Source organism: uncultured Roseovarius sp. (genome assembly GCF_913054395.1).
In the GTDB taxonomy this organism is placed as follows: Bacteria; Pseudomonadota; Alphaproteobacteria; order Rhodobacterales; family Rhodobacteraceae; genus Roseovarius.
On sequence record NZ_CAJXIP010000006.1, the window covers coordinates 1 to 51,285 of the forward strand.

The window sequence follows — 51,285 nt, forward strand, 5'->3', positions numbered from 1 at the left end:
CAGACGTGTGCTCTTCCGATCTATGGCCGTTTGATCTGTCGTCACAACGGCTTCCTGGCGTGGCGATATAACTTATTGGAGCGTTTTCATGGCAAGACAGAACTATCTCTTCACCTCCGAGTCCGTCTCGGAAGGGCATCCCGACAAGGTGTGTGATCGCATCTCGGACGCCATCCTTGATGCCTTTCTCGCCGAAGAAGCCAATGCGCGGGTGGCCTGTGAAACCTTCGCCACCACCAACTGTGTCGTGGTCGGCGGTGAGGTTGGTCTGTCGGATCCTCAGCGTCTCAAGACCTTCATGGGCGGGGTCGAGGATATCGTGCGCGATTGCGTGCGCGATATTGGTTATGAGCAGGATAAATTCCACTGGGAGAACCTGGCGTTCCAGAATCTCTTGCATCCGCAATCGGCACATATCGCGCAGGGCGTGGACCGCGACGGCGCCGGTGATCAGGGAATCATGTTCGGCTATGCCGTCGATGAAACGACCGAGCTGATGCCGGCCCCCATTCTCTATTCACACGCGATCCTCAAGCGTCTGGCGGAGGTGCGCAAATCCGGGGTCGAGCCGACATTGGGGCCGGATGCGAAATCGCAGCTGACCCTGCGCTATGAAGACGGCCGCCCGGTCGAGGTGACACAGCTTGTGCTTTCGACCCAGCACACCGACGAAACCCAGACCAGCGATGACATCCGCGCCATTGTCGAGCCCTATATTCAAGAGGTTCTGCCGGCGGGCTGGCTGACCGGGAAAACCGAATGGTGGGTGAATCCAACCGGCACCTTCGTGATCGGCGGACCGGATGGCGATGCGGGCCTGACCGGGCGCAAGATCATCGTGGACACCTACGGTGGCGCGGCCCCGCATGGCGGCGGCGCGTTCTCGGGCAAGGACCCGACCAAGGTGGACCGCTCGGCGGCCTATGCGGCGCGCTATCTGGCGAAAAACGTCGTGGCCTCCGGCCTTGCGAAACGCTGTACCCTTCAGCTTAGCTATGCGATCGGCGTGGCCAAACCGCTGTCGATCTATGTCGATACCCATGGCACCGGCGAGGTGCACGACATGCAGATCGAAAAAGCGGTCGAGGCCTGCATGGATCTGACCCCGCGTGGTATCCGCGAGCATCTCGATCTGTGCCGCCCAATCTATTCACGCACGGCGGCCTATGGCCATTTCGGCCGCGCGCCCGAGGCCGACGGCGGCTTTAGCTGGGAACGAACCGATCTGATCGAGGCCTTGAAAAAGGCTGTTTAATCAAGGGGTCGGCGCGCGTTCTTCGCGCGCCGGTTTAAGTGTATATGACGCGCGACAGACATCCTTCAGGGGCGCCATGGCGCAACTTCTACGGTCGCTTCAAGGGCAAGACACTGCGCCCGAGCCAAGAGGCCTATCTTGACGAAGATCTGGCGAAACTGTCGCCGGGGGCGGTCGGATGGGACGAGAACCCCGACCGTAACCTCATTGACCTGAAATCGCTTTTCGGTGACAGGGACGTCTGGCTTGAAATCGGTTTTGGTGGCGGCGAGCACATGGTGCATCAGGCCGTTCAAAACCCCGACGTCGGGATAATCGGCTGTGAGCCCTTCATCAACGGCGTCGCCATGCTGTTGGGAAAAATCCGCGAGGCCGGGGCGGAAAACATCGCCGTTTATCCCGGCGATGTGCGTCACATGTTTGATGTCCTGCCGGAAAATTCGATATCCCGCGCCTTTCTGCTTTATCCCGATCCATGGCCGAAAAAGCGCCATCACAGACGCCGGTTTGTCACCGAAGAGCATTTAACGCCGCTCTGCAAGGTCATGAAAAAGGGTGCCATTTTTCGCGTGGCAACTGATATTCCGGATTATGTCCGCCAGACCCTGGAAGAGGTGCCGCGCCATGGGTTTGAATGGCTCGCTGAACGCCCCGCCGATTGGCGCGATCCCTGGGATGACTGGATGTCCACGCGCTACGAGCAAAAAGCCCTGCGCGAGGGGCGCGTGCCGCATTACCTGACCTTCCGCAAGCGCTGAGCGGCGACGCGCCCGGCTCTTGCGTGTCGGCCTTGTCCTCTGGGCGGGGTTAGTCCGGTTCGCCGCCGAAATGTGCCCAGAACTCATCGCGCGGATTGCTGCGCGGGAACGGGATATCGGGAACCGGCACCTCCAGGAAGTCGCAGAGCGGCTGCCAGCCGTCTGCGACATGAAACACCAGAAGGCGGTCGGAGGGAACCTGATCGCGCACCGCCTGATTGTTCGCGCGATAGGCGGCAATCGCACAGTCGCGGTCGGTGTGATCCTCGAAGGTATCCTTCAGGAACCAGCCCGACATCGTGCGAAAGATATCATGGATATGTGGCGGCAGGTCCATGTCGGGGGCATTTGTGAAAAACTTGCTGATCGTGGTGCTGAAGCTGTTCCACCAGGCGTCTTCCGGGCGTTCGGTGTGGATCACCTTGGCCTCGGGAAAGGCGGTGATGGTCTGTGGCCAGACCGCTGCGCCGGGCCAGTCGACCTGGGCGTTGTAGCCGTCAAAAACCGCATTCCAATCCACCGGCCGGCCGGCGGATATCGCGGCCCAATGCGCCGGTTGGGCCGGGTTTTCCATGACCTCGACCATATGGTGACAGGGCCCGAAGCCAAGATGTTCGAGGGCCAGTTTGGTTGACATTGTTCCGGTGCGTCCGAAACCCGATCCGATAATTTTGAGTGCCATTGTGATACCGCGGCCCGCTTATGCACAAACTGGAGGACAATAGCGGATGCCGTCCCTTTCCGGAGACCTGAAAACCCATATCGTTACGCCTGTCACCCTGACAGGCTAGGGCGAGGGCGGATTTTTTCCAAGTAAAATTTCGCAAGGCCTGGCCGGGACGGGGGCTCAGGCGGCCAGTTTGGTGCCAAGTCGCCCGAGCATGTCCAGGCATTGCTGAAGCTGGTCGAGTGAGACATATTCATCGGGCTTATGCGCCTGATCAATGGATCCCGGTCCGCAGACCACCGCCGACATGCCGTATTGCTGAAAGATGCCGGCCTCGGTGCCAAACGGTACAAGGGCTGCGCCATCGGCCCCGGTCAGCTCCATCAGGATCGCCTTGGCCTCGTTCATTTCTGCGGGTTCCAGCCCGTCAACCTCGCCGATGACTTCGGTCACGATATTGGCGTCTGGGCAGATGCTTCGCATGGCGGGCAACAGCACCTCCTGGCAATACTGGCGCAGGTCATCCTTGACGAAATTCGCATCCGTAGCCTGTACCGGGCGCATTTCCCACTCGATGCTGGCGTTTGAGGCAATCACGTTATGGGCGACGCCGCCCTTCATGCTTCCGGTGTTGATCGTGGTCCAGGGCGGGTCAAAGCGGCTGTTGGCAGGGGCGCGGTCGCGAAGCGCATCCTTGAGCACCAGCAGGCGATTGATATAGCGCGCGGCATATTCCACGGCATTCACCCCCCGGTCCGGGGCAGAGCCATGCCCGGCAAGTCCGCTGAAATGGGTGGTATATTCATAGCACCCCTTGTGCCCCTCGATGATGCGCATGCTGGTCGGTTCGCCAATGATTGCCACGCCGGGGCGGATGCCCTTGGCCTTGAGGCTGTCGACAAGGGCCTGCGCCCCAAAGCATCCGACTTCCTCGTCATAGGTAAAGGCGAAATGCAGCGGACGGTCCTTGACGTGTCCGGCAAAGACCGGGGCCATGGCGGTGGCGGCGGCGATGAACCCCTTCATGTCACAGGTGCCGCGCCCATAAAGATGGCCGTCATGTTCAATAAGCTCGAACGGGTCGCTGGCCCAATCCTGTTCCGCGACCGGCACCACGTCGGAGTGCCCCGACAGGACGATGCCGCCATCGACCTCGGGGCCGATGGTTGCGAAAAGGTTGGCCTTGTGGCCGATCTCGTCATGAAAGATGTCGACCTGCGCGCCGTGGGATTCCAGCACATGAGCAAGGTAGGCGATCATGTCCAGATTGCTCACTTCTGACACGGTCGGAAAGGCAATCAGGTCACGCAAAAGCGCAACGGTATCGGAAAGTTGGGTGCTCACGTCGGAATCCTTGGCGGTTCGGAGATTATGAAAACTGTGTGACAGTGTTGGCCCAAAGCCCGCCCGTCAAGCCCCGTGACGGCATTTTTACGCACCGTTTCAAGGCAAGAGACGGGGCACGCGATGGGTTTTGTCACCGCTGGATGGCCTGCGGCTTTCCGAAATCCATCGCAACCCGCTTGGTTACCCGGAAATTATGCCGGTTTTGTCAGTTCCCGGTGAAAGACATCTCTTGAAAGGGCCTGAATCGCGCGCGCCATGAGACGCCTGACCCGGCGGAGCGCCTGCGGCGCGCTCTTTTCGGTTTGAGAATGAGGGGCGCTGCCCCTCAAACTCCCCGGGATATTTTCGGCAAGAAGAAGGAGTTCAGCTTTCCATCCAGAGGGTGACGGGGCCGTCGTTGACGAGGCGGACCTTCATGTCGGCGCCGAACCGGCCGGTTTGGGTGGCGATGCCCTGAGCGGCGATTTGGGCTGCGAAATACTCGTAGAGGCGGCGGCCCTCGACGGGCGGGGCGGCGCGTGAAAAGCCGGGACGGTTGCCGCGGCTTGTATCGGCGGCAAGGGTGAACTGGCTGATCACCAGGGCCGAGCCTGCTGTGTCCAGGATGGAGCGGTTCATCTTGCCCGCCTCATCGGTGAAGATGCGCAGTTTGGCGATCTTGCTGGCAAGCTGATCTGCCTCGACCTCGGTATCGCCCTGCATGGCGCAGATCAGGATCAGCAGGCCGGGGCCGCATTGGCCGATGACCTTTCCGTCAACGGCGACGCTGGCCTCGGAGACACGTTGCAGAAGGGCGCGCATGGGGAGCCTTTATCTTGGGTCGTAGATTTCTGAGAGATCGGCGCGGCTGGTGCGAAAGCTGTTGGCGGCGTGATCGGGGTCGGGCCAACCAAAGGAGATCGCGCAGAGGATCAGGCGGCTGTCGGGCAGGTCGAAATGCGCGCGGATCATCGGCGCATAGGCCGCAACCGAGGCCTGGGCGATACTGCCAAGGCCAAGTGCCGTCGCCGCCAGCGTGAAGGCGGTGATGAAACCGCCGGTATCCATCGCGCCGTAAGGGCCAAGCGCGGCCTCGGACTGGATGATGGCGACATGCGGGGCGCCGAAGAAGTGATAGTTTAGCAGGGATTGTTCGGCCCGTGCGGCGCGGTCATGGCGCGCGATTCCCACGGCTTCGTAGAGTTGCAGCCCGCATTCAAGGCGGCGCGTGCCATGGGCGCCGGGATAGCTTGTGGGCCAGGTCAGGTCGGGTGCGGGCGTGTCGTCTTGCACCGCCGCGAGCATCGCGTCGCGAAAGCGCGCGGTTTCGGGGCCGTGGGTGACGGTGACCTTCCAGGGCTGAGCGTTGCACCATGACGGAGCACGACCCGCAGCCATGACGATCTGTTGGATGGTCGCGTCCGGCACCGGATCGGGGCGAAAAGCGCGGCAGGAATAGCGCGCATCGAGCGTGTGGCGCAGGTGGTTGAATTCATCTGTCATTCGAGGCCTCTTGCGCGCCGTTCCATGTGTCCGACAGGCGGTAGCCAAGCGGCCAGGGATCATCGGGGTCAAGCATCAGGTTGTGGGTTCCGGTGATCCAGGCCTGACCGGAGATTTCGGGCAGGATCGCGGCGGTGCCGCCCAGATCCAGCGCGTCAGCAATGATACCGTCAAAGCGCGAGCCGATCAGCGAGGTCGCGCTATAGCGGTCGCCAAGGCCCATCTCGCCGCGTGCGTGCAAAAGCGCCATGCGTGCCGAGAGTGCGGTGCCGGTGGGCGAGCGGTCGATCTTGCCGGGGCGGATCGCCACGGCGTGGCGTGCCTCAAGGCCGGTCGAGGTGCGTTTGGGCGCGGTGGCGAAGAGGCAAAAAGAGAAATGGCGCCAGTCGGGATTTGTCGGGTGATGAAAGCCGAGTTGTTCGGTCGCGGCGGCGCTGATGCGGGTGCCAAGCTCTGCCAGGTGACGCGCAGCGCCCGGCACAAGGTCAAGCCCAAGCGCCGGTGCATCGACCACCACGAAGCTGTCGCCGCCAAAGGCCGTGTCGACGGTGATATTGCCCAGTCCCGGCAGGTCGAGCCTTGCGTCAAGGCGTGCGGCGAAGGAGGGCAGGTTTTGCAGGTGGATGCGTGTGACCTTGCCCTCTGAACATTCGGCGCGCACCGCCACAAGGCCGCCGGGCGCCTCGAGCGTCAGGCGGGTTTCAGGCTCTGACATCTCAAGGATGCCGGTTTCCAAAAGCACGGTCGCCACGCAGATCGTGTTCGAGCCCGACATCGGCGGGGTGTCGGCGGGTTCCATGATGACAAAGCCCATGTCGGCGCGTGCATCGGTTGGCGGCACCAGAAGGTTCACGTGGCGAAATACGCCGCCGCGTGGTTCATTCAGAACGAATTGGCGCAGTTTGTCGTCGCGGGCGATGAAGCGGGATTTTTCCCACATCGTCGCGCCGGGGGGCGGGGCCACGCCGCCGGTGATGACATCGCCCACTTCGCCGCCTGCATGGGCAGATACGATCTGGATGTTGCGGCTTGATCGCATGGCTCAGAACTCCCCTTGGTTGAGTGCTAGCACATAGCCCACAGCCGCCGCAATAACCGCCCCGAAAAGCACGGCAAGGGCGATCTTCCAGGCCGAGTAGGGGCGTTCGCCCTGGACCTGCCCGCTGCGGCCGTTGACGACGAACCGATAGGTCTTGCCGCGGTATTTATAGGCCGCAAGCCAGACCGGCAGCAGGACATGCTTGAAGGTCACATCGCCGATCCGGGTCTGGATGTCGTGAATCCTCTGGCGGTCGCCGCCGATGTCAAAGCGCACGTCGCGCGCGATCACCCGGTCCATATGCGCGCGCGCCTCGTCAAACCCGGTTTCAAGGTCGACGGTATACCCCTCGGCGCGAAACCCGGCGAGGTATTCGGGGCGGTAGGGTTCAAGCGCGGCCAGATCCCAAGGCTCAAGCGCATCGGTGAACCGCTTGGGCAAAGAGGTCGAGGCCAGGACAAGCACGTCGTCAAAGAACCGCGCCACCCGCCCCGACACCGGGCGCCAGCGGACCTTGGCAACCCGCACCTGATGGGTCTTGCCGTCGCGCCGCACGCTTTGGTTGACGTAATAAACCGTGCCATGTTCGCCGCGATAGGTCGATTTGGTGTCGGCGTCATAGGTCCAGTAGGGCACATAGATGCCCTCCATCGCGCGGCCCTTGCGGGCATAGTCGCGCAACCCGTTGGGGGCAAACCACAACCTCCCAAGCCAGTCGGTCATCGCCCTGCGCGCGGTGCCTTCGTCAAGCGCAAACGGCAGAAGGGCGCGCGGTTTGATGTGGCGGTGGGTGCCGGTGCCGGTGACCACGGGCGAGGCGCAGAACGGGCATTCCCTGGCATGGGTGGCCTCGTCAAGCTCGACCTGTGCGCCACAGCTTGTGCAGGTGGTGACGCGGGTTTCCTCGATCTCCTGCTCGGGCAGTCGGGCATTGACCGCCTCCTTGAAATCAAGTTCCCGGATGCCGCCCTGCCACGGGCCGCCGGTGTCTATGGCACAGGTATCGCCGCAGTGGTCACAGACCAGTTGCCCATGATCGGGATCGAACCGGTAATCGGCGCCACAGCTTTGACAGGGAAAGCGATGCTCCGAAGTCATTCCGGTGGTCACCCGTTCCAGTTTGCGATGATCGCGTCAGCTTCCAGCTCGATCAGCCATTCGGGGTTCACGAAACGGTCGATTGCCATGATCGTGTCGACCGGTCGGACATCCGCGAAATACTCCTTGCGGACATCAATGGCTGCTTTCCAGTTGTCGATGTCGGTCAGGATGACCCGTGTGCGCACCACGTCATGCAGGCCCGATCCGGCTTGCTCCAACGCGGCTTTGATGATCTCGATGCATTGGCGGGTCTGCATCGCGACGTCCCCGATCCCGACGGTCTTTCCGTCAGCGCCCACCGGCGCCGTGCCGCCGACCGAGATGAAAGGGCCGACGCGCACGGCGCGGCTGAACCCGACGATGCGTTCCATCGGGTTGTCGTTGGAAATCAGGTCTCGGTCAAAGGTCATGGCAGGTCTCCGGGTGCAGGCGCGGTGTGGGATGTGTCCTCAGTCATGGATCGCGCCGGCCGCATCCCGGCGCATCGGCTTCAGGCCGCTGGCGGGGGTGGGGGCAGAACCGTAAACAGCTGCGCCAGCTCGTCGACATCCTCGGCCAGCATCCAGCCATCCTGACCGGGGGTCCAGACATGGGTTTGCCGGGTCAGCTTGCCTTCGCGCGCCATCCGCCCCATCGAGGCCTTGGAAAACGGGCCGCTGGTCTCGCCGCCCTCGGCGATATGCCAGACATGCTCGACCGGCGGCGGCGGTGGCGGGGTTTGCGTGGCTGGCTGAGAGGCCGGACGAGGGCCCCACGGGCCTTGCTCGCTCATCTGCTGGGCCATCGCCATGCCCATCCCCATGCCAAGACCCGCGCCCATACCGCCGCCCCCGGCGGGATTATGCGCGGCGGCGGTCATCGCCTCGGCGGTGGAATACTTGGTAAAGCGGTTAAGGTCGCCCGCCACCCCCATCGAGGTGCGCTTGTCCAGCGCCTCTTCCACGGCGGGCGGAAGCGATATGTTCTCTATATAGAACTCGGGGATCGTCAGGCCGTAGTCGGCCACCACGGCGGAAATCTCGGTCGCCACCAGCTTGCCAAGCTCGCGCGTGTTGGCCGCCATATCAAGCACCGGGATGCCCGCGCCCGCGATGATGCGTGAAAACGCCTGCACGATAATGTTGCGGATCTGATAGCTGATCTCGTCCATGGTGAATTCACCATCGGTGCCGACGATCTCGGTCAGGAATTTCGCCGCGTCGCTGACCCGCACGGTATAGGTGCCAAAGGCGCGGATGCGGGTCGGCCCGAACTCCGGATCGCGCAGCATGATCGGGTTTTTGGTGCCCCATTTTAGATCGTTGAACCGGGTGGTGTTGACGTAATAGATTTCGGATTTGAACGGCGAGCGAAAGCCGTGATCCCAATGATTGAGCGAGGTCAGGATCGGCATGTTGTTGGTTTCGAGCATATAGAGACCGGGCGTGAACACATCGGCCAGCTGCCCCTCGTGCACAAACACCGCCGCCTGTCCCTCGCGCACGGTCAGCTTGGCGCCGTACTTGATCTCATGCCCCTCGCGCTCGAACCGCCAGACCATCGTGTCACGGGTATCATCGGTCCAGTGGATGACGTCGATGAACTGTCCTGAGAGGAAATCGAAAATGGACATCGGGAAACTCCTGTATCGCGAATTAAACCGGACCGCCGCTGCGTTGGTCAAGCAGGCGGCGGATAATGGGGCGGGCCTGGTCGGCGGTCATGCCCGGAACAAGGTCGGGGGAATAGAGCAGGCGCAACAGCTCTTCGTCATGGCTGGTCAAAAGCGCAAACTCGTCGTCGTCGTTAAAGATCGAGGGGCGCGCCTGCGGGCTGTCGTCGGCAAGGCCAAGGCCCTGCGCAAGCTCTTCATGCACGCAGGACTCGCGCATCAAAGGTGGATGCTCGGCGCGGATAAAGGCGATGGCGCGGCGATAGGTGAAATCCTCGCCCTCGCCGGAAAACGCCACCACGAGACAGTGGATGGTGCGCGGCATGTCGCGGAAAATCTCAATCGTCGAGGGGCCCGCATTGGGCACAAGCTGACGGATGCGCGCAAGGGCGGCGTCGCGGTCATCCTCGCCCATGATAAGCACGTGGAAATTCGGCCTGCTGCTGCCTGCGCTTATCGGGTGGCGGGTGATACGCGCGAGGCGCGCGGCATAACCGGCGACCATCGCCCTGTCGTCAACGCGCTGCTCTTCGGGAACCGAGGCGCCGAACTCTACGCTCATGCGCACCGGGCCATCCCATTTGCGCAGCCCCCCGGCACGCCCCGATGATGGCCGAAAGCCCGCGCCCTGCGCGTATTCGTCGTAAAATGCGATCCGCTCGAAATTACGCGCCAGATCGGTGTCGCTATAGGGCGTGTCCGGCCCGCCACCGTCGCGGCGCAACAAGCCGCGATTAAGCAGGTCCGCCTCGAGGCGCGCGTAATAGCGCGCGAGCGCCGCACTATTGGCCGAGGGCGTGGCCGCCCCCGAGGACGGCCCTACGCCCGCAGGCCGCTCGACCGGGCGCGCCGTCGGCGCCAGCGGTGCCATCTCGCAGCCCGCCAGCGCCATCAGTCCCAAAGCCCAAAGCCCCGACCATGCAATGCCGCGCATCCGCACCGTGCCTCTCAGCCCTTGGGCACGGAGGTGCCGGCGTTGTCGCCTACACCATCCCTGCGCGCCTTGGCAGAGGCCAGCGTGTCGCGCAATTCGGCCTCCATCTTCTTGAGGTCTTCCTCGGCGGCGGCGCGTTTGGCCTTGCCCGCGTCGGCGATTTGAAGACTTTCCTGAATGGTGCCGATCAGGTCGGCATTGGCCTGTTTGACCGCTTCGATGTCAAATACCCCGCGCTCCATTTCCTCGCGGATCATCTTGTTGCTCGAGCGCAGGTTCTTGGCATTCGCGGTCAGCAATTCATTGGTCAGGTCATTGGCGCCGCGCACCGCAGCGGCGGCCTCGGCCGAGCGCTGGATCGTCACCGCCTGGGCAAGCTGGGTTTCCCAGAGCGGGACGGTATTGACCAATGTCGAGTTGATCTTGGTGACCAGCGATTTGTCGTTTTCCTGCACCAGCCTGATTGACGGCAACGATTGCATCGTCACCTGACGGGTCAGCTTGAGGTCATGCACCCGGCGCTCAAGGTCATCGCGAGCGGCACGCAGATCGCGCAGTTCCTGCGCTTTCATCACCTGATCGGCCTCGGGGGCGGCTTTGACAGCAGCCTCGGCGGCGGGAATCTGCTTTGTGTCGAGCTCTTTCAGCTTGGCCTCGCCCGCAGCGATATAAAGCGCAAGCTCGTCATAAAAGGCCAGAGTCTTTTCATAAAGCATATCGAGCGATTTGATATCCTTGAGCAGGATATGCTCATGCCCCAGAAGATCGTCGGTGATCTTGTCGATCTGGCCCTGCACCTGTTCATACCGGGCGGTGAACTTGGCAAATGGGGCGGCGCGCCCCAACAGTTTTTCCCACCAGCTGCGCTCGCGGCGCACGTCGAGTTCGCTGATCGCAAAGCCGCGGATCGTGGTAACTATTCCGCGCAGGCTGTCGCCCGCCGGACCGATATCCTTGTTGCGCACGCCCTGAAGCATGGCCTGGCTGATTTCCTGCAATTCGGCCTGCGCGGCAGACCCGAACGAAACGATCGAGTTGGTATCGCCCATGTCGATCTCGTCCATGCGGCGGGTGATCTCGGCGCCGACCGGGGCATCGGCCTGTTCCAGCGGTACGATTGCACCGGCCTCGGTGGGTTCGGGCAAAATGGCGCGGCTCACGGCCTCGACATCGGCAAGGGCGGCCTCGGCTTTCTGGCGGATGGTATCTGACATGATTGGTCCCTTTTAAACTAGATCTTTGGTTTCAAGCTGAACGCCTTCGCGCGCAAGGCGATCGCGCAACACGCTGATCTCGATATCAAGATCGGTGGTGTTGTCGATCATCAGGGCACGGGTCTTGGCAGTGAAGTTTTCTTCAAGATCTCCGAGCAGGCTGAGATAGCTGTCGCGTGCGGCGGGGTTTGGCGCGCGCGCGTGCAGCTCGGCGAATTTCACCGAGGCATCGCGGGCCCCCATCAGATACACGCTCAGATACTTGCGCGCCGCCGTCAGGTCGCGCGGGTCATCCTCGACCGTGCGCAACATGTCGCGCACGCTGGCCTGAAACCGCTCAAGCCGGGCCTCGGCCTGGCGGTCGCCGACACGGGCAATCGCCGCGCTCATCGCGCCAAGATAGGTCTCGGCCTGATCGACAATGCGCGCCACTCGATCGCTCTGAAAGGTGTCGATGCCCTCGACACCCTTGTCTTTCAACGGATCAAGCCCAAAGGCCATGCTGTGGAGCACCGCACCGAGACCGGCATAGATCAGCGGCCCGACCAGGCCGCCGTCGCCGGCAAATCCCGCAAGGCCAAGCCCCAGCCCGGTGAAAAGCGAAGCCGCGATCTTGCGCGGAAATGCAGGGCGCCGCGCAATCTTGCGCGCCTCATAGGCCTCTTGCGCCAATATCCCGTGCCGCGTCAGCCAGGCGGCCAGCAAAAGCGCGCCAAGGGCTGTCAGGTTGAACGCAAGATCAATCGGCCCCGAGCCAAAGGCCCGCGCCGCAAGTGGTAATGGTGCAAAGAACAACAGGTTGACCCGCCCGCCCGCGCGCGTGCGCCGCGCGCCCCGGAAACTGCCCCGCGGGCCGGCGCCCTGAGCTGCCTGCGCGGGGTCTTCGCCCGAGGGGCTGTACTTGCCGCCAAAACGCCGGGACATCACACGCCCCCCGTGGCCGAGACGAACATAATCAGCGCAACCAGCAGGAAAAAAGCCAGCTTTTGCAGTCCCGTATCGCTCATGCTACCCTCGCGGCCCAGTCTACTTGACGTTGAACTTAGGCTATGGCGGGCGGGCTTTCTAGGGGGAACATCATCCGCGCTGGCGCATTCCCCCATCCTCGCCGAGCGCCGCGTCTGCGGAGTATGAGTATTTGGAGAAAGATGAAAACCTCCGGCCCTGACTTTCATCTTTCCCCAAATACTCAATTCCGGCCTCTCAGCCGTTGGCACGGTCCTTGTCTCGTGTGGCCATCACGTCGCGCCCCAGGTGAAGCGTGTAGGCCTCAAGCTCGTGCAGCGCTTCTTGCGCCGCATCGGGCGCGCGGGCCTCAAGGGCGTCGGCGATGCGCGTATGCAGCGCGACGATCGCCTCGCGCGAGCGGGCGGTGAAGGTAATCATGTTCATCAGCGGCTGCATCGCTTCGACTGCGCCTGCAAGCTGATAGGACAGCACCGGGTTGCCCGCGCCATCGACCAGGGCCCGGTGAAAGGCCACGTCAGAGGCGCAAAAGGTTTCGTCGCTTAGCCCCGGTTGCGCCTGTCGGTGGATTTCGGCGCGCATCGTGGCCAGGATATCGGCGGTGCGCCGGGCGGCCGAAAGCGGCGTGCAGGCGCGTTCCAGCGCATAGCGCGCCTCGCAGGCGACATCAAAGCTGATGCCGTTCATCGACAGCAGGAGCGTGGCGGTGGTGATCTGTTGGCCATAGGCCTCTTCATAGCTGAGCCGGTTCACGAAGGCCCCGCCAAAAGCGCCCCGCTGGGTGCGGATCAGCGATTGCGCCGCCAGCCGTTTGAGCGCCTCGCGCACGGTCGGGCGCGACACGTTGAACTGATCGGCAAGCTCGGCCTCCGAGGGCAGGCGTTCATCGACGATCATATCGCCGCTGACAATTGCGTCGCGGATCGCCTTGGCGATCTGTGCCGAAAGGTCGGCCTTGTTATCGGGATCAATTTTCATTTGTCATACATTTAATTGTCTGACATTTTAAATGCAAGACATGATTCGCAGGGGGAGGCGATGTTTTCAACGCAGGTAAGGCGGATGACGGGGGGGCACTGGCTGGCGCTGTTCGGCCTGATCGCCCTCGCCTGGGTGTTGCTGTACGCGATGGCCCTGCCGCAGGCCCTGCGGGCCGGGGCGGTAACCTATGGCGGGGATTTCCTGGCCAGCCTGTGCATCGTCACCCCTGATGCCGCCGGGTTCTGGCGCATAACGCTGATGTGGGCGCTGATGTCGGCGGCGATGATGGCGCCCACGGCGCTGCCGGCTTTCGCCACCTATGACGACCTCTCGCATACCGGCCAGACCCGGTTTGCCGTGCTGGTTGCGGGCTATATAACGGTCTGGCTGGGGTTCTCGGTGCTGGCGGCGGGCGCGCAGATGGTGCTGTTCCTGGCCGGGCTGGTCAGCGCCTTTGGCGACAGCAGGTCGGGCATCCTCTCGGCGGGGCTTTTGGCCGTCGCGGGGCTTTATCAGTTCAGCCCGGCAAAAGAGGCCTGCCTTTCGAAATGCCGCCGCCCGCTGGCGTTCTTCATGCAGTATTGGGACGAGGGCGCCTGGCGCAATGGCGTGCGCCTCGGCCTTGTGTGCCTGGGCTGTTGCTGGGCGCTGATGATGCTGGCCTTTGTGGGCGGCGTGATGAACATCGCCTTCATGGGCGTGGCGACGCTGATCATGGTGCTGGAAAAGCTGCCGGATCTCGGACGCTGGCTGACACGGCCACTTGGCATCGCGCTTTTGGCGGGGGCGGCATGGGTATTATTGACGTCACTATAATCTGGAGGAGGCCGTAAAATGGCGTTGGACGAATTGGGCACGGTGCCCTGGACCATCAAGGGGGAGTTGATCCTCAACTGTAACTGCACGGTCTTTTGCCCCTGCGTCGTGAGCCTTGGCAAACACCCGCCCACCGAGGGCTATTGCCAGGCCTGGGCCGGTGTGCGGATCGACGAGGGCCAGTATGGCGATCTCGACCTGAGCGGGCTCAATGTCGGGTTGATGCTGGAAATCCCCGGCCTGATGGGGCGCGGCAACTGGAAGGTCGCCGCCTATATCGACGAGCGCGCCGATGATGCGACCTATGAGGCGCTGATCAATATCTTCAGCGGCAAGGCGCGTGGCACCACGGGGCTGTTCAGCGCGCTGGTCAGCGAATTCCTTGGCGCCGAGCGTGCGCCGGTGGTCTTTGAGACCGAGGGCAAGGCCCGCCGCCTGATGGTCGGCAAGAAGATCCAGGGCGAGGTGGTCCCGGTCGAGGGCCACAAGGGCGATGATATCGTCGTGACCAACACAGAGTACTGGATGGGGCCGGATATCACCGTTGCCACCGCCACCAAGGGCCGCGTGCGCGCCTTTGGCCGGGTCTGGGATTTTGATGGCCGCAGCGCCGAAATCTGTCAGATTGATTGGAAAGGCCCCCGCTGATGGCGCTGATCTCTCCCTCGCGCCGGTTGCGCCGCACGCCGTTTTCCGACGGCGTGGAGGCGGCGGGCGTCAAGGCCTATACGGTCTATAATCACATGCTGCTTCCGACGGTGTTTCGCAGCGTGGAAGAGGATTACCGTCACCTCAAGGAGGCGGTGCAGATCTGGGATGTGGCCTGCGAGCGTCAGATCGAACTGCGCGGCCCGGATGCGGCGAGGCTGATGCAGATGCTGACCCCGCGCGATCTTCGGGGTATGACGCCGGGGCAGTGCTATTACGTGCCCATCGTCGATGAAACCGGCGGCATGCTCAACGATCCGGTGGCGGTCAAGCTGGCCGAGGATCGCTGGTGGATCTCGATTGCCGACAGTGACCTGCTTTACTGGGTCAAGGCGACGGCGCATGGCTGGCGGCTTGATGTTCTGGTGGATGAGCCGGATGTAAGCCCGCTGGCCATTCAGGGGCCCAGGGCGGATGACCTCATGGCGCGGGTGTTTGGCGATGGCGTGCGCGATATCCGGTTTTTCCGTTATGGCATCTTTGAGTTTCAGGGCCGCGACATGGTCATTGCGCGCTCGGGCTATTCCAAGCAGGGCGGGTTCGAGATTTATGTCGAGGGCAGCGATATCGGCATGCCGCTCTGGCATGCGCTGATGGAGGCGGGCAGGGATCTTGACGTGCATGCAGGGTGCCCAAACCTGATCGAGCGGATCGAGGGCGGGTTGCTGAGCTATGGCAATGACATGACCGATGACAACACGCCGCATGAATGCGGGCTGGGCAAGTTCTGCAACACCCATACCGCGATCGGATGCGTCGGGCGGGATGCCTTGCTTCGGGTGGCCAAGGAAGGCCCGGTGCAGCAAATCCGCGCGCTGGAAATCGACGGCCCCAAGGTGCCCGGATGCGATCGGTGGTGGGGGGTGACGGCGAATGGCAAACGGGTCGGGCGTGTCAGCTCTGCGGCCTGGTCGCCGGATTTCGCCACCAACGCGGCGATTGGCATGATCCGCATGACCCATTGGGATCCGGGGACCGAAGTGACGGTCGAGGCGCCCGACGGGCCGCGCAGGGCGCGGGTGCGCGACACATTCTGGGCCTGAGCGCCCTGAGACTCCTGCAGGACTGAGGGGCGCTGCCCCTCAGACACCCCGGGATACTTGTAGCAAGAAGAAGCAGGGCGCGGGCTCTGCCGGAAAGGGAAAAGCGACATGTTCAACGCATTGGTTGTCAACAAGGACGAAGAAAGCGGCAAGACGAGCGCCGCAGTCACGCAGATCGGGCTTGATGATCTGCCACACGCCGAGGTGACCGTGGCGGTCGATTATTCCACGGTGAATTACAAGGACGGGCTTTGCATCGGGCCGGGCGGCGGCCTGGTGCGCAAGTATCCGCATGTTCCGGGCATCGATTTTGCCGGCACCGTCGAGGAGAGTGCCGACGACCGCTACAAGCCCGGCGACAAGGTTGTTCTGACCGGCTGGCGTGTGGGCGAGGCCCATTGGGGCGGCTATTCGCAAAAGGCGCGGGTCAGGGCCGATTGGCTGGTGCCGCTGCCCGAGGGGCTTAGCACCCGTCAGGCAATGGCGGTCGGCACGGCGGGGTTTACCGCGATGCTGGCGGTAATGGCGCTTGAGGATCACGGGCTGACGCCCGGGCATGGGCCGGTTCTTGTGACCGGCGCCGCAGGGGGTGTCGGCTCTGTGGCGACGGCGATCCTGGCGCATCTTGGGCATGAGGTGGCGGCCGTCACCGGGCGCCCTGAGACCGAAGAGTATCTGCGCGGGCTGGGCGCAACGCAGATCGTCGCGCGTGAAGAGATCAACGAGACCGTCAAGCGCCCGCTTGAGGCAGAGACCTGGACCGGCTGTGTCGATGCCGTGGGCGGTGCCATGCTGGCGCGGGTTCTGGGGCAGATGAAATACGGCGCCTCGGTTGCCGCGGTCGGCCTGGCGGGCGGTGCGGGCCTGCCTGCTTCGGTGGTGCCGTTCCTGCTGCGTGGTGTGAACCTTTTGGGCATCGATTCCGTGATGCAGCCCTATGCCAACCGTCTGCGTGCCTGGGAGCGGATTGCAAAGGATCTGCCGATGGACAAGCTTGAGGCAATGGTTCAGCCGGCGACCCTTGGCGACCTGCCGACCCTTGGCGATGCGATCCTCAAGGGGCAGGTCAAGGGACGGGTTGTCGTTGACGTAAACGCCTGAGGCTTGTCAAGCTGCTTGCCCGCCGTTAGCCATGGCGGGCAAGGAGGCCTTTTGATGCTGGATCAGACAGAAATCACCATCAGGTTGGCGCGCGACGAAGATTTCGACGCGCTCTGGCCGATTCTGCGCGGCGTGATCCGGGCGGGCGATACCTATACCATCGACCCCGGCCTGACGCGCGAGGCGGTGCTCGATCTGTGGATGCGTGCGCCGCGTGCCACCTATGTGGCCGAGAGCGACGGCGAGATTCTTGGCACCTATTACATCAAGACCAATCAGCCGGGCGGCGGCGCGCATGTGTGCAACTGTGGCTATATGGTGGCGCCTGCCGCACGGGGGCGCGGGATCGCACGCGCGATGTGCCTTGCCTCGCAGGAGCAGGCCCGTGCCATGGGCTATCTGGCGATGCAGTTCAATTTCGTGGTGGCGACCAACCTTGGCGCGATCGGCCTTTGGCAAAGCCTTGGATTTGAAACCGTGGGCCGCCTGCCGCGTGCCTTTGCACATCCCGATCAGGGGCTGGTCGATGCGCTGGTAATGTACAAGTGGCTGGGCGACGGGGCAGGGTGATCCTCCGAGATCCGCGCGACCGCCGCTGAGCCCCAATTCCCCTATGACAAAAGAGCAACGCGCCGGATCGCGGTGCCGCCGGCCCGATGTCGGGCGGGAAGGGCGCGTGATATGGGAAATGATGGTACCGGGTACGCGGTTTGGCCGGGGTAAAACGAATCACCTTGGCGTGACCGCCTTTGTTTCTTGATTTTTTGGCAGTAAATCCGAGGGTCAGGCGGCATTGCGGGTCGAGGTTTGACCCATTTTGATGTTCCTGTTCGGATTTTGTGGGAAATTAAGGGAAAGAATTTCGAGTGGGTGGTATGACGCTTATATTGTGCTCATGAGGTATTTTGGCACTATATAGGGTGCCTTCAATCCAGAATGTCACCACATCATCTTGTTTTTAAAGGGCTTCGACAACAAGGTCTGGTGTCTCTTTGGTTAGAAAAACGTTGCGTCCCATGAATTCCCAATGTACCAATGATTACACGATGAGGACGGGATCAAATAGGGGCGCTCAAGACCCCGAAACACACTCCCAAGTCAGGTTTCATACAGGCACCCCGCTTTCATCGACACAGAGATCCGGCGCGCGAGCGAGCAGACATCCCCCCAGGTGGCGCGCGCAGCTGGACACCCCGCTCAGCGGGACGAGGGCGGCGGGTTGATCAGTGGCAGCAGATCAACCCGCCGTTTCGTGTCTGAGGGGCCGAATATTTCAACGGGGCTAACATAGGGGCCAACGGTACAGTGGGTCGCAGATTCAGAGGTGAAGGCCACCACAAGGTTGATGCAAAGGGCAGGGTGTCTATCCCGGCCCCGTTTCGCCGCGTGATCGAGGCCTCTGATCCGAACTGGACCGAAGGTTTGAACCCCGAGCTTGTCATCGTCTACGGCGATCACCGCCGCAGCTTTCTTGAGTGCTACACCATCGAGGCCATCGAAGAGGTCGATGACCAGATTGATGCGATGCCGCGCGGCTCGATCGAGCGCAAGATGTTGCAGCGCCTGTTTCACGGGCAAAGCTTTCCCACCAGTGTGGACGAGACCGGACGCCTTGTGCTGCCGGCCAAGCTTCGCAAGAAGATCGGGCTTGAGAACGAGGCGTTCTTTATTGCCGCGGGCGACACTTTTCAGATCTGGAAGCCTGAAACCTATGAGCAGGAAGAGCTGTTGAAAACCGAGAGCTGGCTGGATGAGTTGCCCGAGGATTTCGACCCGCTTATCCTGTTGGATCGTGCGAAAGGGGCGTAAAGTCATGGCACCTGCGGCCCCCCCGAATGATCCTGCCCCGCATATTCCGGTTCTGTTGCGTCCTCTTCTGGCGGCGGTGGCGCCGGTTTCCGGGGTCTGGCTTGACGGTACGCTTGGCGCCGGGGGCTATGCCCGTGGCTTGCTTGAGGCGGGTGCGGATCAGGTGATTGGCGTTGACCGTGACCCGCTCGCCCTTGAAATGGCAGAGGTCTGGGGCGCAGGGTATGGCGAGCGTCTGCGTCTGGTGCAGGGCAATTTTTCCAGACTCGACGAATATGGTGAAAACCTGAGCGGCGTCGTGCTTGATCTTGGCGTCTCCTCGATGCAGCTTGATCAATCCGAGCGCGGCTTTTCCTTCATGCGCGACGGGCCGCTTGACATGCGGATGAGTCAGGACGGTCCCACCGCCGCCGATCTGGTCAATACCGCCGATGAGGGCGACCTGGCCGATATCCTGTATCTCTACGGTGAAGAGCGCGCCAGCCGCCGCATTGCCCGCAACATCCTGCGCGCCCGCGAGCAGGCGCCGATTGAAACGACGCTGCAACTTGCGGGGATCATTGAAAAGTCATTGCCCCGCTCAAAGCCAAATCAGGCCCATCCTGCGACCCGCAGCTTTCAGGCGATCCGGATTGCGGTGAATGATGAATACGGCGAATTGCTTGCCGGTCTCGAGGCCGCTGAACGCGCGCTTGCCCCCGGCGGGCAACTGGCGGTGGTGACCTTTCACTCGATCGAGGACCGCATGGTCAAGCGCTTCATGCAGGACCGCTCTGGCGGCGGCGGTGGCGGAAGCCGTCACGCCCCCGAAGTTGCGCGTTCCGAGCCGCAGTTCATCCTCAAGACCCGCAAGGCGATTGGCCCCGATCCGCAGGAACTTGCGGAAAACCCGCGCTCGCGCAGTGCCAAGCTGCGGGTGGCGATCCGCACCGAGGCCCCGGCGGGACAGACCGACCGCAAGGCCATTGGCATGCCGACCCTGAAAGGGGGACACTGATGCGTAGCTTTTTCTGTGCCCTGACCGCTCTTGTCGTGATCGGGCTGGCCTTTTGGGCCTACCGCGAGAATTACCGCACGCAAGAGGCGCAAAGCCGAACCCAGACCCTGCAATACGAGATTGGCGAGGCGCGCCAGCGTCTGCGTGTGCTCAACGCGGAATGGGCCTATCTGAACCGGCCCGTGCGCCTGATGGACCTGGTCGAGATCAATTACGACAAGCTTGGCCTTTTGCCGCTTCAACCCTATCAGTTCGGCAAGATTGATCAGGTCGCCTATCCCGCGCCGCCGCTTTTGCCGATCACCGATCCCGTGGATGTCTCGAACTCGGAGCAACAGCCATGATCCGCACCCCCCTGCGCCCACTGGCCCGCATTCTTGAGGCCCGCAATCGCGGCGAAAACCCTGATGCCATCGAACGCGAGAACATCCGCCTGCGCCACGAGGAAATGCGCGACCGCGCGCGGCGCCGTGCCGAGGGGCGGCTTTTGGTGCTGGCGGTGATGTTTTTCTGTGCTTTCGGTGTCGTTGGCGGACGGATGGCGGTGTTGGCGGGCTCTGAACCGGCCGAACCGCGCACAAGCGTGGCCGGTGCGCAAATTCAGGCACAGCGCGCCGATATCGTCGATCGCGAGGGGCGCATTCTTGCGACCAATTTCGACACCCACAGCCTTTATGCCCAGCCCCAGCAGATGATCGACCCTGAACATGCCGCCGAAAAGCTGGCAGAGATTTTCCCCGATCTCAAGCAAGACGACCTGCTCAGGGATTTCACCGGCAAGCGCAAGTTCCTCTGGATCAAGCGCAAGCTGAGCCCCGAGCAAAAGCAGGCGGTGCATGACATCGGCGAGCCCGGCCTGTTGTTCGGGCCGCGCGAAATGCGGCTTTACCCCAACGGTCGTCTGGCGGCGCATGTGCTTGGCGGCGCCGGGTTCGGCCGCGAAGGCGTTCATGCCGCCGAGGTGATCGGCGTTGCCGGGATCGAGCGGTTTTACGACGAACGCCTGCGCGACCCGGCACGCGCGCACGAGCCGCTGACACTTTCGCTTGATCTGTCGGTCCAGGCCGCGATGGAGCGGGTGCTTTATGGCGGCATGAAAATCATGAACGCCAAGGGCGCCGCCGGCATCCTGATGGATGTGCACACTGGCGAGGTGGTCGCCGTCGCCTCGCTTCCCGATTTTGACCCCAATGACCGCCCCGCGCCCCCGGTTTCGGGACGCCCGAGCGACAGCCCGCTGTTCAACCGCGCCGTGCAGGGCGTGTACGAGCTTGGCAGCACCTTCAAGACTTTCGCCGTGGCTCAGGCGATGGAGCTTGGACTGGTCTCGCCGGACACGATGATCGACACCAAGAGCCCGATGACCTGGGGCCGCTTCAAGATCCGTGATTTCCACAATTACGGCCCGGAATTGAGTGTAAGCAAGGTGATCGTCAAATCCTCGAACGTGGGCACGGCGCGTATAGCGATGGAAATCGGCGCGACCCGTCAGCGGGCGTTTCTTGAGCAGCTTGGCTTTATGGAGCCGTCGCCGCTTGAGATTTCCGAGGCCGCGCGCAGTCAGCCGCTGCTGCCGAAAAACTGGTCGGAACTCTCGACCATGACGATCTCCTATGGTCATGGCCTTTCGACGACGCCGATGCATCTGGCCGCGGCCTATGCCACGATTGCCAATGGCGGACGCCGGGTGACGCCGACCTTGCTGCGCACCAAGGACGCTGCACCGGGGCCGCGCGTGGTTTCGACCCAAACCGCCGCCGCGATCCGCAAGATGCTGCGCGAGGTGGTGACCGATGGTACCGCCTCCCTTGGCGAGGTTGCCGGCTATGCGGTCGGCGGCAAGACCGGCACCGCCGACAAGCCCAAGGAAAACGGCGGCGGCTATCACAAGGACAAGGTGATCGCGACCTTCGCCAGCATTTTCCCGGCGCATGATCCGAAATATGTGCTGGTCGTAAGCCTTGATGAACCGGTCGAGACCTCGGGCGACGAACCGCGCCGCACCGCCGGTTGGACTGCGGTGCCGATTGCCGCCGAGATCATCCGTCGCGTGGCGCCGCTCATGGGGCTGCGTCCCGAGATTGAACCCAGTGAATTGGCTGCTATAAGGCAGACATCCAATTAGGCCAGAACAGGGCAGCGCGCGGTGGGGCATATACGATCATTGGCAGAGCTTGGCCTGACCGCGCAGGGCGGGCGGCAGGCACAGATTACCGGGTTGAGTGTCGATAGCCGCACGGTGCGGACCGGCACGCTTTTCGCGGCCCTGCCGGGCACGCGGGTGCATGGTGCGGAGTTTATCAAATATGCCCTGCGGATGGGGGCCGGGGCGATCCTGACGGATTCGCAGGGCGCGCGCATCGCGCAGGATGAGCTTGCCGTAAGCGACGCGGCCCTGATCGTTGCCCAGGACCCGCGCCAGACATTGGCCTATGCCGCCGCCCTCTGGTTCGGTGCGCAGCCCGAAACCATGATCGCGGTGACCGGCACCAACGGCAAGACATCCGTCGCCACCTTTACCCGCCAGATCTGGCAGGGGCTTGGCTTTGAGGCGGTCAACCTTGGCACCACCGGCGTCGAGGGCGCCTATAGCGCGCCGATGACCCACACGACGCCGGAACCGATCACCCTGCACCGGCTTTTGGCGGACTGCGAGGCGGCGGGCGTGACCCATGCCGCGATGGAGGCCTCAAGCCACGGTCTTGCGCAGCGCCGCCTTGACGGGGTGCGCCTTGCGGCGGCGGGGTTCACCAACTTCACTCAGGATCACCTGGATTATCACGCCAGCTTTGACGAGTATTTCGCCGCCAAGGCCGGTCTCTTCGCCCGCGTTCTGCCTGAAGAGGGCGTGGCGGTGATCAATGTCGACGATCTGCGCGGCATTGACATGGCCGAGATCGCCGCCGACCGTGGTCAGGATATCATCACCGTGGGGCGCCGCGATGGCGCCGATCTTCGGCTTCTGGCACAGCGCTTTGATGCCACCGGTCAGGTGCTTCGCTTTGACTGGGAAGGGCATGTGCACCAACTCCGGCTTGACCTGATCGGCGGGTTTCAGGCGGAAAACGTTCTTTTGGCGGCGGGGCTTGCGATTGGTGCGGGCGCCGATGCCGAGCGGGTGTTCGAGACCCTGCCGGGCATGAAAACCGTGCGGGGCCGGATGCAGCTTGCGGCGACGCGCGAAAATGGTGCGGCGGTGTTTGTCGATTTCGCCCATACCCCCGATGCGGTGGCGACCGCGATCAAGGCGCTGCGCCCGCATGTGATGGGGCGGCTGATTGCCATAGTCGGGGCCGGCGGCGACCGCGACAGCGCCAAGCGCCCGCTGATGGGCAAGGCGGCGGCTGACACTGCCGACGACGTGATCGTGACCGATGACAACCCGCGCTCGGAAGACCCTGCCGCAATCCGCGCGGCGGTTATGCAGGGCTGTCCCGGCGCGCTGGAGGTGGGCGATCGCGCGCTGGCGATCCTGCGCGGGGTAGATGCCCTTGGGCCCGGCGATGCGTTGTTGATTTGCGGCAAGGGACACGAGACCGGCCAGACCGTGGGCGATGATGTGCTGCCCTTCGATGATGTCGAGCAGGCCAGCGTTGTCGTCACGGCACTTGACGGGGGCCTCGCGTGACGCTCTGGACCAGCGCCGGGGCCGCCGCCGCCACCGGCGGGCGCGCCATCGGTGACTGGCAGGCAAACGGCGTCTCGATTGATACACGCACCTTGCAGGCGGGCGATCTGTTCGTCGCTCTCAAGGCCGCGCGCGATGGTCATGACTTTGTCGCGCAGGCGCTTGCCAGCGGTGCCGTCGCCGCCTTGGTCAGCCATGTGCCCGAGGGGGTTGCGGCGGATGCGCCGCTTTTGATTGTCGATGACGTTCTGGCGGGGCTTGAGGCGCTTGGCCGCGCGGCACGCGCCCGCACGGGCGCGCGGGTCGTGGCGGTTACCGGTTCTGTCGGTAAGACCTCGACCAAGGAAATGCTGCGCGATGTCCTTTCGGCACAGGGCCGAACCCATGCCGCCGAGGCCAGCTACAACAACCACTGGGGCGTGCCACTTACTTTGGCGCGCATGCCGGTCGAGACCGAATTCGCGGTCATCGAGATCGGCATGAACCACCCCGGCGAAATTGCGCCGCTGGCGCGCTTGGCGCGCCCGCATGTGGCGATGATCACCACCGTCGCCGCCGCCCATCTTGAGGCGTTTGAGAGTATCGAGGGGATCGCCCACGAAAAGGCCGCGATCTTCGAGGGTCTGGAACCGGGCGGGGTTGCGGTGATCAATGCCGACCTTGCGACCACGCCGATCCTGATATCGGCGGCGCAGGCGCGTGGCGCAGAGATCGTGACCTTTGGCAAGGCGGGAGATGCAGCCCGTTTGGGGCAGGCGACCCTCACGGATGACCGCACCGTGGTTCAGGCCGAGGTCAACGGCGTTACGACCCTGTTCAAGATCAACAGCGCGGGGCGGCATTTCGCGATGAACGGGCTTGGCGTCCTGCTTGCGGTGGCGGCGCTTGGTGGCGATGGCGACATGGCCCCGCTTGACCTTGGCCGCTGGAGCCCGCCCGCCGGGCGCGGCACCCGCGAGACGCTGGCGCTTGATCCGGCAGATGAGGATCTGACGCTTGACATGATCGACGATGCGTTCAACGCCAATCCAACCTCGATGGCCGCAGCTCTTGAGGTGCTGGCGGCCGCCACCCCGCGCGACGGGGTGGGGCGGGTGTCCAAGGGGCGCCGGATCGCCATTCTGGGGGATATGCTTGAACTTGGCCCCGACGAGATCGCGCTTCATGCGGGTCTTGCGGAGTTGCCCGAGATCGCCCTGATCGACGAAATACATTGCGTCGGGCCGCGCATGCGCGCCCTCTGGGAGGCCCTGCCCGAGACCCGGCGCGGGAAATGGCGCGAGACGGCACAAGAACTGGCAGATCAGGCCCATCGCGTGATAGACGCGGGCGATGTCGTGTTGATCAAGGGCTCCAAGGGGAGCCGGGTCAGCCTTGTGGTCGATGCGTTGCGACGCGCGGGCCGTGGTGCGGAAAAAGGAAACAGGTAATGCTATATTGGTTGACCATCTGGTCGGATGGCGGAGATTTCTTCAACCTTTTCCGGTATATTACCTTCCGCGCGGGCGGGGCCTTCATGACGGCCCTGATCTTTGGGTTCATCTTTGGTCCGCCGTTGATCAACGTGTTGCGCCGCCGTCAGGGCAAGGGGCAGCCCATTCGCAGCGACGGACCGGAAAGCCATTTCGCCAAGTCGGGCACGCCGACCATGGGCGGCCTGCTGATCGTGGGCGCGCTTGTGACTTCGACACTGTTCTGGGCGCGACTTGATAATCCCTATGTCTGGCTGGTGCTCTTCGTGACGCTTGCCTTTGGCCTGATCGGTTTTGCGGATGATTATGCCAAGGTCAGCAAGCAGAACGTGTCGGGCGTGTCGGGCAAGGTCCGCCTTGGGCTTGGCTTTCTGATCGCCGGTGTGGCCGCCTATTGGGCAAGCTATCATCATCCCGGAGAGCTTCAGTTTCAGCTCGCCCTGCCGGTATTCAAGGATGTGCTGCTTAACATGGGCATCTTCTTTATTCCCTTCGCGATGTTCGTGATCGTGGGGGCGGCCAATGCGGTCAACCTGACCGACGGGCTTGACGGGCTGGCGATCATGCCGGTGATGATCGCCTCAAGCGCGCTTGGCATCATCGCCTATGCCGTGGGCCGGGTCGATTTCACCGATTACCTTGGCCTGCATTACGTTCCGGGCACCGGGGAAATCCTTGTTTTCGTGGCCGGGCTTGTCGGTGGGGGCCTCGGGTTCCTGTGGTACAATGCGCCACCTGCGGCGGTGTTCATGGGGGATACCGGATCGCTCGCGCTTGGCGGCGCATTAGGGGCGATCGCGGTCGCCACCAAGCACGAGCTTGTGCTTGGCATCGTCGGGGGCCTTTTCGTGGTCGAAGCACTGAGCGTGATCATCCAGGTGCTTTATTTCAAGCGCACCGGCAAGCGGGTGTTCCTGATGGCGCCGATTCACCATCATTACGAAAAGAAGGGCTGGGCCGAACCGCAGATCGTGATCCGCTTCTGGATCATCGCGCTTATCCTGGCAATGGTCGGCCTGGCGACCCTGAAGCTGCGCTGAGGCGCCTGCGAGGGCTCTGGTCAAGCGCGGGTATCTGCGCTAGCGATTGGACCGGTCTGAATGAGGGGCGGGCGGCATGATACCAGTCAGAGGATTCGAGGGCGCGCGGGTTGGCGTGCTTGGGCTTGGGCGATCGGGCCTGTCGGCGGCGCGGGCGCTGCGTGCGGGCGGCGCGGTGCCGGTCTGTTGGGATGACAACCCCGAGGCGCGCGACAAAGCCGGGACCGAAGGCTTCGAGATCACCGAGCTTTCGCATCCGCGTGCCTTTGAGGATATCGCCTGCCTGATCGTCAGCCCCGGAATTCCGCACCTTTACCCTGCCCCCAACAAGGTGGTTGCCATCGCCCAGGAGGCGGGCGTGCCCGTCGACAACGATATCGGGCTGTTTTTCCGCTCGCTGGCCCTGCCGGAATGGAGCAGTTTCGACGTTGCGCCGCGGGTGATTGCGGTGACCGGGAGCAATGGCAAGTCCACGACCTCGGCGCTGATCCATCATCTGTTGCTTGAGGCGGGCAAACCGGCGCAGCTTGCCGGGAATATTGGGCGCGGGGTGCTTGATCTTGATCCGCCGGGGGACGGCGGAATCGTGGTTCTTGAACTGTCGAGCTATCAGACCGACCTCGCGCGGGCGCTGACACCGGATGTGGCGGTGTTCACCAATTTCTCGGCCGATCATCTTGAGCGCCACGGCGGGCTTGGTGGGTATTTCGCCGCCAAGCGACGGCTCTTTGCCGAGGGCGGGCCGGACAGGGCCATCATCGGGGTGGACGAGGCCGAGGGCCGGTATCTTGCCGGGCAGCTCAGCGAGGGGCCAGCCGACGACCGGGTGATCCGGGTATCGGTCGAGCGCAGGCTTTCCGGTCCCGGCTGGACCGTGGGCGCGCGCAAGGGGTTTCTGAGCGAATATCGCAAGGGCAGGCAGGTGGGGTCGATTGATTTGCGCAATGTGCCCGGCCTGCCGGGGGCGCATAACCATCAGAACGCCTGTGCCGCCTATGCCGCCTGTCGCACGCTCGGGCTTGCGCCGCGGGTCATTGAGCAGGGCTTTGCCACATTCGCGGGCCTGCCGCACCGCAGTCAGAGAATTGCCGAAAAGGATGGCGTGATCTTCGTCAATGACAGCAAGGCAACCAATGTTGACAGCGCGCTCAAGGCCTTGCAGGCCTTCGCGAGTATTCGCTGGATCTGTGGCGGGCTCGAGAAAGAGGGCGGCCTTGCCGCGCTTGCCCCCGGCCTCGCGCATGTGCGCAAGGCCTATGTGATCGGGCGCGAGGCGGCGCATTTCGCACTTCAGCTTGAGGGGGTCGAGGCCGAGATCTGCACCGACATGGCGCAGGCGGTTCAAAGCGCGATGGCAGAGGCCGAACCCGGCGATGTGGTGCTTTTGGCCCCGGCTGCCGCGAGTTTTGATCAATATGACAATTTCGAGCAGCGCGGCGAGGATTTCATGGCCGAGGTCCGGCGACGGCTTTGAGTGGTCAGCATACCCTGATCCGGGCGAAATGAGTATTTTTGCCAAGAAGAAGGTCAGGCGCGCGATTGGGTGATGGCGGTGCCAGCGGCCCAGCCCGAGGACCAGGCCCATTGGAAGTTGTAACCGCCAAGCCAGCCGGTGACATCGACCGCCTCGCCGATGAAGTAAAGCCCCGGCAGGTGGTTTGACATCATGGTTTTCGACGACAGCCCGCCGGTGTCGATACCGCCAAGGGTGACTTCGGCGGTGCGGTAGCCCTCTGATCCGGTGGGTTTGAGGGACCAGTGGCGCAACGCCGTCACGATCTCGCCCAGACGGGCATCGGATTGATCGGCCAGGTTGCCCGAGAGACCCAGGTGCGGTGTCAGGTGATCGACCAGCTTGGCGGGCAGGTGGCGCGCGAGTTCGGTGGTGAGATTGCGGCGGCCTTGGGTCTGGCGTTGCCTGCGCAGGGAGTCAAACAGGCTGTTGGTCGGATCGAGGTCAAGCGTGATCGCCTCGCCCTCGTGCCAATAGGACGAGATTTGCAGGATGGCGGGACCGGAGAGGCCGCGATGGGTGAACAGCACCGCCTCGTCAAAATGGGTTGCGCCGTGACCGACACGGGCGGGCAGGGCGACGCCCGAGAGCGGGGCAAATGGTGCGTCGGAAAAGGTCAGCGGCACCAGCGCGGGACGGGTCTCGGTCAGGGCATGGCCAAACTGGCGGGCAATGTCATAGGCGAGGCCGGTGGCGCCCATTTTGGGGATGGATTTTCCGCCCGTGGCCACCACGAGATTGCGTGCGGTGATCGGTCGGCGGGTGCCCTCGCACTCCAGCGTGGCATGAAAGCGAGCACCGTCATGGGACAGGTCCACCAGCGAGGTGGCGAGCGCCAGGCGCGCCCCGGCGCGGGTCATCTCATCGCGCAGCATCGCCACGATCTGGGTGGCCTTGTCGTCGCAAAACAGCTGTCCCAGCGTTTTTTCGTGCCAGGCGATCCCGTGGCGCGCGATCAGGTCGATGAAATCCCATTGGGTATAGCGGCTGAGCGCGGATTTGCAGAAATGCGGATTCTGCGACAGGAAGTTTTCCGGCGCGGCGTGAAGGTTGGTGAAATTGCAGCGTCCGCCACCGGAAATGCGGATCTTTTCGCCGGGCGCGCGGGCGTGATCAATCACCAGAGTGTCGCCGCCCGCATGGGCCGCGCACATCATGCCGGCCGCACCGGCGCCAAGGATCAGGGTTTCGACCACCTTTGTCATGCTCGCGCAAAGACGCGAAATGCCGCCTATTGGCAAGGGGTTTAGACTGGCAATAATGCGAAAACAGCGCTAGACTTGGCGTCAGACCCCGCAAAGGGGCGCAAGATATCAGAGGCGGCAGGCTTATGACAGAGATGGTCTATGGGGCAGTGCCCCTGCGGGACGCAGAGCCCGTGATTCCGAAATGGTGGCGCACGATCGACAAGTGGTCGTTTTCCTGCGTGCTGATCCTCTTCGCTATCGGCATTCTTCTTGGGCTGGCGGCCTCGCCTCCTTTGGCCGAGAAGAACGGCTTTGATGCCTTTCATTATGTCCAGCGGCAGGCGGTTTTCGGTGGCCTGGCGCTTGTGGCGATGGTGCTGACCTCAATGATGCGACCGGAACTTGTCCGTCGCCTTGCGGTGCTTGGGTTTCTCGCCGCCTTTGCCGCGCTCTTGCTGTTGCCGGTCTTTAGCACCGATTTCGGCAAGGGGGCCGTGCGCTGGTACAGTCTTGGCTTTGCGAGCGTGCAGCCCTCGGAGTTTCTCAAGCCTGCCTTCGTGGTGGTGGCCGCCTGGATGATGGCCGCAAGCCAGCAGATCAACGGGCCGCCGGGGCTTGGCTGGTCGTTCCTGCTGGCGATGGTGATCCTCGGATTCCTGGCGATGCAGCCCGATTTCGGGCAGGCGGCGCTGGTGCTGTTTGGCTGGGGGGTGATGTATTTCGTTGCCGGGGCGCCGATCATTCTGTTGCTGGTCATGGCGGGGGGCGTGGTCTTGTTCGGATCGCTGGCCTATTCCAACTCGGAGCATTTCGCGCGCCGCATTGACGGGTTCCTGTCGCCCGATATCGACCCGACGACGCAGCTTGGCTTTGCCACCAACGCGATCCGCGAGGGCGGGTTTTTCGGTGTGGGCGTCGGTGAGGGACAGGTGAAATGGTCGCTGCCCGATGCGCATACCGATTTCATCATCGCGGTTGCGGCCGAGGAATACGGGCTTGTCCTCGTGCTTTGCATCATCGCGCTTTACGCGGGCATCGCGGTGCGCTCGTTCCTGCGGCTGATGCGCGAGCGTGATCCGTTCATCCGTCTTGCGGGCACCGGCCTTGTGGCGATGTTCGGCGCGCAGGCGATGATCAACATGGGCGTCGCGGTGCGGCTGTTGCCGGCCAAGGGCATGACCCTGCCATTCGTAAGCTATGGCGGCTCGTCGGTGGTGGCTGGCGGGATTGCGGTGGGCATGCTTCTGGCCTTCACCCGGACCCGCCCGCAGGGGCAGATCGGTGATATCCTCAGGGGGCGCAGATGAGCGGGCGCAAGCCGCTTCTGGTGATCGCGGCGGGCGGTACGGGCGGGCATATGTTTCCCGCTCAGGCGCTTGCCGAGGTGATGCTGCGCCGGGGCTGGCGGGTCAAGCTGTCGACCGATGCGCGCGGTGCGCGCTATACCGGCGGCTTCCCGCATTCGGTCGAGATCGAGCAGGTGGCAAGCGCCACCTTTGCCCGTGGCGGAGTGATCAACAAGCTGTTGGCGCCTCTGCATATTCTGGGCGGCATCATCGGTGCAGGCATCCGCATGATGGGCGACAGGCCCGCGGTCGTGGTCGGCTTTGGCGGTTATCCAAGTATCCCGGCACTGGCGGCGGCATGGATCCTGCGCCGCCCGCGCATGGTGCACGAACAGAACGGCGTGTTGGGTCGGGTCAACAGGATATTTGCAAAGCGTGTCGACCGGGTGGCCTGTGGCACCTGGCCCACCGATCTTCCCGAGGGCGTCGAGGGTGTTTACGTGGGCAACCCGGTGCGCGCCGCGGTGCTTGAGCGGGCCGGGGCGGGGTATATCGCGCCGGGCGATTACCCGATGTCCATTCTTGTGATCGGCGGAAGCCAGGGCGCGCGCATCCTGTCGGATGTGGTGCCCCCCGCGATTGCCGAACTGCCCAGTGACATGCTGCGCAATGTCCGCGTCAGCCATCAGGCCCGCGACGAAGACGGCGACCGGGTGGCGCAGTATTACGCCGATCAGGGGATTGATGCTGATGTTCAGCCGTTCTTTCGCGATGTCCCGCGCCGCATGTCCGAGGCCCAGCTTGTCATCAGCCGCGCCGGTGCAAGCAGCGTCGCCGACATTAGCGTGATTGGCCGCCCCTCGATCCTGATCCCCTATGCGGCGGCGACGGGCGATCATCAGCAGGCCAACGCGCGTGGCCTGACCGAGGCGGGGGCGGCAATCCTGATCCCCGAAAAGCGGCTTGAGGTTTCCACGCTTTCAGAGCAGATAGCCGCGGTGCTGAGCAATCCGCAGGGCGCCATGATGATGTCGCAGGCGGCACTTGGCTGCGCACAGCCCGATGCGCCCCGGCATCTTGCGGATATGGTCGAGGAACTTGCGAATAAAGGTGTCGCCGAATGAATGCAGCAACCAAGCTTCCGGGCGATGTCGGCCCGATCCATTTTGTCGGGATCGGCGGCATCGGCATGTCGGGTATAGCAGAGGTCTTGCTGAACCACGGCTATACGGTGCAGGGCAGCGACCTCAAGCGTTCGAAGATCACCGACCGGCTTGCCGAACGGGGCGCGACCATCTTTGAAGGTCAGCGCGCCGAAAACCTTGCGGCGGCAGAGGTCGTGGTTATTTCTTCCGCGATCAAGCCCGGTAATCCCGAGTTGGATCAGGCCCGCCTGCGCGGTCTTCCGGTTGTGCGCCGCGCCGAGATGCTGGCCGAGCTGATGCGCCTGAAATCCAACATCGCCGTGGCCGGGACCCATGGCAAGACCACCACCACGACGCTGGTGGCGGAATTGCTGGTGGCGGGCGGCATCGACCCGACGGTGATCAATGGCGGTATCATCCACGCCTATGGCAGCAATGCACGCATGGGCGAGGGCGAATGGATGGTGGTCGAGGCCGATGAAAGTGACGGCACCTTCAACCGCCTTCCGGCGACCATCGCCATCGTCACCAATATCGACCCCGAGCATATGGAGCATTGGGGCACCGAAGAGGCGCTTCACAAGGGCTTTCTCGATTTCGTCAGCAATATCCCGTTCTACGGGCTGGCGGTCTGTTGCACCGATGACCCGGATGTTCAGGTACTTGTCGGCAAGATCACCGACCGGCGGGTGGTGACCTATGGCTTTAACGCCCAGGCCGATGTGCGCGCGGTCAATCTTACCTACAAGGCCGGTGTCGCACATTTCGATATCCTGCTTCAGGGCGAGGGCAAAAAGATTGAAGGCTGCTCGCTGCCGATGCCGGGCGATCACAACGTCAGCAACGCGCTGAGCGCGGTTGCCGTGGCGCGTCACCTGGGCATGAAGGGCGATGAAATCCGCAAGGCCCTGGCCGCGTTCGGCGGTGTCAATCGCCGCTTCACCCGCGTGGGGGAGGTCAACGGCGTGACCATCATCGACGATTACGGTCATCACCCGACCGAGATCACGGCCGTGCTCAGGGCAGCGCGCCAGGCCACCGAAGGGCGCATCATCGCCGTGCATCAGCCGCACCGCTATTCCCGCCTGCATTCCCTGTTTGAGGATTTCTGCGCCTGCTTCAACGAGGCCGATGTCGTGGGCATTGCCGAAGTGTATGCGGCCGGCGAAGAGCCGATCGAGGGCGCAAGCCGCGATGATCTTGTGGCCGGTCTAATCCGCCATGGCCATCGCCACGCCCATGCGGTCAAGGATGAAGACGACCTTGAGCGGCTGGTGCGCGCCGAGGCCCGGCCCGGCGATATGGTGGTCTGTCTCGGGGCCGGCACGATCAGCACATGGGCCAATAACCTGCCGGGGCGTTTGAAGGGATAACCTCGATGCCAGAAGCCCTAAAGCGCCGGATCGGCCCTGGTCTTTTGACCGCCTACGGGATCGGCATCATGGTGGGCGCTGGTATCTATGTCCTGACCGGGGCCGCCGCTGGCGAGGCGGGCATGTGGGCGCCGGTAGCCTTCCTGCTGGCCGCCCTGGTCGCGGTGCCGACGGCGCTGTCGTTTTCCGAATTGTCCGCCCGCATCCCCGAGGCCGCCGGTGACAGCTCTTATGTCGAGATCGGATTGCAGGCGCATTGGCTTGCTGTTGGTGTTGGCATGATCAACGTCGTCGCGGGCACCGTCGCCGCCGCGGCGGTTCTGCGCGGTGGGGTGGGCTATCTCACCTCGATCATCGACATCCCTTTTGCGGTGGCGGTGATCGGCCTTGGCATCGCGCTCACCGGGGTGGCGATTATCGGCGTTCTCGAAAGCCTTGCCCTTGCCGCGATCCTGACCGTGATCGAAGTGGTCGGACTTGTCCTTGTCATCGGCGCCGGAGTTGCGGCCGAGCCTGTGGCGGACTGGGTCCTGCCCTTGCCGACACCTGAATGGAACGGCGTGGCGGCGGCAACGCTTTTTGCGGTGTTTGCCTTTATCGGCTTTGACGACATGGTCAACATGGCCGAAGAGGTGCGCGCGCCCGCGCGCAACATGCCGCGCGCAATTCTTTACGCGCTCGGGATCACCGCGATCCTTTATGCCATGGTATCGCTGGCGGCGGTGCGCTCGGTCCCGCGCGAGGTGCTTGGTGCCTCGGAACGCCCGCTGGCGCTTGTCTGGGAGGCCGGGACAGGCACAAGCCCGGTGTTTCTCTCGGCGATTGCCGTGGCGGCGGCGCTCAACGGCGTGCTGGCGCAGATCGTAATGGCCAGCCGGGTGCTCTTTGGTCTTGGCCGACGCTCGCCGCAGTTTGCGCTTTTTTATCACGCCCATCCGCGCTTTGGTACGCCGGTGCTGGCCTCGGTCCTGATCGGCGCGGTGGTGATCGCCTCGGCGCTTACCCTGCCGGTGGCGGTGCTGGCCGAGGTGACGACGCTGGCGCTTTTGATCGTCTTTGCCATCGTCAATGCCGCCCTGATCGGCCTGAAGCGACGCCAGCCCGATGTCGGCTTTTCGGTCGGTGCCTGGGTGCCATGGGCGGGCATTATCCTGAGCCTCGGCTGCTTTGCGGCCTCTGTCGCGGGGCGCATGACATGAGCCTGTCGCTTCTGATCGCAAGCCTGTGGGTGCTGGCCGCCACCATCGTCGCGCTGTTGCCGATGCGGTGGCAATATGTGCCCGGCCTGACCCTTTTGATCCTTGCGCCGCTGGTGATCGGCTTTGCCGGATATCAGCACGGCTGGCTTGTTGCCCTTGGCGGCGTGTTTGCGCTTGTCTCGATGTTCCGCCGCCCGCTCCGCTTTGCCATTGCCCGGCTGCGTGGCCAGAATCCGGAGGTTCCGAAATGACCCTGTCCCTGTTGCTTGCCTGTCTCTGGGCTTTCCTGGCCAATATCCTGGCGATGCTGCCAAGCCGCGACAACCTCTGGCGGCGCGCCTATTTCCTGATTGCGATCGGGGTGCCGATTTTGGGGTATGTCACCTGGCAGAACGGGCCTTGGGTCGGGCTGTTGGTGCTGGCGGCGGGGATGAGCATCCTGCGCTGGCCGATCATCTATCTGGCCCGCTGGATCAGGCGCGCGGTAAAATAGGCCGTGTTGAACGCCCTCTTTCTTTTGGCGGCCCTCATTGCGGTGCTGTCGGGTTGGCGCCTGGGATACCGCAAGAAGTATCGCCGCAATACTTATGGGCGGAGCGGCGGCCTGCCTTGCGGCGACCTTCCTGCTTGTCGAGGTGCTTCGGTTTCCCGATGCAACGCTAATCATGGCGGTTGTGGCCTTCTCCTCGCTGGGTGTTCTGCTCGGATCGGTGATCGGTGTCTCTCTCGGCTGGCTTGCGACAACGCTGAAAGAACGGTTGAGGGGCTGAGCGGCACAGCCATGGTGATCCCGCCGGGTCGCGCGCCCTGGGGCGACGACGGGGGCGGAGATGGGGCTTTACCTCAAGGCCAAGCCGGGGCAAAAGCCAATCCATGACTGAATTGCCGCAAACGCGGGGCAAGCTGACCCCGAACCGTCCGTTGTCCGATCTGACATGGCTGCGCGTGGGCGGGCCTGCGGATTGGCTGTTTCAGCCCGCCGATACCGAGGATCTGGCGCAGTTTCTCGGAGCACTCAACAGCGACATCGCGGTTTTCCCGATCGGGGTGGGCAGCAACCTGATCGTGCGCGATGGCGGGTTGCGGGCGGTGGTGATCCGGCTTGGGCGCGGCTTTAACGGGATCGAGATCGAGGGCACCCGCGTTACCGCGGGCGCGGCGGCGCTTGATGCGCATGTGGCGCGCCGGGCGGCGGATGCGGGGCTTGACCTTACCTTCCTGCGCACCATCCCCGGCGCGATTGGCGGTGCCGTGCGGATGAACGCGGGCTGTTATGGCCACTATACGGCGGATCATTTCGTCAGCGCCGAGGCGGTGACGCGCGAGGGCAAGCGGGTCACCCTCACGCCACAAGACCTCAACTTTCAATACCGTCAGAGCGATTTACCCGTAGGGTGGGTGATAACCCACGCCACTTTTGAGGCCCCCAAGGGCGTACCCGAAGAGCTTCATGCGCGGATGGCCGCGCAGCTTGCCAAGCGCGACGAGACCCAGCCCACAAAAGAGCGCAGCGCCGGAAGCACCTTTCGCAATCCGGCGGGGTTCAGCTCGACCGGACGCGCCGATGACGTGCATGATCTGAAGGCCTGGAAGGTGATCGACGAGGCCGGTCTGCGCGGCGCGCGCCGTGGCGGAGCGCAGATGAGCGAGAAACACCCGAATTTCCTGATCAATGCGGGTGGCGCCACCGCTGCCGATCTTGAAGGATTGGGCGAAGAGGTGCGAAAAAGGGTTTTCCAAAACAGTGGAATAGAGTTACACTGGGAAATCATGAGGGTCGGCGAAACGACCCCGGCGTAAGCCATTCAGGCAGATAACAAATAACATGGGTCGCAAACAGGCCCGGGACATTGAGGCACAAGGTGGTTCGTTCGAGCAGGACAACCCCGAAAGTGGCGGTGATAATGGGCGGCCCCTCGGCAGAGCGCGAGGTGTCCCTCTCGTCAGGACGTGAATGCGCCGCCGCATTGAGGGAAGCAGGCTATGACGTGGTAGAGGTTGACGCCGGCCACGATCTTTTCACACGTTTGGAAGATGTTGCGCCGGATGTGGTGTTCAACGCCCTGCATGGCCGCTGGGGGGAAGACGGTTGTGTTCAGGGCCTGCTGGAATGGATGCGGATGCCCTATACGCATTCCGGCGTTCTGGCCTCGGCACTTGCCATGGACAAGGACAAGACCAAGGCGGCTTACCGCGCGGCGGGCCTTCCGGTGGTCGATAGCGTTCTGGCAGGTAAGGCCGATGTAAGTGCCGCGCATGTGATGGCGCCGCCCTATGTGGTCAAACCCTATAACGAGGGGTCCTCGGTCGGGGTGTACCTTGTGCATGAAGCCGCCAATGCGCCGCCACAACTTTCGGATGACATGCCCGATCTGGTGATGGTCGAGGCCTTTGCGCCGGGTCGCGAACTGACCACCACCGTGATGGGGGATCGGGCGCTGACGGTGACCGACATCCTGACCGATGGCTGGTACGACTATGACGCCAAGTACAAGCCGGGCGGTTCGCGCCACGTGGTGCCCGCCGATATCCCGCAAGAGATTTTCAACGCCTGCATGGAGTACGCCCTCAGCGCGCATCAGGTTCTGGGGTGTCGCGGTCTAAGTCGCACCGATTTTCGCTGGGACGAGGCGCGCGGGCTTGACGGCCTGATCCTGCTTGAAACCAACACGCAACCGGGCATGACCCCCACATCGCTTAGCCCGGAACAGGCGCAGGTCGCGGGCATTTCCTTTCCCGAGTTGTGCCGCTGGATGGTCGAGGACGCTTCATGCAACAGGTGATCCCGCGCATTGATCCGGCGCCATCGCGCTGGTCCTACCGCTTTCAGCGGCTGATGCTGACGCCGGTCTATCGGCGGCTGTTGCGTGTCGGGCTTCCGATGCTGGCGGTGGCGGGGCTGACGGTCGGCTATTTCGCGGATCAGCAGCGGCGCGAGGATGTCATACTGGCGCTTACGGCGCTGCGGCACCAGATCGAAACCCGGCCTGAATTCATGGTCAATCTGCTTGCGGTCGAGGGCGCAAGCCTTGGTGTGCAGGAAGACATCCGCGAAATTTTCCCGTTTGACCTTCCGGCAAGCTCGTTCGATCTCAACCTCGATGAAATCCGGGCAATGATCGAAGACCTGCCCGCCGTGGCCGCCGCCGCCGTGCGCATCCGTCAGGGCGGTGTTCTGGTTGCCGAGATAACCGAGCGCAAGCCGGTCGCCCTGTGGCGGACCCGCGACGGCATCAACGTGATTGACATCGAAGGCGAGGTCATCGGCGCGGTCACCGTGCGCCAGGACCGCGCCAGCCTGCCGGTTGTCGCAGGTGTGGGGGCGCCCGATCACGTGGCCGAAGCGATGCAGATCTTGCAGGCGGCCCAACCCTTGCCCCAGAACATTCGCGGCCTTGTGCGCATGGGCGAACGGCGGTGGGATCTTGTGCTTGAAAGCGGCCAGCGGATCATGCTGCCTGAAACCGGTCCGGTGCGCGCGCTGGAACGGGTGATGGTGCTGAACTCGGCACAGGACATGCTGGAACGGGATCTGGAGGCGGTCGATATGCGGATCGCCGCGCGCCCGACCATCCGGCTCAATGAAAACGCCATGGAAGAATGGTGGCGGATAACAAACATGACTTTGGGAGCGGACTGAACCGATGATCGAGCTCTATGAATCTCAGCGTGCGATGCGCCATATGCGCAAGGCGGCCATGCAACGCGGCGTGGTGGCGGTGCTTGATGTGGGCACCTCCAAGATCGCCTGCCTGGTGCTGCGTTTCGACGGCACCGAGCGGCTGAACGAGTCCGAGGGCATCGGCGCGATGGCGGGGCAGGCCGGGTTCCGGGTGATCGGGGCCGCGACGACACGTTCGCGCGGGGTGCGCTTTGGCGAAATCGACGCGATGCAGGAAACCGAGCGGGCCATTCGCACCGCCGTCCAGGCGGCCCAGAAGATGGCCAATATCCGTGTCGACCACGTGATTGCCTGTTTCTCGGGCGCGTCGCCGCGATCCTACGGTCTTGCCGGTCAGGTCGAGCTTGAGGGCCACACTGTCAGCGAGCAGGATATCAGCCGCGTGCTCAGCGCCTGCGATGTTCCCGACTATGGCGAGGGCCGCGAGGTTCTGCATGCCCAGCCAGTCAATTTTGCGCTTGATCACCGCTCTGGTCTGATCGATCCGCGCGGGCAGATGGGGCAGGTGCTTTCCGCCGACCTTCACATGCTGACCGTCGATGCGGCCGCGATCCAGAACCTGGCCTATTGCGTCAAGCGCTGTGATCTTGAACTGGCCGGCGTGGCCAGCTCTGCCTATGTGTCGGGCGTTGCCTCGCTCGTCGAGGATGAACAGGAGCTTGGCGCCGCCTGTATCGACCTTGGCGGCGGCTCGTCCGGCGTTTCGATCTTTATCAAGAAACACATGATCTATGCCGACAGCGTGCGCATGGGCGGCGATCACGTCACCAGCGACATCTCGATGGGCCTGTCGGTGCCTGCCGCCACCGCCGAGCGGATCAAAACGTTTTATGGCGGCGTCGTGGCCACCGGCATGGATGACCGCGAGATGATCGAGATCGGCGGAGACACCGGAGATTGGGATCACGACCGGCGCACCGTAAGCCGGGCCGAGCTTATCGGGATCATGCGTCCGCGGGTCGAGGAAATCCTCGAAGAGGTGCGTGCGCGCCTTGATGCGGCGGGCTTTGACCACCTGCCAAGCCAGCAGATCGTGCTTACCGGCGGCGGCAGCCAGATACCGGGCCTCGACGGGCTTGCCAGCAAGATTTTGGGACAGCAGGTGCGCCTTGGCCGCCCGCTTCGGGTGCATGGCCTGCCGCAGGCCGCGACCGGTGCCGGATTTGCCAGCGCCGTGGGCATGTGCCTGTTCGCGGCCAACCCGCAGGACGAATGGTGGGATTTTGAAATTCCCGTCGACCGCTACCCGGCGCGCTCTTTGAAACGTGCGGTCAAGTGGTTCAAGGACAACTGGTGACCGCTATATGTGGCGTCATCGGCGAAATACCGCGAAAAGGGTCGAAAAAGTGACCATATTTGGTGGCAATATAGTGTTTTTTTGGTGACCTTTGGGTTAACGATCGGTAAGAATGGTGCTGAATAGGCGGAAAAACGGCTCGCGAATGCGGGCGCAACAGCAGGCGGACAGAGCTATGACATTGAACCTCACTATGCCCGGACATGACGACCTTAAGCCCCGGATCACCGTTTTCGGTGTAGGTGGGGCCGGTGGCAACGCGGTCAACAACATGATCGAAAAGCAACTCGACGGGGTTGATTTCGTGGTGGCAAATACCGATGCACAGGCCCTGAGCCAGAGCAATTCGGAAAGCCGCATCCAGCTGGGTGTGAAGGTTACTGAAGGTCTGGGCGCCGGCGCGCGGGCCTCTGTCGGGGCGGCTGCCGCCGAGGAAAGCATCGAACAGATCGTCGATCACCTGGCGGGGGCGCATATGTGCTTTATCACCGCCGGTATGGGCGGTGGCACCGGCACGGGCGCCGCGCCGATCATCGCGCAGGCCGCGCGCGAGCTTGGCGTTCTGACCGTGGGCGTTGTGACCAAGCCGTTCCAGTTCGAAGGCGCCAAGCGGATGCGTCAGGCCGAAGAGGGCGTCGAAGCCCTGCAAAAGATGGTCGATACGCTGATCATCATCCCCAACCAGAACCTGTTCCGCCTGGCGAATGAAAAAACCACGTTCACCGAAGCCTTCAGCATGGCCGACGATGTTCTTTACCAAGGCGTCAAGGGCGTGACCGACCTGATGGTGCGTCCGGGCCTGATCAACCTTGATTTCGCCGATGTGCGTGCCGTCATGGACGAGATGGGCAAGGCGATGATGGGCACCGGCGAGGACAGCGGCGAAGATCGCGCCATCCAGGCCGCCGAAAAGGCCATTGCCAACCCGCTTCTGGACGAAATCAGCCTGCGTGGCGCCAAGGGTGTTCTCATCAACATCACCGGCGGTCACGACCTTACGCTGTTTGAACTTGACGAGGCCGCCAACCGGATCCGTGAAGAGGTTGACGCCGATGCCAATATCATCGTCGGCTCGACCCTTGATCCGTCGATGGAAGGCTCGATGCGCGTGAGCGTTGTCGCCACCGGTATCGACGCCACCGAAAAGCACGACGACATGCCGGTGCCGCGCCGTTCACTGGCACAGCCCCTGCGTCAGGCCGCAGCACCCGAAGTGGCCGCGCCGGTCGCTGAACAGGCCGAAGAGGCGCCTGAACAGGTTGCCGCCACCACGACCGAGGCAGAACCGCCGCTGTTCCGTGAGCTGGACGCGCAGCGCGCCGCCGCCGAGGATCAGATGGAGGATATCTTTGAAGAGGAGAGCGCCGCAGACGATCTGCCGCCGCCCGCCTATATCCCCAAGGTTGAGGAATTTGCCCCCGCAGCCTATGCCGACGAGGACGAGCTTGATACCTTCGTTGCCCCACGCGCCCCCGCGCCCGGCACCCCCTCGCAAGAGGCCATGCAGCGCCTGCAGGCCGCCGTCAGCAAGGCGCCGAGCCAGCCCCAGCAACGCCGCCCGCAGCCGGTCGAGCAACAGCAACAGCCCGCCGCCGAAGAGCGCCCGCGCTTTGGGATCAATTCGCTGATCAACCGGATGACCGGGCATGGCTCGCCCGAGGCCGAGCGCCAGCCGCAACAGTCCGCGCGCCCTGTGCGTCATCAGCCGCCGATGCAGTCGGCGCAGCCGCAGCAAGCCCCGGCGCGTATGCAGGAAGAAGACGAGCAGATTGAAATTCCGGCGTTTCTACGCCGCCAGGCCAACTGATTCTTCACCTGGTTTGGTGAGTGAGGGCCGCCCCCAGGGGCGGTCTTTTTCTATTTAAAACAGGGCCCTGGCGGCAAAAAAATCAAGTGGGCGGAAAGTCGCCCATGCAGGCGGGCGACATGTTTCAAACGGTTACAAAGATTGAGTTGAGCATTCTCTGCCAGCCCCCTAAACGGTAAACATCTAAAAATGAATGTACTTGTGCCATGGGGGGCATTGGCTGTTTTGCAGAGGACGATCACATATCCTGTGACCTTTGAGGGCGTTGGTTTGCACTCGGGGGAACCCGCGAACCTGACGATCCACCCCGCGCCTGCCGGTACGGGGATCGTGTTCCGTCGCGTTGACATCACCGACTGTGAAAACGAAATTCCCGCCCTCTGGGACCTTGTCGAGCAATCGCCGCTCTGCACGCGCTTGGTCAATGCTGACAGCGTGTCGATCAGCACCGTTGAACATGTGATGGCGGCGCTCGTCGGCTGTGGCGTACACAACGCGGTTGTTGACGTGGACGGCCCCGAAGTCCCGATCCTTGACGGAAGTGCCGCCCCCTTCGTGCGTGGCATCCTTGCCAATGGCCTGCGTCAGCTTGCCGATCCGGTCAGGGCGCTGCGGGTGCTGCGCCCCGTAGAAGTGCGCCGCGGCTCTGCCTGGGCCCGCCTGACGCCGAATGATACGCTTCGGATCAAGTTCGACATTGATTTCGAGGATGCCGCGATCGGCGTTCAGAGCAAGATCCTGAACATGTCGAATGGCAGCTTCGTGCGCGAACTTTCCAACAGCCGGACGTTCTGCCGCAAGGCGGATGTGGATCACATGCGCGCCAACGGTCTTGCGCTTGGCGGGACACTTGAAAACGCGGTGGTCGTGGATGGCGAAAAGGTGCTTAGCCCCGGCGGCCTGCGTCACGCGGATGAGGCCGTGCGCCACAAGATGCTTGATGCGCTTGGCGATCTTGGCCTTGCGGGCCTGCCTATCCTTGGTCATTACCACGGCTTTCGTGCCGGTCATGCGCTGACCAACACCCTTTTGCGCGCGCTTTTCGCGGATAAGAGCGCCTTTGAGGTGGTCGAATGCGACGCCGAAACCGCCGCCCGTTTGCCGGGGGCAGGTGTGCATTGGGGTGAAATTCCGCAAGTAGCCTGAGATCGGGGCGCAGAAATGTGCCAAAGACGTTTTGCACCGGAAAATTCTGTGCTAGGACCAAGGCGACACATGGGGCCAACCCCCTGTTTTCGTAATTAAAGGTGAGATCGCGCATGAATGTCGGCAAGTCCCGGGCAAAACTGGTCGGTGCCCTTCTTGTGGTAGTCGCAGCAGCCGGATGCTCTAACAAAGAGAGCGTCGAGCGTGGCACAGTCAATTACGAGAATTACACGGCGCAGCAGATTTTTGAGCGTGGTGAATATGATCTGGCTCAGCGCGACCCTGACCTTGCCGCCAAAAGCTTTGCCGAGGTCGAGCGGCTTTATCCCTATTCGGAACTGGCCAAGCGCTCGGTGATCATGCAGGCCTATGCCCATCATCAGGACAAGGATTATGAAAACAGCCGTGCCGCCGCGCAGCGGTTCATTGATTTCTATCCGACCGACGAAGACGCCGCCTATGCGCAATATCTTCTGGCGCTGAGCTATTATGACCAGATCGACGAAGTCGGCCGCGATCAGGGGCTTACCTTTCAGGCGCTTCAGTCTCTGCGCGAAGTGATCGAACGCTATCCCGATAGCGAGTATGCCTCCTCGGCGATCCTGAAATTCGATCTGGCCTTTGATCATCTCGCCGCCAAGGAGATGGAAATCGGGCGCTATTACCTGCGCCGCGATCATTTCGCAGCGGCGATCAACCGCTTCCGTGTCGTGGTCGAGGATTTTCAGACCACCACCCACACCGCCGAGGCGCTGCACCGTCTGGTCGAGGCCTACCTTTCGCTTGGCCTGACCGATGAGGCGCGCACCGCCGGGGCCATCCTTGGCTATAACTTCCGTGGCACCGAATGGTACGAGGACAGCTATAAACTGTTGACGGGCCGGGGTCTGACGCTGGAAGCGGCGGGCGATAACTGGCTGCGGCAGGTCTATCGGCAGATGATCCAGGGCCGGTGGCTGTAACCCGGAACTGAGGGGGGCAGGGCAAGGTGCTCAGGGGTCTCGATATTCGCGACATGCTGATCATTGACCGGCTGGATCTTGTGTTTCAGCCGGGCCTCAACGTGCTGACCGGCGAGACCGGGGCGGGCAAGTCGATCCTGCTGGATTCGCTTGGGTTCGTGCTTGGCTGGCGGGGCCGGGCAGAGCTTGTGCGCGCCGGGGCCGAACAGGGCGAGGTGGTCGCGGTGTTCGACATCGCCCCCGATCATCCCGCGCGCGCCGTCCTGCGCGAGGCGGGGCTTCCCGAAGAAGACGAACTTATCCTGCGCCGCGTCAATGCCGCCGACGGGCGCAAGACGGCTTGGGTCAACGACCGGCGCTGTTCGGGCGAGGTGTTGCGCCGCTTGTCGGAAACGCTGGTTGAGTTGCACGGCCAGCACGATGATCGCGGGCTTTTGAACCCCAAGGGCCATCGTGATCTGCTTGATACCTATGGCGATCTTGGTGCCCTGCGCGACGCGGCGCGTGCCTCATGGCGCGATGTGGCAGCCCGGCGCAAGGCGCTTGAGACAGCAGAGGCGGCCCTGGCCAAAGTGCGCGCCGAAGAGGATTTCCTGCGCCACGCGGTCGGCGAGCTTGACGCGCTCGACCCGCAACCCGGCGAAGAAGCAGAGCTTGATACCCGCCGCCGCCTGATGCAATCGGGCGAGCGTATCCGCGAGGATATTGCGCGCGCCGCGCAGGTGCTTGGCAACGAGGGAGCCGAGGGGGCCGCCGCCGATGCGTTGCGCTGGCTGGACGGCGTCGCCGACAAGGCCGGGGGACAACTGGACGAGCCGATTGCCGCCATAGGCCGCGCGCTGGTCGAGCTTGACGAGGCGGCCAGCGGCGTTACCCGCTGTCTGGAGGCGCTCAGTTTCAATCCGCTCGAACTTGAAGAGGCCGAAGAGCGGCTTTTCGCTATCCGCGCGCTTGCCCGCAAGCATGACGTGCTGCCGGATGATCTTGGCGACTTTGCCGATGGATTGCGCCGCCAGATTGCCGCGCTCGATCAGGGGGATGCCGATCTCAAGGCGCTTGGCGCGGCCCTGTCAGAGGCCGAGAGCGCCTATGCCCAAGCCGCCGGGGCCCTGAGCGCCGCGCGCGGCAAGGCCGCCACCGCGCTTGACCGCGCTGTCACCGCAGAACTTGCCCCGCTCAAGATGGAGCGGGCGGTCTTCGAGACCCGTATCACCCCGACCGAGCCGGGCCCGAGCGGGCAGGACGAGGTCACATTCAGCGTCGCCACCAACTCCGGCGCGCCGGCAGGCCCGCTTGCCAGGATTGCCTCGGGTGGCGAGTTGAGCCGCTTTTTGCTGGCGCTCAAGGTCTGTCTGACCGGCACGGAAAGCGGCCTGACGCTTATTTTCGACGAGATCGACCGCGGCGTCGGCGGGGCCACCGCCGATGCGGTGGGCCGCAGGCTTGCGCAACTGGCCCGCAATGGTCAGGTGCTCGTGGTCACCCATTCGCCACAGGTCGCGGCCAAGGCGGCGCATCACTGGCGGGTGGAAAAACGGGTCGAGAACGACCAGACCCTGTCAACCGTGCGCCCGATGCTCAAGGGCGACCGGGTCGACGAGATCGCGCGCATGCTCTCGGGCGAACACATCACCCCCGAAGCCCGCGCCGCCGCCGAGGCATTGATGGGCAGTTAGGCAGGCTTTCCCAGGTCTGTTCGACGGTCGGCCGTAGGGACGGAGGGGCCGTTCCAGATTTAATAGCGGTTTGCCTTAACTCTGCGCGTTATCGACATAGGGCTATTTTTAGCAATTGCTGCTTTCAGCTTCTACTTTGTCAAGTGGTCGGTGAATCTAACCTCAACCAACGTCCGGCCTCCAATCGGCTAAGCACTTTTTGCTTGTAGGCTTTCGGCGAAAGCGGCTGCTTCGACCGATGACGAGTGTTGTTGCAGAATTTACAGGCAGCAACAATGTTCGTCGGCGAAATGGAACCACCTTCAGATGCAGCCAACAAGTGCTCTGCCGTGCATTGGAACCAACGTGCCTGACGCTCTGAAATGGAATGCACCAACTGGAAGTGTTTCGACGACCCAGACCACATCGGTTGCTCACAATAAAAGCAACGACGACCTTGTGCGGTGTATTTTTCTTTTCGGATTTTCTGTAGTTGCATAGACACAACACCCATCTGGTTTCGAAATAAATCGAGAACCGGGTGCGAAAGTGTACTACTGCTTCGCAGGCGCTGCCTTTTGGATCAGTACCTTAGCTCATCCCCACGGAAACCTCCTTCTGGATGATGCTCCGCGCGCTTAGTCTCATCATTAATTTGGCGTCTGTCAATCACAGATCAAACGGTCTTGTGTTCGTAATGAAAAGCTACAAAAACAAAGCTGACATCCTGCAATTCTCTTTGGGGCTGTTCTAGACTGGAAAAGTAAGCCCAACTTTGCACGGACCCAATGAAGAGGTTTGGGCCCAAAGCGGACTTGCCCCGTTGCGCGGAACGGCCAAGGGGTGTGATCATCAACACATTCGGCGGGGGCCCTGTTCCGGCGTTTCGGTCGTCAGTTGCGCGGCGGTACCAGTTTGCCGGGGTTCAGGATGTTGTCGGGGTCAAGCGCCGCCTTGATCGCCCCCATCATCGCCCAACCGCCGCCGTGTTCCTGCGTCATGTAACCAAGTTTGCCAATGCCGACGCCGTGCTCGCCGGTGATCGTTCCGCCAAGCGCAAGCGCACGTTCGACCATCCGGTCAGAGGCCGCCTTGGCGCGGGCCACCTCTTCGGGGGCGGTTTCATCGACCAGAAGGATGGCGTGAAAATTGCCGTCGCCCACGTGGCCCAAAATCGGCCCCTGAACACCCGCGCGTTCAAGATCGGCGCGGGTTTCCTCGATGGCGGTGGCCAGTTTCGAGATTGGCACGCAGATATCGGTGACAATCGCGCGCGCGCCGGGGCGGGCGGCGAGAATGGCGTAATAGGCATTGTGGCGCATGGTCCAGAGCGCGCTGCGGTCCTCGGGGCGGCTGGCCCAGTCAAACCCCGAGCCACCATGATCCCCGGCGATCATGCCGAAACTCTCGGCCTGTTCCTTGACCGAGGCGTCGGTGCCGTGAAATTCCAGCAACAGATGCGGCTTTTCGGCCAGGCTCATCCCGGCATAGGCGTTGACCGCGCGGACGCTCTCGGTGTCCATCAGTTCGATCCGCGCCATCGGGACGCCGCATTGAATGGTGTCGATCACCGCGCCAACCGCATCGCCGACGCTCTCGAACGCACAGACAGCCGCCGAGATTGCCTCGGGCGTGCCCTGAAGCCGCAGGGTCAATTCGGTGATCAGGCCAAGCGTGCCCTCAGAGCCGACAAAAAGCCCGGTCAGATCATATCCCGCAGAGGATTTGGGCGCGGCTGTGCCGGTGCGGATCACCTCGCCGTTGGCGCTGACCACCTCCAGGGCAAGCACATTGTCGCGCATCGTGCCATACCGCACGGCGGTGGTGCCGCTTGCGCGGGTCGCGGCCATGCCCCCAAGCGAGGCATTGGCGCCCGGATCGACCGGAAAGAAAAGCCCGGTGGCCCGCAACTCTTCGTTCAGCGCCTCGCGCGTCACACCGGGTTGCACCGTTACTGTCATATCCTCGGCGGCGATGTTCAGAATCCGGTTCATCCGGCTGAAATCGACCACGACCCCGCCCTGGAAGGCCTGTGACTGCCCCTCAAGCGAGGTGCCCGTGCCCCAGCCCACCACCGGACAGCGATGGCGCGCACAGATCGTCATGATCTCGGCCACCTGCGCGGTATCTTCGGGATAAACCACCGCATCCGGAGGCGAGAGCGCAAAATGCGACTCGCTTCGCCCATGCAGGTCCAGATCGGACTTGGACCGCGTTACCTGTTGGCCTAGAGATGTTATAAGTTCGGCGATTGCGTTCTGAATGCCCATGTTCGGTCTTTCATCGTGAGTGTCGCTTTACCCTAGGCGATGCCGCGCCGTTGCGAAAGCGTGCCCGCCCTACCTATTGGAAGGTTGATGCAGGAACAGGAAGGATCATTCTGGCGGCAGGCTTGCGACATGGTCGCCGAGACGGTGCGGGACGGATGGAAGGTGTTGCGCAAGCGCGGTCCAAGCCAGTTTCAGTTCTGGCTTATCGCGCTGTTGATCGGGATCGCCGCCGGAGTGGCCGCCCTGTTGTTCCGCAAGGGGATCAATGCGCTTCAGGGGCTGCTTTACGGATCCTCCGACGCCACCCAACTGCACAGTTTTGCGCAGAACCTGCCGTGGTTCTGGGTGTTGATCCTGCCGATTGCGGGCGGTTTGGCGGTGGGCCTGATCTTGCATCGTTTCACGCCGGATGGGCGGGTGCGGTCTGTGTCAGACGTGATCGAAGGGTCGGCAATCTATGAGGGCCGGGTCGAGCAGCGCGAAGGAATCGCCTCGGCACTGGCCTCGCTGATCACGCTGGGATCGGGGGGCTCTTCGGGGCGTGAGGGGCCCGTGGTGCATATGGCAGGGGTGATTTCAAGCTGGGTCAGCGACAAGATCCACGCTGATGGAATCACCGGGCGCGATTTGTTGGGCTGTGCCGTGGCGGCTGCGGTCTCGGCCTCGTTCAACGCGCCGATTGCGGGCGCCCTGTTCGCGCTTGAGGTGGTCCTGCGCCATTTCGCGGTGCATGCCTTTGCCCCCATCGTGATCGCAAGCGTGGCGGGCACGGTGATCAACCGGCTGGAATTCGGCGATGTGACCGAATTCGCCCTGCCGGTTGCAAGTGCGCTTGAATTTTACGTGGAACTGCCGGCCTTTCTGTTGCTGGGGCTGGTCTGTGGCTTTGTCGCTGCCGCTCTTATGCGGGCGATCTTTCTGGCCGAAAGCGTGGCCGGACGGATACAGAGACGCACCGGCATGCCAAGATGGCTGCGCCCGGCGGGGGCGGGGGCCTTGCTCGGGCTGATGGCGATCTGGTTCCCGCATATCATCGGCGTCGGATACGAGACCACCTCGGCCGCCCTGACCGGCCAGCTTTTGCTGCATGAAGCGGTGATCTTTGCTATGCTCAAGGTGGTCGCGGTGGCGATCACCATCGGCGGGCGCATGGGCGGCGGGGTGTTTTCGCCCTCTCTTATGGTCGGCGCGCTGACCGGGCTGGCGTTCGGGCTTGTCGCGACCTCGGTCTTCCCCGAGGTCTCTGGCTCGCACACGCTCTACGCGCTTGCGGGCATGGGGGCGGTGGCGGCGGCGGTGCTTGGGGCGCCGATCTCGACCACGCTGATCGTGTTCGAGCTGACCGGCGACTGGCAGACCGGGCTTGCGGTGATGGTGGCGGTGTCGATGTCCACCGCGCTTGGCTCACAGCTTGTGCGGCGCTCGTTCTTCCTGACCCAGCTTAGCCAGCGCGGCATACAGCTTGCGGCGGGGCCACAGGCCTATCTGTTGGGGATGTTCCGGGTGTCCAAGCTGATGCGGACGCAAAAAGATGCAAACCCGGCCTCGGAAGAGGAGTGCTGGGCGCTGATCGAACAGGGCGTCTATATCGACGCCAACGCCACGCTTGAGGCGGCCATGCCGGTGTTTGACCGCGCTCCGATGCCGTTCATCCCGGTGGTCACCCTCGCGGGCGAGGACAAGCCGCCCGAGCTTGTGGGCGCATTGTTCCATGTGGACGCCCTCAAGGCCTATAACCGCGCCCTGGCGGCGGTCTCGGAGGAAGAGCACAGCTAGGCGCGCGCTATCGAACAGTCCACGGTTCTGGAAATGCCATTCTGCGCCGGCAGCACCATGCCTGACGAAGGGACGGACCAAAGCGGAGGGTGACACACATTGCTACGAAGCGCCGCTCCGAGTTCAATTCGAGGTTTCCAGCGGAAAGGGGGCATGCGTTAGGCAGGGCCTTGCGTTGCCGTTCGCCTTACGCATGAATGCGCGGAATCAAGGCGCCGCCGCGCAGCGCCCGTCCGCCCCCTCGGGCGGGCGCGTTTGCAACGGCACCATTCGGATATCACCTTGCCGCCACTGTCGGGTCTGAATCGCAGGTGCGGGAACGGCCAGCACCTGTGGGTCAAGGCGGTCAGACCCGTTCGACGGCGACGGTTGTGCTTGGGTAAAACGCGATGTGATCCTTGATCTCGGCCACCGCGGGTTTGGGGGCTTCATAGCTCCAGGCGGCGTTTTCAAGGGTTTTGCTCTTGGTCACGATCGAGAAAAACCGTGCGTCGCCCTTGCGGGGGCAATGGCTTGTCTGCGGGCTTTCATCGAGAAAGGCCATCGCGATGTCTTCTCGCGGGAAGTAATAGACCGGCGGATACTCGCCCTCGATCAACTCAAGCGCATTCTTGGTTTCGGCCAGAACGGCGCCGCCTGCGCGAACTGTCCATGTGCCTTCTGCATTGCGAATTGTGATATCGGCCATGTTCCATCCCTATTGTCTTTATTTATTATTCTGACGCCGCTTGATGACAGGCAGGTGTCAGACCGGTTGCGTCGCCTGAACCAACCATAACCGGGCTTGCCCCGAGAGCCGAGGTTCGATTTTGTCGCGGCACGCCTGATGATAGGCGTTAAGCCAGTCGCGCTCGGGGTCTGTCAACATATCCCTGTCGATCAGGCGCCGGTCGATGGGTACGAAATTCAGAGTCTCGAAGCAGAGTTTGCCCGTGAAATCCCCGCCGGGCAACAGGCTTGCCTCGGTGACCACCAAAAGGTTTTCGATGCGGATGCCAAAGGCGCCCTCCCGGTAATAGCCCGGCTCGTTCGAAAGGATCATGCCGGGTTTCAGGGCCACCTCGCCGGCGCGCGACAGGCGCTGCGGACCCTCATGCACGCAAAGATGCACGCCGACGCCATGCCCGGTGCCATGGCCATAGTCCTGATCCGCAAGCCAAAGCGGATAGCGCGCAATCGCATCAAGGTCGCGCCCCGCAAGACCGGCGGGAAAGCGAAGCCGCGACACCGCGATCATGCCCTGAAGTACCCGCGTGAACGCCGCGCGCTCATCCGCGCCCACATCGCCGACGGGCAGGGTGCGGGTGATGTCGGTGGTCCCGTCAAGATATTGCCCGCCACCATCCAGCACCAGCAAATCGCCATTTTGCAGGATACGGTTGCTTGAGGTGGTCACCCGGTAATGCGCCAGCGCGCCATTGGGGCCGCTGCCCGCGATGGTGTCAAAGCTGATATCCAAAAGTTTGCCGGTTGCGGCGCGGCATGCCTCCAGACGGGTGGCCACGTCTATCTCGGTGATCGTGCCGGGGGATTGCGCGTCAAACCAGCTCAGGAATTCACAGACGGCCGCCCCGTCGCGCAGATGGGCCGCGCGGGTTGCGGCAATCTCGGCCTTGGTCTTGCAGGCCTTGGGCAGGATGCAGGGATCATCGCCGCGCACAGTCGCGATGTCGTTGCCGGGTGTCGCCGCCAGGGCTTCGAGATGGCTGAGCACGATGGCCGGGGTCGAGGCCGGGTCGATCTGATAGGTGACGCTCTTTGCGGCGCTAAGAGCCTCCAAAAGATCACCATAGGGGCGCAGATGCACGTGATCGCCAAGATGCGCCTTTAGGGCTTCATCGGCGGTGGCATCGCTGAACAGGGTTACCTCGCCGGTCCAGTCGAGAAGGGCAAAGGCCTGAACAATCGGATTGCGCGGAATGTCAGAGCCGCGAATGTTGAGCAGCCAGCAGATCGAATCCGGCAAGGCAAGCACCGCAGAGCGCTTGCCGGATTTCTCAAGCGTCGCGCCAAGCTCTTGCCGCTTTTCGCCGTGGGACTTTCCGGTCAGATCATCAGGCTGAATTGTCATCGGCTGGCGCGGTCTCGCCGGACGGTCGGGCCAGATCCGGTCAATCTGGTTCTCGACGGCGTGCAGGGTGATGGCGCTGCCCGTCAGGGCGTTTTCAAGCGCCTCAAGCTGTTCTACCGTGTAAAGCCAGGGATCAAAGCCAACCGCGCCGCCATTCGGCAGGTGCTGTTTTAGCCAGTCACCAAGCAGGATCTCGGGCCAGTCAACCGGCGTGAAATGTTTGGTATCGACCTGCGTCTTGACCTGGACGCGGTAGCGCCCATCGACAAACACCCCGGCCACATCCGGCAGCACGGCACAGAAGCCGGCAGAGCCGGTAAACCCTGTCAGCCAGGCCAGCCGGTCATCGCAGGCGGCGACATATTCACCCTGATGCGCATCAGCGCGCGGCACAAGGAACCCGTCCAGACCGGCGCTGGCCATCGCGGCGCGCAGCGCGGCAAGGCGGGGCGGCCCCTGCTCTGGGCGGGCGGTGTCGTCAAAGGACTGGAACATCACATCGCCCGCTTGATGCCCATGACGCGGGCCCGCGCGCGCGGGTCGCTGTCAAACAGCGCGGCAAGCTGTTCGGTCATCGCGCCGGCAAGCTGATCGGCGTCGGTGATCGTCACGGCGCGTTCGTAATAGCGGGTGACGTCATGGCCGATGCCGATTGCCAAAAGCTCTACCTGTTTGCGCCGCTCGACCATGTCGATCACGTCGCGCAGGTGTTTTTCCAGATAATTCGCGGGGTTAACAGACAAAGTTGAATCATCGACCGGGGCGCCGTCGCTGATCACCATCAGAATTTTGCGCACCTCTTTGCGGGCCACCATGCGCCGGTGCGCCCATTCAAGCGCCTCACCGTCGATGTTTTCCTTGAGCAGCCCCTCTTTCATCATCAGGCCAAGATTGTCCCGCGTGCGGC

The 51,285-nt window shown here is 63.0% G+C and carries 48 protein-coding genes, 1 pseudogene and 1 riboswitch; of the genes and pseudogenes, 31 read left to right on the forward strand and 18 right to left on the reverse strand.

Annotation, left to right across the window (positions count from 1 at the left end; genetic code table 11):
- Nucleotides 1-35 precede the first annotated feature (35 nt).
- Nucleotides 36-83: riboswitch (SAM-SAH riboswitch) on the forward strand.
- A 5-nt stretch (nt 84-88) separates the two neighbouring features.
- Both metK and trmB read left to right on the forward strand, forming a co-directional pair.
- A complete protein-coding gene (gene metK, locus QZ522_RS01495; RefSeq protein ID WP_294606720.1) occupies nt 89-1,255 on the forward strand; it encodes a methionine adenosyltransferase in 1,167 nt (388 codons plus the stop codon).
- Between the two features lie 44 nt (nt 1,256-1,299).
- Complete coding sequence (trmB, locus tag QZ522_RS01500; RefSeq protein WP_294606722.1) at nt 1,300-2,013, forward strand: tRNA (guanosine(46)-N7)-methyltransferase TrmB; 714 nt, start codon at nt 1,300-1,302, stop codon at nt 2,011-2,013.
- Between the two features lie 49 nt (nt 2,014-2,062).
- Here trmB and QZ522_RS01505 read toward each other — a convergent pair whose 3' ends face one another.
- From QZ522_RS01505 to QZ522_RS01560, 12 genes are all read right to left on the reverse strand, one after another.
- Nucleotides 2,063-2,695: a sulfotransferase family protein gene (locus QZ522_RS01505; RefSeq protein ID WP_294606724.1), complete on the reverse strand. Its 633-nt coding sequence runs from the start codon at nt 2,693-2,695 to the stop codon at nt 2,063-2,065.
- A 165-nt stretch (nt 2,696-2,860) separates the two neighbouring features.
- Nucleotides 2,861-4,024: an acetylornithine deacetylase gene (argE, locus tag QZ522_RS01510; RefSeq protein WP_294606726.1), complete on the reverse strand. Its 1,164-nt coding sequence runs from the start codon at nt 4,022-4,024 to the stop codon at nt 2,861-2,863.
- A gap of 366 nt (nt 4,025-4,390) precedes the next feature.
- Nucleotides 4,391-4,828: a D-aminoacyl-tRNA deacylase gene (dtd, locus tag QZ522_RS01515; protein WP_294606728.1), complete on the reverse strand. Its 438-nt coding sequence runs from the start codon at nt 4,826-4,828 to the stop codon at nt 4,391-4,393.
- Between the two features lie 9 nt (nt 4,829-4,837).
- Entirely contained in the window at nt 4,838-5,509 is a 672-nt protein-coding gene (locus tag QZ522_RS01520; protein ID WP_294606730.1) for a nitroreductase, read from the reverse strand.
- A complete protein-coding gene (locus QZ522_RS01525; protein WP_294606732.1) occupies nt 5,499-6,548 on the reverse strand; it encodes a proline racemase family protein in 1,050 nt (349 codons plus the stop codon). Before QZ522_RS01525 ends, QZ522_RS01520 begins: the two co-directional genes overlap by 11 nt.
- A gap of 3 nt (nt 6,549-6,551) precedes the next feature.
- Complete coding sequence (locus QZ522_RS01530) at nt 6,552-7,646, reverse strand: primosomal protein N' (replication factor Y) - superfamily II helicase (RefSeq protein ID WP_294606734.1); 1,095 nt, start codon at nt 7,644-7,646, stop codon at nt 6,552-6,554.
- 8 nt (nt 7,647-7,654) lie between these two features.
- Nucleotides 7,655-8,059, reverse strand: coding sequence for a RidA family protein (locus tag QZ522_RS01535; protein ID WP_294606736.1), 405 nt, complete (start codon nt 8,057-8,059; stop codon nt 7,655-7,657).
- An 80-nt stretch (nt 8,060-8,139) separates the two neighbouring features.
- On the reverse strand, nt 8,140-9,261 hold the full coding sequence (locus QZ522_RS01540) for an SPFH domain-containing protein (RefSeq protein ID WP_294606737.1): 1,122 nt from the start codon (nt 9,259-9,261) through the stop codon (nt 8,140-8,142).
- A gap of 22 nt (nt 9,262-9,283) precedes the next feature.
- Nucleotides 9,284-10,234 carry a DUF2927 domain-containing protein gene (locus QZ522_RS01545; protein ID WP_294606739.1) on the reverse strand — a complete coding sequence of 317 codons (951 nt, stop codon included), beginning with the start codon at nt 10,232-10,234 and terminating at the stop codon, nt 9,284-9,286.
- A 14-nt stretch (nt 10,235-10,248) separates the two neighbouring features.
- Nucleotides 10,249-11,448 carry a toxic anion resistance protein gene (locus QZ522_RS01550; RefSeq protein ID WP_294606741.1) on the reverse strand — a complete coding sequence of 400 codons (1,200 nt, stop codon included), beginning with the start codon at nt 11,446-11,448 and terminating at the stop codon, nt 10,249-10,251.
- Nucleotides 11,449-11,460: 12 nt separating this feature from the next.
- Nucleotides 11,461-12,372 (reverse strand): 5-bromo-4-chloroindolyl phosphate hydrolysis family protein, encoded by a 912-nt coding sequence (locus QZ522_RS01555; protein WP_294606742.1) that lies wholly within the window; start codon nt 12,370-12,372, stop codon nt 11,461-11,463.
- A gap of 279 nt (nt 12,373-12,651) precedes the next feature.
- The gene (locus QZ522_RS01560) at nt 12,652-13,392 is read right to left on the reverse strand and encodes a FadR/GntR family transcriptional regulator (RefSeq protein WP_294606744.1); all 741 of its coding nucleotides are present in this window, start codon (nt 13,390-13,392) and stop codon (nt 12,652-12,654) included.
- An 84-nt stretch (nt 13,393-13,476) separates the two neighbouring features.
- On the opposite strand from QZ522_RS01560, the gene QZ522_RS01565 reads away from it, so the two are divergent.
- From QZ522_RS01565 to murD, 13 genes are all read left to right on the forward strand, one after another.
- Nucleotides 13,477-14,211: a DUF2182 domain-containing protein gene (locus tag QZ522_RS01565; protein WP_294606806.1), complete on the forward strand. Its 735-nt coding sequence runs from the start codon at nt 13,477-13,479 to the stop codon at nt 14,209-14,211.
- Nucleotides 14,212-14,229: 18 nt separating this feature from the next.
- Entirely contained in the window at nt 14,230-14,859 is a 630-nt protein-coding gene (locus QZ522_RS01570) for a DUF1326 domain-containing protein (protein WP_294606746.1), read from the forward strand.
- Nucleotides 14,859-15,962: a dimethylsulfoniopropionate demethylase gene (locus QZ522_RS01575; protein WP_294606748.1), complete on the forward strand. Its 1,104-nt coding sequence runs from the start codon at nt 14,859-14,861 to the stop codon at nt 15,960-15,962. Before QZ522_RS01570 ends, QZ522_RS01575 begins: the two co-directional genes overlap by 1 nt.
- 108 nt (nt 15,963-16,070) lie before the next feature.
- The gene (acuI, locus tag QZ522_RS01580) at nt 16,071-17,063 is read left to right on the forward strand and encodes an acryloyl-CoA reductase (protein ID WP_294606750.1); all 993 of its coding nucleotides are present in this window, start codon (nt 16,071-16,073) and stop codon (nt 17,061-17,063) included.
- A 54-nt stretch (nt 17,064-17,117) separates the two neighbouring features.
- A complete protein-coding gene (locus QZ522_RS01585; RefSeq protein ID WP_294606752.1) occupies nt 17,118-17,633 on the forward strand; it encodes an N-acetyltransferase in 516 nt (171 codons plus the stop codon).
- A 735-nt stretch (nt 17,634-18,368) separates the two neighbouring features.
- Nucleotides 18,369-18,872: a division/cell wall cluster transcriptional repressor MraZ gene (gene mraZ / locus QZ522_RS01590; protein ID WP_294606754.1), complete on the forward strand. Its 504-nt coding sequence runs from the start codon at nt 18,369-18,371 to the stop codon at nt 18,870-18,872.
- Nucleotides 18,873-18,876: 4 nt separating this feature from the next.
- A complete protein-coding gene (gene rsmH / locus QZ522_RS01595) occupies nt 18,877-19,869 on the forward strand; it encodes a 16S rRNA (cytosine(1402)-N(4))-methyltransferase RsmH (protein ID WP_294606756.1) in 993 nt (330 codons plus the stop codon).
- Nucleotides 19,869-20,213: a cell division protein FtsL gene (locus QZ522_RS01600; RefSeq protein ID WP_294606758.1), complete on the forward strand. Its 345-nt coding sequence runs from the start codon at nt 19,869-19,871 to the stop codon at nt 20,211-20,213. Before rsmH ends, QZ522_RS01600 begins: the two co-directional genes overlap by 1 nt.
- Nucleotides 20,210-21,994, forward strand: a complete 1,785-nt coding sequence (locus tag QZ522_RS01605) for a penicillin-binding protein 2 (protein ID WP_294606760.1) — start codon at nt 20,210-20,212, stop codon at nt 21,992-21,994. The genes QZ522_RS01600 and QZ522_RS01605 overlap by 4 nt, the downstream gene beginning before the upstream one ends.
- 21 nt (nt 21,995-22,015) lie before the next feature.
- Complete coding sequence (locus QZ522_RS01610) at nt 22,016-23,497, forward strand: UDP-N-acetylmuramoyl-L-alanyl-D-glutamate--2,6-diaminopimelate ligase (RefSeq protein WP_294606762.1); 1,482 nt, start codon at nt 22,016-22,018, stop codon at nt 23,495-23,497.
- Nucleotides 23,494-24,927 (forward strand): UDP-N-acetylmuramoyl-tripeptide--D-alanyl-D-alanine ligase, encoded by a 1,434-nt coding sequence (gene murF / locus QZ522_RS01615; RefSeq protein WP_294606764.1) that lies wholly within the window; start codon nt 23,494-23,496, stop codon nt 24,925-24,927. Before QZ522_RS01610 ends, murF begins: the two co-directional genes overlap by 4 nt.
- On the forward strand, nt 24,927-26,009 hold the full coding sequence (gene mraY, locus QZ522_RS01620) for a phospho-N-acetylmuramoyl-pentapeptide-transferase (protein WP_294606766.1): 1,083 nt from the start codon (nt 24,927-24,929) through the stop codon (nt 26,007-26,009). The genes murF and mraY overlap by 1 nt, the downstream gene beginning before the upstream one ends.
- A gap of 76 nt (nt 26,010-26,085) precedes the next feature.
- The gene (murD, locus tag QZ522_RS01625; protein WP_294606768.1) at nt 26,086-27,483 is read left to right on the forward strand and encodes a UDP-N-acetylmuramoyl-L-alanine--D-glutamate ligase; all 1,398 of its coding nucleotides are present in this window, start codon (nt 26,086-26,088) and stop codon (nt 27,481-27,483) included.
- 53 nt (nt 27,484-27,536) lie between these two features.
- On the opposite strand, the gene QZ522_RS01630 is transcribed toward murD, so the two are convergent.
- Nucleotides 27,537-28,727, reverse strand: coding sequence for an NAD(P)/FAD-dependent oxidoreductase (locus QZ522_RS01630; RefSeq protein WP_294606770.1), 1,191 nt, complete (start codon nt 28,725-28,727; stop codon nt 27,537-27,539).
- Between the two features lie 125 nt (nt 28,728-28,852).
- Between QZ522_RS01630 and QZ522_RS01635 the strand changes: the two genes are divergently transcribed.
- From QZ522_RS01635 to recN, 15 genes are all read left to right on the forward strand, one after another.
- Nucleotides 28,853-30,016, forward strand: coding sequence for a putative peptidoglycan glycosyltransferase FtsW (locus QZ522_RS01635; protein ID WP_294606772.1), 1,164 nt, complete (start codon nt 28,853-28,855; stop codon nt 30,014-30,016).
- Nucleotides 30,013-31,119 carry a UDP-N-acetylglucosamine--N-acetylmuramyl-(pentapeptide) pyrophosphoryl-undecaprenol N-acetylglucosamine transferase gene (locus tag QZ522_RS01640; protein WP_294606774.1) on the forward strand — a complete coding sequence of 369 codons (1,107 nt, stop codon included), beginning with the start codon at nt 30,013-30,015 and terminating at the stop codon, nt 31,117-31,119. Before QZ522_RS01635 ends, QZ522_RS01640 begins: the two co-directional genes overlap by 4 nt.
- Nucleotides 31,116-32,513 (forward strand): UDP-N-acetylmuramate--L-alanine ligase, encoded by a 1,398-nt coding sequence (gene murC, locus QZ522_RS01645; RefSeq protein WP_294606776.1) that lies wholly within the window; start codon nt 31,116-31,118, stop codon nt 32,511-32,513. Before QZ522_RS01640 ends, murC begins: the two co-directional genes overlap by 4 nt.
- A 5-nt stretch (nt 32,514-32,518) precedes the next feature.
- Entirely contained in the window at nt 32,519-33,712 is a 1,194-nt protein-coding gene (locus tag QZ522_RS01650; protein ID WP_294606778.1) for an APC family permease, read from the forward strand.
- Nucleotides 33,709-33,963, forward strand: coding sequence for a DUF2484 family protein (locus QZ522_RS01655; protein ID WP_294606780.1), 255 nt, complete (start codon nt 33,709-33,711; stop codon nt 33,961-33,963). The genes QZ522_RS01650 and QZ522_RS01655 overlap by 4 nt, the downstream gene beginning before the upstream one ends.
- Nucleotides 33,960-34,205 carry a DUF2484 family protein gene (locus QZ522_RS01660; RefSeq protein WP_294606782.1) on the forward strand — a complete coding sequence of 82 codons (246 nt, stop codon included), beginning with the start codon at nt 33,960-33,962 and terminating at the stop codon, nt 34,203-34,205. The genes QZ522_RS01655 and QZ522_RS01660 overlap by 4 nt, the downstream gene beginning before the upstream one ends.
- Nucleotides 34,206-34,299: 94 nt before the next feature.
- The gene (locus QZ522_RS01665) at nt 34,300-34,482 is read left to right on the forward strand and encodes a hypothetical protein (RefSeq protein WP_294606783.1); all 183 of its coding nucleotides are present in this window, start codon (nt 34,300-34,302) and stop codon (nt 34,480-34,482) included.
- A gap of 103 nt (nt 34,483-34,585) precedes the next feature.
- Nucleotides 34,586-35,512: a UDP-N-acetylmuramate dehydrogenase gene (murB, locus tag QZ522_RS01670; RefSeq protein WP_294606785.1), complete on the forward strand. Its 927-nt coding sequence runs from the start codon at nt 34,586-34,588 to the stop codon at nt 35,510-35,512.
- 92 nt (nt 35,513-35,604) lie between these two features.
- Nucleotides 35,605-36,495: a D-alanine--D-alanine ligase gene (locus QZ522_RS01675; RefSeq protein WP_294606787.1), complete on the forward strand. Its 891-nt coding sequence runs from the start codon at nt 35,605-35,607 to the stop codon at nt 36,493-36,495.
- On the forward strand, nt 36,483-37,352 hold the full coding sequence (locus QZ522_RS01680) for a cell division protein FtsQ/DivIB (RefSeq protein ID WP_294606789.1): 870 nt from the start codon (nt 36,483-36,485) through the stop codon (nt 37,350-37,352). Before QZ522_RS01675 ends, QZ522_RS01680 begins: the two co-directional genes overlap by 13 nt.
- A 4-nt stretch (nt 37,353-37,356) precedes the next feature.
- On the forward strand, nt 37,357-38,691 hold the full coding sequence (gene ftsA / locus QZ522_RS01685) for a cell division protein FtsA (protein ID WP_294606791.1): 1,335 nt from the start codon (nt 37,357-37,359) through the stop codon (nt 38,689-38,691).
- A 175-nt stretch (nt 38,692-38,866) separates the two neighbouring features.
- Nucleotides 38,867-40,498 carry a cell division protein FtsZ gene (gene ftsZ / locus QZ522_RS01690; protein ID WP_294606793.1) on the forward strand — a complete coding sequence of 544 codons (1,632 nt, stop codon included), beginning with the start codon at nt 38,867-38,869 and terminating at the stop codon, nt 40,496-40,498.
- 225 nt (nt 40,499-40,723) lie between these two features.
- A complete protein-coding gene (gene lpxC / locus QZ522_RS01695) occupies nt 40,724-41,644 on the forward strand; it encodes a UDP-3-O-acyl-N-acetylglucosamine deacetylase (RefSeq protein WP_294606808.1) in 921 nt (306 codons plus the stop codon).
- Nucleotides 41,645-41,757: 113 nt separating this feature from the next.
- Entirely contained in the window at nt 41,758-42,606 is an 849-nt protein-coding gene (locus QZ522_RS01700) for an outer membrane protein assembly factor BamD (RefSeq protein ID WP_294606794.1), read from the forward strand.
- Nucleotides 42,607-42,632: 26 nt separating this feature from the next.
- Nucleotides 42,633-44,282: a DNA repair protein RecN gene (gene recN / locus QZ522_RS01705; protein WP_294606796.1), complete on the forward strand. Its 1,650-nt coding sequence runs from the start codon at nt 42,633-42,635 to the stop codon at nt 44,280-44,282.
- A gap of 139 nt (nt 44,283-44,421) precedes the next feature.
- Here the strand turns inward: recN and QZ522_RS19055 are convergent, their stop codons facing one another.
- Both QZ522_RS19055 and QZ522_RS01710 read right to left on the reverse strand, forming a co-directional pair.
- Entirely contained in the window at nt 44,422-44,775 is a 354-nt protein-coding gene (locus tag QZ522_RS19055; RefSeq protein ID WP_365353305.1) for an HNH endonuclease, read from the reverse strand.
- A gap of 379 nt (nt 44,776-45,154) precedes the next feature.
- Nucleotides 45,155-46,531, reverse strand: coding sequence for an FAD-linked oxidase C-terminal domain-containing protein (locus QZ522_RS01710; RefSeq protein WP_294606798.1), 1,377 nt, complete (start codon nt 46,529-46,531; stop codon nt 45,155-45,157).
- A gap of 87 nt (nt 46,532-46,618) precedes the next feature.
- Between QZ522_RS01710 and QZ522_RS01715 the strand changes: the two genes are divergently transcribed.
- Nucleotides 46,619-48,307 carry a chloride channel protein gene (locus QZ522_RS01715; RefSeq protein WP_294606801.1) on the forward strand — a complete coding sequence of 563 codons (1,689 nt, stop codon included), beginning with the start codon at nt 46,619-46,621 and terminating at the stop codon, nt 48,305-48,307.
- A gap of 346 nt (nt 48,308-48,653) precedes the next feature.
- Here the strand turns inward: QZ522_RS01715 and QZ522_RS01720 are convergent, their stop codons facing one another.
- The 3 genes and pseudogenes from QZ522_RS01720 to QZ522_RS01730 form a co-directional block, all read right to left on the reverse strand.
- Nucleotides 48,654-48,995 carry a DUF427 domain-containing protein gene (locus QZ522_RS01720; protein ID WP_294606802.1) on the reverse strand — a complete coding sequence of 114 codons (342 nt, stop codon included), beginning with the start codon at nt 48,993-48,995 and terminating at the stop codon, nt 48,654-48,656.
- Nucleotides 48,996-49,052: 57 nt separating this feature from the next.
- Entirely contained in the window at nt 49,053-50,873 is a 1,821-nt protein-coding gene (locus QZ522_RS01725; RefSeq protein WP_294606804.1) for an aminopeptidase P family protein, read from the reverse strand.
- Nucleotides 50,873-51,285, reverse strand: a pseudogene (locus QZ522_RS01730) (cobaltochelatase subunit CobT); the annotation flags it as partial. The pseudogene QZ522_RS01730 and the gene QZ522_RS01725, both read right to left, overlap by 1 nt.

Excerpts from the sequence above, each read along its gene's own strand:
- metK (WP_294606720.1), top strand. The coding sequence starts at position 89 with ATGGCAAGACAGAACTATCTCTTCACCTCCGAGTCCGTCTCGGAAGGG.
- trmB (WP_294606722.1), top strand. The coding sequence starts at position 1,300 with ATGACGCGCGACAGACATCCTTCAGGGGCGCCATGGCGCAACTTCTAC.
- QZ522_RS01505 (WP_294606724.1), bottom strand. The coding sequence starts at position 2,695 with ATGGCACTCAAAATTATCGGATCGGGTTTCGGACGCACCGGAACAATG.
- dtd (WP_294606728.1), bottom strand. The coding sequence starts at position 4,828 with ATGCGCGCCCTTCTGCAACGTGTCTCCGAGGCCAGCGTCGCCGTTGAC.
- QZ522_RS01520 (WP_294606730.1), bottom strand. The coding sequence starts at position 5,509 with ATGACAGATGAATTCAACCACCTGCGCCACACGCTCGATGCGCGCTAT.
- QZ522_RS01525 (WP_294606732.1), bottom strand. The coding sequence starts at position 6,548 with ATGCGATCAAGCCGCAACATCCAGATCGTATCTGCCCATGCAGGCGGC.
- QZ522_RS01530 (WP_294606734.1), bottom strand. The coding sequence starts at position 7,646 with ATGACTTCGGAGCATCGCTTTCCCTGTCAAAGCTGTGGCGCCGATTAC.
- QZ522_RS01535 (WP_294606736.1), bottom strand. The coding sequence starts at position 8,059 with ATGACCTTTGACCGAGACCTGATTTCCAACGACAACCCGATGGAACGC.
- QZ522_RS01540 (WP_294606737.1), bottom strand. The coding sequence starts at position 9,261 with ATGTCCATTTTCGATTTCCTCTCAGGACAGTTCATCGACGTCATCCAC.
- QZ522_RS01545 (WP_294606739.1), bottom strand. The coding sequence starts at position 10,234 with ATGCGCGGCATTGCATGGTCGGGGCTTTGGGCTTTGGGACTGATGGCG.
- QZ522_RS01550 (WP_294606741.1), bottom strand. The coding sequence starts at position 11,448 with ATGTCAGATACCATCCGCCAGAAAGCCGAGGCCGCCCTTGCCGATGTC.
- QZ522_RS01555 (WP_294606742.1), bottom strand. The coding sequence starts at position 12,372 with ATGTCCCGGCGTTTTGGCGGCAAGTACAGCCCCTCGGGCGAAGACCCC.
- QZ522_RS01560 (WP_294606744.1), bottom strand. The coding sequence starts at position 13,392 with ATGAAAATTGATCCCGATAACAAGGCCGACCTTTCGGCACAGATCGCC.
- QZ522_RS01565 (WP_294606806.1), top strand. The coding sequence starts at position 13,477 with ATGACGGGGGGGCACTGGCTGGCGCTGTTCGGCCTGATCGCCCTCGCC.
- QZ522_RS01570 (WP_294606746.1), top strand. The coding sequence starts at position 14,230 with ATGGCGTTGGACGAATTGGGCACGGTGCCCTGGACCATCAAGGGGGAG.
- QZ522_RS01575 (WP_294606748.1), top strand. The coding sequence starts at position 14,859 with ATGGCGCTGATCTCTCCCTCGCGCCGGTTGCGCCGCACGCCGTTTTCC.
- acuI (WP_294606750.1), top strand. The coding sequence starts at position 16,071 with ATGTTCAACGCATTGGTTGTCAACAAGGACGAAGAAAGCGGCAAGACG.
- QZ522_RS01585 (WP_294606752.1), top strand. The coding sequence starts at position 17,118 with ATGCTGGATCAGACAGAAATCACCATCAGGTTGGCGCGCGACGAAGAT.
- rsmH (WP_294606756.1), top strand. The coding sequence starts at position 18,877 with ATGGCACCTGCGGCCCCCCCGAATGATCCTGCCCCGCATATTCCGGTT.
- QZ522_RS01600 (WP_294606758.1), top strand. The coding sequence starts at position 19,869 with ATGCGTAGCTTTTTCTGTGCCCTGACCGCTCTTGTCGTGATCGGGCTG.
- QZ522_RS01605 (WP_294606760.1), top strand. The coding sequence starts at position 20,210 with ATGATCCGCACCCCCCTGCGCCCACTGGCCCGCATTCTTGAGGCCCGC.
- mraY (WP_294606766.1), top strand. The coding sequence starts at position 24,927 with ATGCTATATTGGTTGACCATCTGGTCGGATGGCGGAGATTTCTTCAAC.
- murD (WP_294606768.1), top strand. The coding sequence starts at position 26,086 with ATGATACCAGTCAGAGGATTCGAGGGCGCGCGGGTTGGCGTGCTTGGG.
- QZ522_RS01630 (WP_294606770.1), bottom strand. The coding sequence starts at position 28,727 with ATGACAAAGGTGGTCGAAACCCTGATCCTTGGCGCCGGTGCGGCCGGC.
- QZ522_RS01635 (WP_294606772.1), top strand. The coding sequence starts at position 28,853 with ATGACAGAGATGGTCTATGGGGCAGTGCCCCTGCGGGACGCAGAGCCC.
- QZ522_RS01640 (WP_294606774.1), top strand. The coding sequence starts at position 30,013 with ATGAGCGGGCGCAAGCCGCTTCTGGTGATCGCGGCGGGCGGTACGGGC.
- murC (WP_294606776.1), top strand. The coding sequence starts at position 31,116 with ATGAATGCAGCAACCAAGCTTCCGGGCGATGTCGGCCCGATCCATTTT.
- QZ522_RS01650 (WP_294606778.1), top strand. The coding sequence starts at position 32,519 with ATGCCAGAAGCCCTAAAGCGCCGGATCGGCCCTGGTCTTTTGACCGCC.
- QZ522_RS01655 (WP_294606780.1), top strand. The coding sequence starts at position 33,709 with ATGAGCCTGTCGCTTCTGATCGCAAGCCTGTGGGTGCTGGCCGCCACC.
- QZ522_RS01660 (WP_294606782.1), top strand. The coding sequence starts at position 33,960 with ATGACCCTGTCCCTGTTGCTTGCCTGTCTCTGGGCTTTCCTGGCCAAT.
- QZ522_RS01665 (WP_294606783.1), top strand. The coding sequence starts at position 34,300 with ATGGGCGGAGCGGCGGCCTGCCTTGCGGCGACCTTCCTGCTTGTCGAG.
- murB (WP_294606785.1), top strand. The coding sequence starts at position 34,586 with ATGACTGAATTGCCGCAAACGCGGGGCAAGCTGACCCCGAACCGTCCG.
- QZ522_RS01680 (WP_294606789.1), top strand. The coding sequence starts at position 36,483 with ATGCAACAGGTGATCCCGCGCATTGATCCGGCGCCATCGCGCTGGTCC.
- ftsA (WP_294606791.1), top strand. The coding sequence starts at position 37,357 with ATGATCGAGCTCTATGAATCTCAGCGTGCGATGCGCCATATGCGCAAG.
- ftsZ (WP_294606793.1), top strand. The coding sequence starts at position 38,867 with ATGACATTGAACCTCACTATGCCCGGACATGACGACCTTAAGCCCCGG.
- QZ522_RS01700 (WP_294606794.1), top strand. The coding sequence starts at position 41,758 with ATGAATGTCGGCAAGTCCCGGGCAAAACTGGTCGGTGCCCTTCTTGTG.
- QZ522_RS19055 (WP_365353305.1), bottom strand. The coding sequence starts at position 44,775 with ATGGGTGTTGTGTCTATGCAACTACAGAAAATCCGAAAAGAAAAATAC.
- QZ522_RS01710 (WP_294606798.1), bottom strand. The coding sequence starts at position 46,531 with ATGGGCATTCAGAACGCAATCGCCGAACTTATAACATCTCTAGGCCAA.
- QZ522_RS01715 (WP_294606801.1), top strand. The coding sequence starts at position 46,619 with ATGCAGGAACAGGAAGGATCATTCTGGCGGCAGGCTTGCGACATGGTC.
- QZ522_RS01720 (WP_294606802.1), bottom strand. The coding sequence starts at position 48,995 with ATGGCCGATATCACAATTCGCAATGCAGAAGGCACATGGACAGTTCGC.
- QZ522_RS01725 (WP_294606804.1), bottom strand. The coding sequence starts at position 50,873 with ATGTTCCAGTCCTTTGACGACACCGCCCGCCCAGAGCAGGGGCCGCCC.